At 69.1% G+C, this 56,339-nt stretch carries 48 protein-coding genes, 1 tRNA gene and 1 pseudogene (2 of these 50 cut by a window edge); 28 read left to right on the forward strand and 22 right to left on the reverse strand.

Annotated features, from left to right (window positions below):
- Positions 1-1,108: the 5' portion of a glycosyltransferase gene (locus K8638_RS20050; RefSeq protein WP_223756165.1), read on the reverse strand. The gene continues 206 nt to the left of window position 1, outside the view; 1,108 of the gene's 1,314 nt are visible here — the first part of the coding sequence; its start codon is at positions 1,106-1,108; the stop codon falls past the left edge of the window.
- A 218-nt stretch (positions 1,109-1,326) separates the two neighbouring features.
- Between K8638_RS20050 and K8638_RS20055 the strand changes: the two genes are divergently transcribed.
- On the forward strand, positions 1,327-1,551 hold the full coding sequence (locus K8638_RS20055; RefSeq protein WP_223756166.1) for a hypothetical protein: 225 nt from the start codon (positions 1,327-1,329) through the stop codon (positions 1,549-1,551).
- A gap of 71 nt (positions 1,552-1,622) precedes the next feature.
- Here the strand turns inward: K8638_RS20055 and K8638_RS20060 are convergent, their stop codons facing one another.
- On the reverse strand, positions 1,623-2,768 hold the full coding sequence (locus tag K8638_RS20060) for a site-2 protease family protein (RefSeq protein ID WP_223756167.1): 1,146 nt from the start codon (positions 2,766-2,768) through the stop codon (positions 1,623-1,625).
- A 200-nt stretch (positions 2,769-2,968) separates the two neighbouring features.
- Positions 2,969-3,868, reverse strand: coding sequence for a transcriptional activator NhaR (nhaR, locus tag K8638_RS20065; RefSeq protein WP_223756168.1), 900 nt, complete (start codon positions 3,866-3,868; stop codon positions 2,969-2,971).
- Positions 3,869-3,989: 121 nt separating this feature from the next.
- On the opposite strand from nhaR, the gene K8638_RS20070 reads away from it, so the two are divergent.
- Together K8638_RS20070 and K8638_RS20075 are read left to right on the forward strand one after the other, a co-directional pair.
- Positions 3,990-4,799, forward strand: coding sequence for a sigma-70 family RNA polymerase sigma factor (locus K8638_RS20070; RefSeq protein WP_223756169.1), 810 nt, complete (start codon positions 3,990-3,992; stop codon positions 4,797-4,799).
- 87 nt (positions 4,800-4,886) lie between these two features.
- Positions 4,887-4,959, forward strand: a tRNA-Phe gene (locus tag K8638_RS20075).
- Between the two features lie 51 nt (positions 4,960-5,010).
- Here the strand turns inward: K8638_RS20075 and K8638_RS20080 are convergent.
- From K8638_RS20080 to K8638_RS20090, 3 genes are all read right to left on the reverse strand, one after another.
- On the reverse strand, positions 5,011-5,571 hold the full coding sequence (locus K8638_RS20080; RefSeq protein ID WP_223756170.1) for a hypothetical protein: 561 nt from the start codon (positions 5,569-5,571) through the stop codon (positions 5,011-5,013).
- On the reverse strand, positions 5,568-5,855 hold the full coding sequence (locus K8638_RS20085) for a hypothetical protein (protein WP_223756171.1): 288 nt from the start codon (positions 5,853-5,855) through the stop codon (positions 5,568-5,570). The genes K8638_RS20080 and K8638_RS20085 overlap by 4 nt, the downstream gene beginning before the upstream one ends.
- A gap of 162 nt (positions 5,856-6,017) precedes the next feature.
- The gene (locus K8638_RS20090) at positions 6,018-7,046 is read right to left on the reverse strand and encodes an Rpn family recombination-promoting nuclease/putative transposase (protein WP_223756172.1); all 1,029 of its coding nucleotides are present in this window, start codon (positions 7,044-7,046) and stop codon (positions 6,018-6,020) included.
- A gap of 295 nt (positions 7,047-7,341) precedes the next feature.
- Here K8638_RS20090 and K8638_RS20095 point away from each other — a divergent pair, with 295 nt between their 5' ends.
- Positions 7,342-8,709 (forward strand): serine/threonine-protein kinase, encoded by a 1,368-nt coding sequence (locus K8638_RS20095; protein WP_370644048.1) that lies wholly within the window; start codon positions 7,342-7,344, stop codon positions 8,707-8,709.
- A gap of 32 nt (positions 8,710-8,741) precedes the next feature.
- Here K8638_RS20095 and K8638_RS20100 read toward each other — a convergent pair.
- Positions 8,742-9,196, reverse strand: a pseudogene (locus K8638_RS20100) (type VI immunity family protein).
- Between the two features lie 299 nt (positions 9,197-9,495).
- On the opposite strand from K8638_RS20100, the gene K8638_RS20105 reads away from it, so the two are divergent.
- The 7 genes from K8638_RS20105 (at position 9,496) to dbpB (K8638_RS20135) (ending at position 18,451) form a co-directional block, all read left to right on the forward strand.
- Positions 9,496-11,724 carry a UvrD-helicase domain-containing protein gene (locus K8638_RS20105; RefSeq protein ID WP_223756173.1) on the forward strand — a complete coding sequence of 743 codons (2,229 nt, stop codon included), beginning with the start codon at positions 9,496-9,498 and terminating at the stop codon, positions 11,722-11,724.
- The gene (locus K8638_RS20110) at positions 11,721-12,698 is read left to right on the forward strand and encodes a PD-(D/E)XK nuclease family protein (RefSeq protein WP_223756174.1); all 978 of its coding nucleotides are present in this window, start codon (positions 11,721-11,723) and stop codon (positions 12,696-12,698) included. The genes K8638_RS20105 and K8638_RS20110 overlap by 4 nt, the downstream gene beginning before the upstream one ends.
- Before the next feature lie 538 nt (positions 12,699-13,236).
- A complete protein-coding gene (gene queE, locus K8638_RS20115; RefSeq protein ID WP_223756175.1) occupies positions 13,237-13,887 on the forward strand; it encodes a 7-carboxy-7-deazaguanine synthase in 651 nt (216 codons plus the stop codon).
- A gap of 13 nt (positions 13,888-13,900) precedes the next feature.
- A complete protein-coding gene (locus K8638_RS20120; RefSeq protein ID WP_223756176.1) occupies positions 13,901-14,857 on the forward strand; it encodes a hypothetical protein in 957 nt (318 codons plus the stop codon).
- Positions 14,854-15,993: a DGQHR domain-containing protein DpdB gene (gene dbpB / locus K8638_RS20125; RefSeq protein WP_223756177.1), complete on the forward strand. Its 1,140-nt coding sequence runs from the start codon at positions 14,854-14,856 to the stop codon at positions 15,991-15,993. The genes K8638_RS20120 and dbpB (K8638_RS20125) overlap by 4 nt, the downstream gene beginning before the upstream one ends.
- Positions 15,990-17,255: a tRNA-guanine transglycosylase DpdA gene (gene dpdA, locus K8638_RS20130; RefSeq protein WP_223756178.1), complete on the forward strand. Its 1,266-nt coding sequence runs from the start codon at positions 15,990-15,992 to the stop codon at positions 17,253-17,255. The genes dbpB (K8638_RS20125) and dpdA overlap by 4 nt, the downstream gene beginning before the upstream one ends.
- Positions 17,256-17,281: 26 nt before the next feature.
- Positions 17,282-18,451, forward strand: coding sequence for a DGQHR domain-containing protein DpdB (dbpB, locus tag K8638_RS20135; protein ID WP_223756179.1), 1,170 nt, complete (start codon positions 17,282-17,284; stop codon positions 18,449-18,451).
- Between the two features lie 57 nt (positions 18,452-18,508).
- On the opposite strand, the gene K8638_RS45250 is transcribed toward dbpB (K8638_RS20135), so the two are convergent.
- The gene (locus K8638_RS45250) at positions 18,509-19,372 is read right to left on the reverse strand and encodes an HNH endonuclease (protein ID WP_370644051.1); all 864 of its coding nucleotides are present in this window, start codon (positions 19,370-19,372) and stop codon (positions 18,509-18,511) included.
- Between the two features lies 1 nt (position 19,373).
- Entirely contained in the window at positions 19,374-20,930 is a 1,557-nt protein-coding gene (locus K8638_RS20145) for a hypothetical protein (RefSeq protein WP_223756180.1), read from the reverse strand.
- A 356-nt stretch (positions 20,931-21,286) separates the two neighbouring features.
- On the opposite strand from K8638_RS20145, the gene K8638_RS20150 reads away from it, so the two are divergent.
- The 5 genes from K8638_RS20150 (at position 21,287) to K8638_RS20170 (ending at position 30,659) form a co-directional block, all read left to right on the forward strand.
- Entirely contained in the window at positions 21,287-21,832 is a 546-nt protein-coding gene (locus tag K8638_RS20150; protein WP_223756181.1) for a hypothetical protein, read from the forward strand.
- A 210-nt stretch (positions 21,833-22,042) separates the two neighbouring features.
- The gene (locus tag K8638_RS20155) at positions 22,043-25,921 is read left to right on the forward strand and encodes a DEAD/DEAH box helicase (RefSeq protein ID WP_223756182.1); all 3,879 of its coding nucleotides are present in this window, start codon (positions 22,043-22,045) and stop codon (positions 25,919-25,921) included.
- A 71-nt stretch (positions 25,922-25,992) separates the two neighbouring features.
- Complete coding sequence (locus tag K8638_RS20160; RefSeq protein WP_223756275.1) at positions 25,993-27,396, forward strand: pitrilysin family protein; 1,404 nt, start codon at positions 25,993-25,995, stop codon at positions 27,394-27,396.
- Positions 27,393-28,865: a pitrilysin family protein gene (locus K8638_RS20165; protein ID WP_223756183.1), complete on the forward strand. Its 1,473-nt coding sequence runs from the start codon at positions 27,393-27,395 to the stop codon at positions 28,863-28,865. The genes K8638_RS20160 and K8638_RS20165 overlap by 4 nt, the downstream gene beginning before the upstream one ends.
- A gap of 162 nt (positions 28,866-29,027) precedes the next feature.
- Entirely contained in the window at positions 29,028-30,659 is a 1,632-nt protein-coding gene (locus K8638_RS20170; protein WP_223756184.1) for a hypothetical protein, read from the forward strand.
- 22 nt (positions 30,660-30,681) lie between these two features.
- On the opposite strand, the gene K8638_RS20175 is transcribed toward K8638_RS20170, so the two are convergent.
- Both K8638_RS20175 and K8638_RS20180 read right to left on the reverse strand, forming a co-directional pair.
- Positions 30,682-31,899, reverse strand: a complete 1,218-nt coding sequence (locus K8638_RS20175; RefSeq protein WP_223756185.1) for a DUF1615 family protein — start codon at positions 31,897-31,899, stop codon at positions 30,682-30,684.
- 153 nt (positions 31,900-32,052) lie between these two features.
- Positions 32,053-32,634: a hypothetical protein gene (locus tag K8638_RS20180; RefSeq protein ID WP_223756186.1), complete on the reverse strand. Its 582-nt coding sequence runs from the start codon at positions 32,632-32,634 to the stop codon at positions 32,053-32,055.
- Between the two features lie 275 nt (positions 32,635-32,909).
- Here K8638_RS20180 and K8638_RS20185 point away from each other — a divergent pair, with 275 nt between their 5' ends.
- Positions 32,910-33,023, forward strand: a complete 114-nt coding sequence (locus K8638_RS20185; RefSeq protein ID WP_223756187.1) for a double-CXXCG motif protein — start codon at positions 32,910-32,912, stop codon at positions 33,021-33,023.
- Positions 33,024-33,038: 15 nt separating this feature from the next.
- On the opposite strand, the gene K8638_RS20190 is transcribed toward K8638_RS20185, so the two are convergent.
- The 3 genes from K8638_RS20190 to K8638_RS20200 all read right to left on the reverse strand — a co-directional run bounded on the left by K8638_RS20190 (position 33,039) and on the right by K8638_RS20200 (position 36,060).
- Positions 33,039-33,848, reverse strand: a complete 810-nt coding sequence (locus tag K8638_RS20190) for a hypothetical protein (protein ID WP_223756188.1) — start codon at positions 33,846-33,848, stop codon at positions 33,039-33,041.
- Between the two features lie 93 nt (positions 33,849-33,941).
- A complete protein-coding gene (locus K8638_RS20195; RefSeq protein ID WP_223756189.1) occupies positions 33,942-35,747 on the reverse strand; it encodes an acyl-CoA dehydrogenase in 1,806 nt (601 codons plus the stop codon).
- A gap of 22 nt (positions 35,748-35,769) precedes the next feature.
- Complete coding sequence (locus K8638_RS20200; protein ID WP_223756190.1) at positions 35,770-36,060, reverse strand: hypothetical protein; 291 nt, start codon at positions 36,058-36,060, stop codon at positions 35,770-35,772.
- 211 nt (positions 36,061-36,271) lie between these two features.
- Between K8638_RS20200 and K8638_RS20205 the strand changes: the two genes are divergently transcribed.
- The 7 genes from K8638_RS20205 (at position 36,272) to K8638_RS20235 (ending at position 44,648) form a co-directional block, all read left to right on the forward strand.
- Positions 36,272-37,120 (forward strand): xanthine dehydrogenase family protein subunit M, encoded by an 849-nt coding sequence (locus K8638_RS20205; RefSeq protein ID WP_223756191.1) that lies wholly within the window; start codon positions 36,272-36,274, stop codon positions 37,118-37,120.
- The gene (locus K8638_RS20210; RefSeq protein WP_223756192.1) at positions 37,113-37,583 is read left to right on the forward strand and encodes a (2Fe-2S)-binding protein; all 471 of its coding nucleotides are present in this window, start codon (positions 37,113-37,115) and stop codon (positions 37,581-37,583) included. Before K8638_RS20205 ends, K8638_RS20210 begins: the two co-directional genes overlap by 8 nt.
- On the forward strand, positions 37,580-39,928 hold the full coding sequence (locus K8638_RS20215) for a xanthine dehydrogenase family protein molybdopterin-binding subunit (protein WP_223756193.1): 2,349 nt from the start codon (positions 37,580-37,582) through the stop codon (positions 39,926-39,928). The genes K8638_RS20210 and K8638_RS20215 overlap by 4 nt, the downstream gene beginning before the upstream one ends.
- A 154-nt stretch (positions 39,929-40,082) precedes the next feature.
- Positions 40,083-42,662, forward strand: coding sequence for a PAS domain-containing protein (locus K8638_RS20220; protein WP_223756194.1), 2,580 nt, complete (start codon positions 40,083-40,085; stop codon positions 42,660-42,662).
- A gap of 6 nt (positions 42,663-42,668) precedes the next feature.
- Positions 42,669-43,127: a response regulator gene (locus K8638_RS20225; protein ID WP_223756195.1), complete on the forward strand. Its 459-nt coding sequence runs from the start codon at positions 42,669-42,671 to the stop codon at positions 43,125-43,127.
- On the forward strand, positions 43,124-44,266 hold the full coding sequence (locus tag K8638_RS20230) for a hybrid sensor histidine kinase/response regulator (RefSeq protein ID WP_223756196.1): 1,143 nt from the start codon (positions 43,124-43,126) through the stop codon (positions 44,264-44,266). Before K8638_RS20225 ends, K8638_RS20230 begins: the two co-directional genes overlap by 4 nt.
- A gap of 178 nt (positions 44,267-44,444) precedes the next feature.
- Positions 44,445-44,648 (forward strand): hypothetical protein, encoded by a 204-nt coding sequence (locus K8638_RS20235; RefSeq protein ID WP_223756197.1) that lies wholly within the window; start codon positions 44,445-44,447, stop codon positions 44,646-44,648.
- Between the two features lie 13 nt (positions 44,649-44,661).
- Here K8638_RS20235 and K8638_RS20240 read toward each other — a convergent pair whose 3' ends face one another.
- The 7 genes from K8638_RS20240 to K8638_RS20270 form a co-directional block, all read right to left on the reverse strand.
- Positions 44,662-45,450, reverse strand: coding sequence for an FRG domain-containing protein (locus K8638_RS20240; RefSeq protein WP_223756198.1), 789 nt, complete (start codon positions 45,448-45,450; stop codon positions 44,662-44,664).
- A 42-nt stretch (positions 45,451-45,492) separates the two neighbouring features.
- Positions 45,493-46,377 carry a beta-xylosidase gene (locus K8638_RS20245; RefSeq protein WP_223756199.1) on the reverse strand — a complete coding sequence of 295 codons (885 nt, stop codon included), beginning with the start codon at positions 46,375-46,377 and terminating at the stop codon, positions 45,493-45,495.
- A 13-nt stretch (positions 46,378-46,390) separates the two neighbouring features.
- Entirely contained in the window at positions 46,391-47,167 is a 777-nt protein-coding gene (locus K8638_RS20250; protein WP_223756200.1) for a TIGR04290 family methyltransferase, read from the reverse strand.
- Positions 47,164-47,973, reverse strand: coding sequence for a sugar phosphate nucleotidyltransferase (locus K8638_RS20255; protein WP_223756201.1), 810 nt, complete (start codon positions 47,971-47,973; stop codon positions 47,164-47,166). The genes K8638_RS20250 and K8638_RS20255 overlap by 4 nt, the downstream gene beginning before the upstream one ends.
- Positions 47,974-47,979: 6 nt before the next feature.
- Entirely contained in the window at positions 47,980-49,071 is a 1,092-nt protein-coding gene (locus K8638_RS20260) for a glycosyltransferase (RefSeq protein WP_223756202.1), read from the reverse strand.
- Positions 49,068-49,991 (reverse strand): DUF4202 family protein, encoded by a 924-nt coding sequence (locus K8638_RS20265; RefSeq protein WP_223756203.1) that lies wholly within the window; start codon positions 49,989-49,991, stop codon positions 49,068-49,070. The genes K8638_RS20260 and K8638_RS20265 overlap by 4 nt, the downstream gene beginning before the upstream one ends.
- Before the next feature lie 132 nt (positions 49,992-50,123).
- A complete protein-coding gene (locus tag K8638_RS20270; RefSeq protein WP_223756204.1) occupies positions 50,124-50,360 on the reverse strand; it encodes a hypothetical protein in 237 nt (78 codons plus the stop codon).
- A 263-nt stretch (positions 50,361-50,623) separates the two neighbouring features.
- On the opposite strand from K8638_RS20270, the gene traC reads away from it, so the two are divergent.
- Positions 50,624-52,438, forward strand: a complete 1,815-nt coding sequence (traC, locus tag K8638_RS20275) for an outer membrane exchange accessory lipoprotein TraC (RefSeq protein WP_223756205.1) — start codon at positions 50,624-50,626, stop codon at positions 52,436-52,438.
- A 335-nt stretch (positions 52,439-52,773) separates the two neighbouring features.
- Positions 52,774-54,234, forward strand: coding sequence for a pre-peptidase C-terminal domain-containing protein (locus tag K8638_RS20280; protein ID WP_223756206.1), 1,461 nt, complete (start codon positions 52,774-52,776; stop codon positions 54,232-54,234).
- A 154-nt stretch (positions 54,235-54,388) separates the two neighbouring features.
- Here K8638_RS20280 and K8638_RS20285 read toward each other — a convergent pair whose 3' ends face one another.
- Complete coding sequence (locus tag K8638_RS20285) at positions 54,389-55,654, reverse strand: MFS transporter (protein WP_223756207.1); 1,266 nt, start codon at positions 55,652-55,654, stop codon at positions 54,389-54,391.
- 243 nt (positions 55,655-55,897) lie between these two features.
- Here K8638_RS20285 and K8638_RS20290 point away from each other — a divergent pair, with 243 nt between their 5' ends.
- Together K8638_RS20290 and K8638_RS20295 are read left to right on the forward strand one after the other, a co-directional pair.
- The gene (locus K8638_RS20290; RefSeq protein ID WP_223756208.1) at positions 55,898-56,059 is read left to right on the forward strand and encodes a hypothetical protein; all 162 of its coding nucleotides are present in this window, start codon (positions 55,898-55,900) and stop codon (positions 56,057-56,059) included.
- Positions 56,056-56,339 carry the beginning of an AEC family transporter gene (locus tag K8638_RS20295; RefSeq protein WP_223756209.1) on the forward strand. Its footprint extends 622 nt past the window's final position, so only the first 284 of its 906 coding nucleotides appear in the window; it begins with the start codon at positions 56,056-56,058; its stop codon lies beyond the right edge, outside the window. Before K8638_RS20290 ends, K8638_RS20295 begins: the two co-directional genes overlap by 4 nt.

Genomic DNA, 56,339 nt, shown 5'->3' on the forward strand with positions numbered 1-56,339 from the left:
CCTCGGCGCACTCCTCCTCGGTGTCCACGAGCAGGCCGCCGGTGTCGTCGGGGAGCTGGAGGGGGATGCCGCCCACGCGCCCGCCGATGACGGGAGTGCCCTTCCACACGGCCTCGGAGACGACGAGGCCGAAGCCCTCGCGCAGCGACTTCTGCACCACGACGTCGGAGCGCGCCTGCAGCGCGTTGACCTCGATGTTGCCCACGCCGACCAGGTTGGTGAGGACGTGGATGAGGCTGTCGCCCGCGGTGGCGGCGCGGACCTCCTCGTACACCTCCCAGCCTTCGGGGTCGTCCAGGGCGAGCGAGCCGACGAGGGCGAGCTGCAGGTCCGGGACGTGGGGCCGCACGCGCTGGTACGCGTGCACGACACCGAGCGGGTCCTTCCACCGGTCGAAGCGGCCCACCTGGGTGACCAGGGGGCGGTGGGTGCGGATGCCAATCCACTCCAGCACGTGCCGGGCGAGCTCCTCCGGCAGCGGGTAGTTCTTGGGGCTGAGCGGGTCGATGGCGGGCGGGTAGACGTGGACGTCCTGGAGGGGCAGCCGGGGCGGGATGAAGTCCTGGAGGGTGAAGACGGCGGCGTCGTAGGCGCTCAGGTAGGGGTGGAGGAACTCCCAGAAGCTGGGGTTGGGGTGGGACGTGTCGATGTGACAGCGCCATATCCAGCGTGAGTCGCGGAGGGAGGACAGGGCCGCGAGCACCGCGGGCTGCGGGTCGTGGACGAAGATGAAGTCGTAGTCCTCGGAGTCGTTGATGAGGCGGCTGGCGTTGCGGTGCGAGGTGGCCAGGTAGAGGCTCTTCTCCGTCTCGGAGAGCTCACCGGGGGCGCCCTGGAGGCCGTTGTGGATGCGCTTGGTGACCTGGAAGAAGGCCTCGTCGCCGTGGATGAGCTTCCAGTCCGCGTTGAGGCCCAGGTCGTTGTAGAGCGGCACCAGCGTGCGGAGGATTTCCGAGACGCCCCCTCCGTAGGAGGTGGCGCTGAGGTGCATGCAGCGCGCGCCGCGCAGGCGGTCCGACAGGCGGAGCAGCTCGTCGAGCTGCGCGTCGGGGGCGACGCCTCGGTAGGCCGCGAGCGAGCGTTTGCCGACATCGACGACGTCCAGCATGGCCCCTGCTCCCGGAAGGGAAGTGCGTTCCGAGGAAACGGTGGGCATGGTCCGAGGAAGCTTCCGGTGCTCTCCGGCGCCGGGACGGAGCCCGGAGCGTGGAGGGAGGGCCTGCCCGCCGGGACGTGCATCCGCTGGTGGACGTTGGGCCCACGCCGCACATTGTCGCGGGGAGGCGTGCTCCCTAGGGTCCGGCTGTGATTCGCGCTGGAGGCTCCATGCGTCGTGCCGTTCTCATCGCCCTGTGCCTGGCCGCCGTGCCGCTTGCCTGCAAGACGACACAGCCACCCGGGGCGGAGGAGCAGGAGCCCATCCAGGGCCCGACCGAGGTTCGCGAGCCCATCCAGAACGTGCCGAACGAGCCTCCCGGGCCCGCCTCGCCCATGCCCGAGGTGGACGGCGGCTCCCTCGAGGCGGACGGCGGCACCGCCGGCACGCAGTAGCGGCCGCTGCCGCGGGCCACGTCCGCGGCTTCGCCGTCCCGGATTCGAGCCCGGGATGCGGCGGCCCTGTCTCAGGCCGCCTGCTGGACGCCACCGCCGCCCGCGCCCGGGTGACGGGACACCGCGGAGGCCACGGCCAGCGCCTCGGACAGGTCGGCCACGCCGAGCAGGCCGAGGAACACGTCGTCGCGGTACACGGCGACGATGCCCGTCCGCCGCTCGCCCATCAGCCGGCGCGCGTCCTCCAGGGTGGCGGCGGCGTCGATGCGCGGCACGTCGCGCTGCATGAGGCCGGAGACATAGGTGTCGGGCCCCTCGCGCCTGAGGGCCTGGAGGATGCGCTCGCGGGTGAGCACGCCCAGCAGCCACTCGCCGAGCACCACCGCGAAGTCGGACTGGGGGCTGGAGAGGAGGTACTCCACCACCCGCGACAGCCTGTCGCCGGGGACGAGCACCAGGGCGTGCTTGTTGTAGGCGTCCTCCACGCGCAGGGTGGTCAGCACGCGGCGGGCGGCCACCTCGGCGCGCTCCCGGCCCGCGCTCATGAAGACGAGCAGGCCGATGAGGGCGAGGCCGACGTGGCCCTGGAGGATGCCGAAGAGGCCCATGCCCACGGCGAGCACCTGGCCGGTGCCCGCGGCGATGGTGGTGGCGCGCTCGGCGCCCAGGCGCAGCGAGAGCGCGGCGCGGAAGATGCGGCCGCCGTCCATGGGCAGCGCGGGCAGCAGGTTGAACAGCGCCATGGTGGCGTTGGCACCGGCCAGCCACGCCAGCAGCGTGGGCAGCGACGGCTGGGTGAGCAGCGTGCGCACCGTCTCCTCGCCGGTGAGGCCGGCGCTGGTGGCGCCGAGGACGAGCGCGGTGGCGCCGAAGAGGACCGCGGCCAGCACCGCGCTCACCACGGGGCCCGCGGCGGCAATCCACAGCTCCTGGCGAGGGTCCTCCGGCGTGCGCTCGAGCTGGGCCACGCCGCCGATGGGCAGCAGGGTGATGTCCCGCGTGGGGATGCCGAAGCGGCGGGCCATGAGCGCGTGCCCCAGCTCATGCAGCACGACGCACACGAACAGCAGGCTGACGAGCAGCACGCCGAAGAAGGCACCGCGCGGCCCGTGGGGCACACCCCACTGGAGCGCGCCCACCATGAGGATGAGCGCGAACGTGAAGTGCAGCTTGAGGTCGATGCCGGCGATGCGTCCGATACGGATGGACCAGGGCATGACGAACGAGGCTCCTCTCCTGGCGGTGCGCGCGCCGGGCGGGGAGGTTCGGCTCCCACCCCGGTGCATTCACCGCCCGGGCCCGGCCGCTCCATGCGGTGGGCCCGATGGACTTGAACTAAGGAGCCGGGGACGCTTCGCAAATCGGAAAAGCAGGAGGCAATCCTTCGATTTTGTCGAAGGGTCGCCGAGGGGAGGTGTCAGCCTCCGAAGATTTGCGAGCGGGCCGCCTCGGCGATGGCGACGACGGCGGGGTGGCGCAGCTTGCGCTCCACGGTGATGGCGTAGAAGCAGGTCTCGATTTCGTCGGTGCGGCCGATGACGGAGCAGTTGAACTGGCGCTCCACCTCGGCCTCGATGGCGGTGGGCATGGCGAAGACGCCGTGGCCGCGCTGGCCGAAGGCCTGGAGGAGGGCGCTGTCGTCGAAGTCTCCGGCGATGAGGGGGCGCAGCCCCTGGCGCTCGAACCACAGCTCCAGCGAGCGGCGCACCGAGGACTCGTCCGACGGCAGCAGCATGGGGGCGCCGCCCAGCGAGCGGGGGAAGTCCTTCTTGAGGCCGAGCAGCTTGCCGGCGGCGAAGAAGGACATGCCGCTCTTGCCGAGCAGGTGGTTGAAGGAGCGGACGCTGACGGGCTCGGAGCTGGGGGCATCGGCGAGCACCACGTCGAGCTCGTGCAGGGCGAGCGAGGCCATGAGCTGGGGGAGGGGCCCCTCGCGGCAGATGATGCGCAGGGACGGGCCGGCGTCGAGCGCGGGCTTGAGGAGCTGCTCGGCGACCAGCTTGGGGATGACGTCGAGCACGCCCACGTTGAGCCGGAGCTGCTGGCCGGCGGGCATGCCGGAGACGACGTTCTTCAGCTCGTTGCCCAGGCGGAAGATTTCGTCCGCGTAGCGCATGACGGTGCGGCCCACGTCGGTGAGGACCAGCTTGCGGCCCTGGCGCTCGAAGAGCTTGTGGCCCAGCGACTCCTCCAGCAGCTTGAGCTGGCTGCTGATGGTGGGCTGCGCCAGGTGCAGCTCCTCGCCCGCCTTGGCGATGCTGCCCGCACGGGCAACCGTCCAGAAGTAGAGGAGGTGGTGGTAGTTGAGCCAGCTCATGGACATAGGGATAACCGAAGTATCTCGCTCGAACTATCTAATTTTCTTATTGAGCCCGGGCCCTTAGTTTTTGCGGCGTTCCGCGGGGGATTTCCTCCGTGGGGTTGACCGGAGGAGGTCCATGGAAGCCGCGAACCAGAGCGTGTCCCGCGAGTCCCTCGAGCTTGAGCTGACCGGAGTACGGGCGTCGGGCGAGGTGGTGGAGGCGCGTGTCCGGGAGCACCTGGACCTGGTGCGGCGGCTGGCGTGGAAGTACCGGTGGACGGGGCTGCCGCTGGAGGAGCTGGTGGCGGAGGGGAACGTGGGGTTGATGGAGGCGGCGGGGCGGTTCGAGGACCGGGGCATCCCCTTCGCGGTGTACGCGAACCAGTGGATTCGCGCGCGCATCCGGGCGTACGTGGGGCGCAACTGGAGCATGGCGGGTGGGCGTGCGCCCTGGGTGGTGTTCCAGCTGAGGCGGGAGCGGGCGCGCCTGGAGGCCCGGTGGGGGGAGGGGCATCCGGAGGTGGCGAGGCGGCTGGCGGAGGCGCTGGGAAAGCGGGAGGACGAGGTGGAGAGGGCGACGGAGGCGCTGGCGAGGGACGTGTCGCTGGACGCGCCGGTGACGCCGGACGGGGAGGTGACGCGGCTGGACGGGCTGGAGGCGGAGGGAGCGTCGCAGGAGGAGGTGGTGGACCGGGCGAAGTGGGCGGCGAGGCTGCGGGAGAGCGTGGAGGCGGCCTGGCCGGAGCTGGACGCGCGGGAGCGGGCGCTGGTGGAGGAGCGGATGCTGGTGGACGAGGGCGCGAGCGCGGAGCTGCTGGCCCGCCGCTTCGGGGTGACGGCGGTGCGCATCCGGCAGATTGAGCAGGCGCTGAGGACGAAGCTGCGCCGCAGGCTCACCGCGAGTCTCACGCCCTGGGACGGCGAGACCTTGTCCCTGGCGGCCTGACGGGCAGGCGAGGCCCGGTGCAATTGGGCCTTGCGTGCCGAAGGGAAGTCCATGTAGAGAGGCCGTGTTTCTCGCGGCGACTCTCACGCCCAGATAGCTCAGTTGGTAGAGCAGGGGACTGAAAATCCCCGTGTCGCTGGTTCGATTCCGGCTCTGGGCACTTCCTGTTGATTCCGAGGCCTCTGGACGCAAGTCCGGGGGCCTTTGACGTTCAGGCCCGCCATGGCGTTCCGGGTGCGCCTGGAACTCGGAGGCGTGACGCGAACAGGTTGAACTTCTGGCTGTGGCTCTCGCGCCGGCACCAGTCCTCGATGACGTTCAGGTCCACCTCATTGGCCCGTGCGTGGAAGACGGCGAGCGCCTGTTCCAGGCCGCTGAAGTCGTTCCAGAAGAGAAAGGACGCGAGTCGGTCACGGCATGAGTCGGTGGGCGACAGGACGTACAGCACCTCGTCGTCACGGCGGACGGTGCTCCAGCTCTTGAGCAAGTCGTCACCCACCGCCAGCGGCCCCGGCGGAAACTCCAAAAGGAAGGGCGAGCGTGGGTGACGGTAGAAGTCTCCCTTCCTGATGAAGCCGAGCGCTGCCAGCGCCGCTTCGCCTCCCGTTCCCTTGAGGGTGAGCACGAAGTCGAGGTCTCCTGATTGGTACGCCTCCGGCGCGTAGTAGGTCGCCGCGCTTCCGCCAGTGAGCACTGCGTGGAAGCCCTTGCGATCCAGTGCCGTGCACACGGCGAAGGCAACGTCCGTGAGCGACGACGTGGGCCCAATCACAAGAGCCCCGGCTTGCCAGCGCGGCGGGGACGGCGCCGTCGCGCGGCGAGCCGGGTCTGAAGGTCCATGTCGTGCTCTCCGAGCTTCCAAAGCAGCGCGCTGAGTTCGGCGTGCGCGAAGTATCGAGGGTTCAGGGAGACCATCCGAGTTCGCCCCATCAACCGACTGACGATGATCGCTTCCCGTTCGAGCGACGCCAGAATGGATTGGACGGTGTATGGGCGTACGCCGAGCAGAGCCGCCAATTCACTGGGATAGGTCCCTTCGAGCAGACGGATGGCCACGAGCACCGCCGTCCTGGTCGAAGTTCCAAAGAGCTGAGAACCCTCTTCGAGCACGAAGCAAATTTACCAATATTCTTGGTGTTATTGCCAGTGACCTTGGTGATTTCGCCAAGAATATTGGCGGTGATGCCAAGCATCCTGGTTAGGAGTCGCTATCCGGCTTCATTGCGGCAGCTCGCCGAGGACGTCCGGGACGGTCGCCGCGGTGAGGGCCCGCTCGAGCCATTGTTCGAGCATGTCCGGGTTCGTGCACGACAGGATGCGCTGCCGGGCCCCGTCATCCACACTCAAGCCCCGCGCGTCGAGAACCCGGAGCACGGACCTGGCGAGCCCCCTGGCCATGCCCCGCTCGATACCCTGCGAGATGCCCCGCTCGATGCCCTGCGCGAAGCCCTGCTCGGTGAGTTCCTCGGCATAGGTCTTCATCAGTTCCTCCGCTCCTCGTGCATCCACCACGGAAGCTAGCACGCCCGCCATGGCGTCCCGGGTGGCCCTGTCGCCTACCTGAAAGAGGTAGCACACCAGCGCTTCCAGCTCCTCCCAGGCGTCCGGGTGCGCCTGCAGCTCGGCGAAGAGGGCCGTCCAGTCCGGCAGCCTCCGCGCAAGCTCCTCCGTGCGGCCGAAGCGCAGCACGAGCAACGCCAGCCGCACCAGCGGAGGCCCCGGGCGCGCCATCAACGCCTCGACGCGCTCGCTCGTCAGGTCATCCAGCAGATACTCGAAGCGAGGCACCAGCGCCTGCCAGTGCCCCCTTTCCCGTGGCGGGCCCGGCAGGGCGAAGAGCTCCTCCACGCGGCGAGGCGCGCTCCAGCCCTCTCCAGGCCCGTGGTACATGACGAGCGGGATGATGACGGGCAGCCGCTCACCCTCCGGGTGCTCCTTGCGCCAGTGCTCCAGCTGGCGCACCACGTAGCGCAGCATGCGCAGGGCCATCCACCGGTCCACCGACGACTGGTGTTCGAGAAGGACATAGAGCAGCACCGGCCCTCCGCTGAGGAGCCGGGCCGAGAAGAGCAGGTCGCTCTGTGTCTCGCGCAGCTCCGGGTCCACCACGGAGCCGGGCTCCTGGCGCAGCGTGGACCAGTCCACTTCGGAGACGAGGGGCGCAGGCAGGACGGCGCGCAGCTCGGCCGCGGCCCGCTCGGGATGGCCGAAGGTGAAGCGTACGAAGAGGTCATGGGGGCCGGGCATGGCGGAGTGCGCCCCGAAGCAGGGGGCGTGCCACTCATGGGCACGGGAGACAATCGGCCCCGGGAGTCTACCGGCGGCTCTACGCGTCCCGGGCGGGAGACGTCTGGCGGGTTCCGGAATGTGGAGAGCTTGGGCCGGCGCCTCGGGCTCGGCGCGCCGCATGAAGCCTGCCGCCTGGCGAGAAATCTGCTAGCGAGCGGAGTGGAGCGTGTCGCTCCTCGCGAGGCACCTCATGCAACCTGTCCACCCGAGTCCGGCGCGCCTCCCCCTGGGAACGAGAGTGGGGCCCTGGCGGGTGCTGGATCGTCGCGGGCTGGGGGCCTACGGCGCCGTCTACCGGGCCGTCGACGCGCGGTCACCCTCCAGCCTTGTCGCCCTCAAGCTGGCCCTCCACCCTGGGGACGCGCGCTTCGCACGTGAGCGGGAGCTGCTCTCACGCATCCGCCACCCCAACGTCCCTCGCCTCCTGGACCACGGCGAGTGGCCGCTCGCGGACTTCCGCTTTCCCTATCTCGTCATGGAGTGGGTGGACGGCGCGTCGCTGTATGACTGGGCTCTGGAGCAGCGGCCCACGTCGCGGCAGGTGCTCCACGCTCTCGCCAGCCTCGCCCGGGCGCTGGCCGCCACGCATGCCGCCGGTGGCCTTCACCGTGACGTCAAAGGCGACAACATACGTGTCAGAGCTGCGGATGGCCGCGTCTTCCTCACCGACTTCGGCTCCGGCCACTTCATGGGTGCCGCCACGCTCACCCAGTCGCCGTTTCCTCCCGGGACTCCGGCGTACCGCTCTCCCGAGGCGTGGCGCTCCGTGCGCATCCCCATGCGCGAGCCCATACTCCCCTACGCTCCCACTGCCTCGGACGACGTCTTCGCCCTGGGCGTCACCGCCTGGCGCCTGCTGACCGGCGAGTACCCCCCACCGGACCCCGCTCTCCGCGCCTCGCCGCTGGATGAAGCCGGGCCCCCGTTCCCGCGCGCGCTCAACCCCCGCTGCACCGAGGCGCTCAGTGATTTGACGGTCCGGATGCTTTCCCCGAACCCCGAGGCCCGTGGCACCGCCCGTGACCTGGCCGCGGCGCTGGAGCAGGCTGCTCGTGAAGCAGGACCGGAGGCGGATGTGCCTCTCTTCGACCGCGAGGAACCTGTGCCCGCGGTCGCGCTTGTGCGGTCCGGGCGCACGCGCGCCGCGCCTCATGTCCGTGCCCGCGCCGTGCGCCCCTGGCTCGCGGCCGCCAGCCTGGGCGCGGCCCTGGTGCTGGGGGGCGTGTGGATGCGCGGTGCTCATTCTGGCGTGGAGACCGGGGAGATGCACGCGTCAGGGCCCGAGGAGATGAGGGACGGAGGGACTGTTGCCGCCGGAGACGCGGCGCTGACAGCCCCGCTGCCGCTCTCTCGGGCCCCGTTCGCATGGGCCACCATCTCCGTGGATTTGCCACCCAGGCCCTTTCCGGGGCAGAGGCGGCCGGATGCCAGCGGACGCTGCCCCAGCAAGAAGCATTTCCCCATCAATGGCGGCTGCTGGATCAAAGCGGAAGGGGACCTGAAGAACTGCGAAGCGGAGGGCTACTACATCTACAAGGGCGGATGTTATGTGCCCGTCATCCCCCCCGCGCGCCCTCCTACCTCGAGTCCCGTGGAGCGTACTGAAGACCCCCCATGGTGAGGTCGCGCGTCTCTTGATGGAATGGCCCACGTTCAATCCAGAAGGCAGCGCTCCCAGCGGCGTAGCTCCTCCTGGGTGAAGCCAGAGCCGGAAAGTTGCATCTCGTGGAAGAGCCATGGCTCCAGGACGCGCGCCATCTCGCGGTAGGACGGCGGCAGTTCCGCGCAGCCGGGGCCGCCTGCCTCCGGCCATGCTCCCAGCGTGACGACGGCGCGTTCTTCTCCCAGTTCCTGCACGCCGATGTCCCGTGAGTGCAGCCGGGGCGCAGTCCCGTGGTGCCACCCAACTCGTTCAAGAGGGGCTGGCCCAGGAAGGTCAGCCACGCGGCCGTGCGTACCTTCGTGCCAAGCTGCCACGCGAGCCGGTCTGGTTTCGGAAGGTCCATTCCGGGCTGGAGGACGCTCCACTTCTTGACCTCCCGTTCCACGCCAATCAGGTCGAGGTCGCAGTTGAAGGAGAAGCCCGCATACCCGGAGCTGGAGGGCAGCGGGGCGGCAAGTTCGTTCTTGGAGGCTGCAAGGGGCGTCTGCGGTAATACCGTCTGCCTGCCTGGGGCCGTCGTGCCCGGTGTCCTCCGACCCGGGCCTCCGGCTCACCATACGCCGCTCGGTGTGTGGCACGACCCTCTCTGTCTTTCACGCTCCGTTGGTGCTTCTTCCGGCCTCGCGGTCCAGGTGGCAGCTACGCTGGCACAAGAGCCCAATCCCGGTTCTCCTGCATATGGCGAAAGAACGGCTTGTCGCCTAGCCTTTGCCTGTTCACGAAAGGGCGATGGGGCTTCGAATCATGGACATCAAGCAGTTCCTGAATGGGATGCGGGCTGCTCACGGTGGGCACTTGCCGCTGAGCAGCGAACAAGAGCGCGCCCTGCGCCATGACCACCGGGCCGCGCCACTGTGGATCATCGCGGGCCCGGGAACTGGAAAGACGCACACGTTGGTATGGCTGGTGCTCAAGCGCCTGCTGGTGGACCGGGTCGCGCCGGAGCGGGTGTTTCTCACCACCTTCACGCGCAAGGCGGCCACGGAGCTGGAGTCACGGCTCGTGCTGAGCCGCCAGAAGCTCGTGGATGCCAAGGTGCCAGGGGCCGACGGCTTCGAGGTCACCCAGTTGTGCATCGGCACCCTGCACTCCCTGTGCTCGCGCATCCTACAGGACGTGCGTTACCCACCTGCTTTTCGCATCCGGGTACTGGAGGACGAGATGGCGCAGCAGTTCTTCGTGCGCCGCTCGTCCAATCCCCTGCTGCGTTGCGATGACATCTCCTTTTGGTCGCGCTTCGGATTCATCGAGGCTGATGCCAGGTTCCCGCCGAACACGGCGGCGCGCTGCGAGGCGGCCTGCCAACTCTTCAATCGCATGACAGAGAACAGCGTGGACCTTCAGGCCATGCTTGACTCGGGGGACGAACACCTCCAAAGGCTCGCGGAGGCCTACAAGTCCTACGAGGAAAAACTCACGGAGCGGCAGCGGACGGACCAGGCTCACCTCCAGCGCTACTTTCTCGACTTTCTTTCCTCTGCGGAGGGGCGCGCCTGGAAGGCGGAGGGGTTCACTGTCCTCGTCGACGAGTACCAGGACACCAATCCCATCCAGGAGCAGGTCTACTTCACCCTGGCGGGCGCCCAGGGGGACCTCACGGTGGTCGGGGATGATGACCAGTCCCTTTACCGCTTCCGTGGAGCGACCGTCGAATCGCTCGTCGAATTCGACCGTGCCTGCCAGGTGCGCCTGAATCGCAAGCCGCTGCCCGTCTACCTCTCGGAGAACCGCCGGAGCCATCCTGGCATCGTCGCTTGGGTGAACCGCTTTATCGGAGCCCATCCGGACATGGTGGATACCTCTGTCCGTGTGCGCGCCCCCGGCAAGCCGGCGCTGAGCGCGACGTCAGACATCCTGGGGGCCTACAAGTCCGTCTGGGCCATCGCTGAGCGCAAGACGCCGGATGCGGCGACCAAGGTCGTTTCAATGATCCGAGACCTCAAGCGCGAAGGCCTCGTCCAAGACTACAGCCAGATTGCGCTGCTTTCTTTCAGTACGCGCGAGACCAGCCATTCCATTGGCACCTACACGAAGGCCCTGCGCGAGGCGAAGATCCCCCTCTACAACCCGCGCTCGAACACGGCGCATAAGGACGAGCGGTTCCTCGGAATGTTGGGGGCACTCAGCAACATTCTGGACCCTGACTCGGCCTACCAGGACTCCGCGGTGGTGCGCCTTCCCAATGGCGTCATCGACTATGTGGACCGAGCCCGGAGCGCCTACGCGGCGCTGGCGCCCTCCCATCCGGAGTTGGCTCGGTACGTCGACGCCTCCATCCAGGCGGTCCGGCGGGCGCGCTACGACGGGTCCAAGGACCACAACTACCTGACGCGGCAGGGGGGGCGGCGCGTCACCGGCTCCGGGCTGCTCTACAAGTTGCTTGCTCACGAACCCTTCGCCAGCGAATTGACGGACCCCGAGGGCGGCGAGCGGCTCAAGGTGCTCAACCTCGTGCTGGCCGAGTACGAGTCATTGTTCTACGACGGCGAGTTGAAGCTGGAGCCGGGAGAGGAGGGGACGAGGCTCTTCGGTCGTACCCTTCAGAACTTCTACGGGGTGTTCGCGGAAGGCGTTCACGACGGGCTCAATGACCCCGAGGACGACGAGATCAGCATCATCCCCGGCCAGGTCAATGTGATGACCATCCACCAGGCCAAGGGACTGGAGTTCGAGGTGGTGTTCGTATTGCGCCCCGATAAGCAGCCCTTCGTCGGGAGTACGCACATCCTGGAAGACGAGCTCGACCCGTACGTGCGACGGCTCACCCGACCTCCTCATCGGCGCTCGCAGGAGTTGCGAGCCGCCGAGGATACCGTGCGCCTCTACTTCGTTGCGTACTCGCGTGCGAAGCGTCTGCTGGTACTCGTGGGCCACGAACAGGGGAAGTGGGACCGAGCCCTGGGCCGTGCAGAGGATGGGCGAGCGCTGACCACGAAAGCTGCTCTTCAAGCGCAGGGAGTCTACTTCCCATGAGCCTCAAGTCCTTGTTGCCGGGCTGGACCGTTCCGCTGGTGAAGAACGAGGTGCGCATCCGGAGCTACTCGACGACGGCGGACGTGCTGGCCTTCCGCCGGTGCCGGCGTCAGTACGGGTACTTCGGGGTCCGTGGCTTCAGCAGCGCCACCTCAACGCAGCTCTACTTCGGCACCCTGGTGCATGACGTGCTGGACCGCATCACCCGAGACCGCCGAGCGGCACCGACGCGGGCGCTTCCCTCGGAGGAGGAGATCCAGCAGCTCGTTCAGGAGGCGCATGACCGGCTTATCCGCTCAGGCGTGCGGACCTTCAACGCGCCCCTGATGCGGGAGAAGGCGGCACGGCTCATCCACCGATTCGTCCACCTGGTGGGCGAGGCGTTCTTCCCCCACATCCGTCAGACCGAGTACCGCCTGGAGCGAGCTCTGAAGACCCCGCAGGGGCGCGACTACATCCTGCAGGGAGTGGTGGATATCCTCGCCGGGGCGGTGTCGCATGCCTTGGGGCTCAACTTCCCAACGTCGGAGGTGGATGAGGAAATCTGGGACTACAAGTCGGGGCGCATGCCAGCCAAGGGCGCCTCCGAGTTGGTGGACTACGAGTACCAGATGCAGGTGTACGCCGAGCTCTACCGGCAGCAGACGGGCCACTTTCCGGCGCGCGCGGTACTCATCTTCCTGGGCGAACTCGACGATGACGAACTCTGGAAGCTGGCGCTGAAGGGAAAAGGCCCTGGGGTCTTTCCGCGTCTCTTCTATCCGCTGCACCCCTCGCCCGTTCGGGTGAAGGCGGCCATGCAGGACTTCCACAATACCGTGGAGTTGATTGAGGAGGAGCGCGCCAAGCCCTACGAGAAGCAATGGGCCGCACCCAGCCACTCCGTGGAGGAGCAGACCTGCGAGGCCTGCGACATCCGCTTCCGGTGCTCCAGCTTCCCCCAGGCGAGCAAGCAGCGTCGCGACGCGCTCTGAGGATTCTCCCAGCACGCTCCTCGCCGAATAGCGGCTGAGGACGTGCCTCCCCACCCGCGCAGGAATGCGTCTTGCGACTCCAGGCCCCCAGACGCCACCTCCACATGGGGTGGCGCAAGTGGAGTGCGCTGCGTAGGCCCTCGCGAACGTGGAGGACTCCGTCGAGTCAGCAGGCGTGGAACTTCAGGCCGTGCGCGGTCATCGCTCCGGCGGCTTCTCGGGTTTTCAAGGTGTTCGCCGTGTCCTCCGGATGCAAAGCGCCGGGGAGCGGACTCGCTGCGGTTACTGCGCCACTGTACGAAAGATGACTCAGGAGGTCATCAGAGCCCCGCACAACGTTATAGTGCGGCATGTCGTGAGCACGACCGAGCGGTTTATGGTCGACCCGTCGCGCACACACGAGGTAGATACCGCCCCCATGGACTCCGCGGAAACTGCACGCCGGCTCGAATGTGGCACCCTGCAGTTTTCCTGAGAGCGAGGAGGGCAAGATGGGTGCGGTTTATCGGGCGGCGGGGCTGACGGGAGGGCGTCTGTCGTGAGCTACGCCGTCAAGGAGCTCTTTTACACGCTGCAGGGAGAGGGCGCGCAAGCTGGGCGCGCGGCGGTGTTCCTCCGCTTTTCTGGCTGCAACCTCTGGAGCGGTCTTGAGCGAGACCGGGAGAGAGGGCCAGGCGGCTGCTCTCGCTGGTGCGACACCGACTTTGTCGGGCTTGATGGCTCTGGAGGCGGGAGGTTCACATCCGCCGATGCATTGGCGGATGCCGTGGCTGCGGAATGGCCCCAGACGCATGCAGAGGAGCAGGCACCCATGGTGGTGTGCACTGGTGGGGAGCCGCTGCTCCAACTGGACGTCCCGCTGCTCGATGCGCTTCATGCGCGTGGGTTCTTCGTCGCCGTCGAGACCAACGGAACGAAGCCTGTCCCCGAGGAAGTGGACTGGGTCTGTGTGAGCCCCAAGGCTGGAAGTGAGCTGCTGCAGCGGACGGGCAACGAGCTCAAGCTCGTGTTCCCGCAGCCTGGCTTCGAGCCAGGCCAGTTCGTGGACTTGGGATTCACGCACTTCATCCTCCAACCCATGGATGGCCCGAACAGGACTCACAACACGGAACTGGCGCTCCGCTACTGCCTGGAGCATCCGAAGTGGAAGCTCGGGCTTCAGATGCACAAGATGGTGGGAATCCGCTGAGACGGACAGTTCGATGACCGCGACCCTGCACATCATCGCGAGCTGCACTGACCGGAAGCGCCAGCCCGTGCCCGAGCCACTCCGTCTTCGCGCTGTGAAGGTGGACGGTATCGAGGCCCGTGCGCGGGCGTGGTGCGAACGCCTCAGTGACGACCGCTATGACGCGTTCGAGGCGGGGGCGCTCTACGCTGGCGCGCACTGGAGCGTTGTCCTGGGGCTGCCCGAGGTCGCCCGTGCACGTGGATTCAAGCCGCAACTCTGGGTCGCCTCAGCAGGGTATGGGCTGATTCCAGCGCATGCGGTCATCCGCCCCTACTCCGCGACATTTGCCCGGGGGCACGACGACTCCGTGGTGAAGAACGCCGCCAGTCGCGACTCAGCGGACCAGTTGCGGATGTGGTGGAAGGTCCTCTCGCGGCACGAGGGCCCGTCGGCTCGGCATGCCCGCAGCATCAATGAACTCGCCGCGGAGGGGCCGCGGGCCAGCATCCTGGTGGTGGCCTCTCCGTTGTATGTGACGGCCCTCGCTGAAGACCTGGCCCGGGCGGTACAGCAACTTGTCGTGCCGGAGCGCCTGCTCATCGTGTCCACGCCGTCCCCCCTGGCGAAGGGGCCGCTGGCTCCTCACTGGATTCCATCGAGCGCGCACCACCAGAAGCGACTGGGGGGCTCGAAGCTGTCCCTCCACGCGCGCGTCGCGCGCGAAATCATCGAGCAAACGCCGAGCGAGCGCTTCGATGCTCATTCCGTTCGGCGAAAGTATCAGCGCCTGATTGCGCGCAGTGCGCCCCCCCTCGTCCATCAGCGGACGCCGATGTCGGATGCGGAGGTGCACTCGTTCATCAGGGATGCGTTGAGAGCAGGAGAGAAGTCCTGGAGTGCATCCCTCCGCCGCCTTCGCGCGGGGGGGCAGGCATGTGAGCAGAGTCGTTTCAAGCGTCTCTTCCTCGAAGTCCGGGAGGGCCCATGAAGAGAGCCGAACCTTCTTCCATTCAACGCCGTGCCATCCGCGTCATTCAGACGTCGAAGAACCCGCTCTTCCTCTTCGCGCTCACCGCCGAGGAGTTGCTTCAGGTGGCGGAGGTCTCACGCGTCTCACGGGACTCTTCGGGACGGCTGCTCGGGTATCAACGCCCCGAGGTGAAGCGGCATGTCCGCAGCATCACGGAGTACCTGAACGGCGACGAGGTGCTTTTCCCGAACTCCATCATCCTCGCCCTGTCGTCCTCGGTCATCTTCAAGCAGGTACGAGGCCCCCGCGTGGATGATGGCAGGGCGGAGGCTGGAAGCCTCGTGATTCCACTGCCGAAACCGGGACAACCGAAGCCCGCGTGGATTGTGGATGGGCAGCAGCGAGCGCTTGCTCTGTCCCAGTGCCGCAAGCAGGATCTCCTCGTCCCTGTCAACGCCTTCATCGCGGATGAAGTGGACCTGCAACGCGACCAGTTCCTCCGAGTCAACAACACCAAGCCACTGCCCCGCGGGCTCATCACGGAGCTCCTCCCGGAAGTCTCGACGCTGCTTCCGCCCAATCTGGCCGCGCGCAGGGCGCCCGCCGCATTGTGCGACCTGTTGAGTCGCGACCCGGAGTCCCCTTTCAGGAACCTGATCCGTCGCTCCTCCATGGAGGCCGCTTCGCGGAAGTCCGCCGTCGTCGCGGACACTGCGGTGGTGAAGATGATTCAGGATAGCCTCTCCGCACTCACCGGGTGCTTGTTCCCCTTCCGGAACATCGCCAGCGGCGAAACCGACTTCGATTCGGTCAGGAAGTCGCTGCTTCTGTACTGGACCGCGGTCAAGGAAACCTTTCCTGACGCATGGGGACTCCCTCCCTCCCGGAGCCGGCTCATGCATGGCGCGGGCATCAGCGCGATGGGGCGACTGATGGACAAAGTGATGAGCAACATCGATATCCGCGCCGCACGGGCACCCAAGTTGGTTCGTGCCGAGCTTCAACGCGTGCGGCCGGTGTGTCGTTGGACAGAGGGCCAATGGGAGGACCTGGGGATTTCATGGAACCAGGTGCAGAACACGCCGCAACACATCCGGCTGCTCTCGAACGTTCTTCTTCGTGCGTACACCAATAACCGTCGGACGGCAGCGTGAAGTACTTCTTCCCTGATAGCCAGGATCTGGTTGACCCCAGCTTTGATTTCGAGCGGGAGCGGCGCTCGACTACCCGAAAGCGGCAACGCGACGACTTGTACGCGCACGAGGTTTTCTCCTCGACGCCCTTCGATGGGCTCCTAGTTTCCAAGGGAATTGTGGACGGCTATGGAGGACTGGGGAGCCGGTATACGCTCGCACAACGACACCGGTTGCTGCGCTTGGGCGCTCCAGAGTTCTTCAGAATCGACCAGGCCCCGCGGAAGCTTGCTCTCATGGGGGATTGCGGCGCCTTCACCTACGTGAAGGAAGAGGAGCCGCCGTACTCGGTCGACGAGTTGCTGGAGTTCTATGGGGGCTGTCGCTTCGATTACGGGCTTTCGCTAGATCACGTCATTCTGCTGTTCAAGCCGGAGGCAGATGCTTCGCGTGATGCTCTCAAGGCACTTGTTCCCAAGGAGATGCAGGACCGGCGTGAGTTGACGCTGGAGCTTGCCGAAGCGTTTCTTCGGAAGCACAAAGCCGGGAAGTACACCTTCGAGCCCATCGGTGTTGCTCAAGGGTGGAGCCCTCTGTCGTACGCGGAATCGGTCAAGGCTCTGCAGAAGATGGGCTACCACTTCATTGCTCTAGGGGGGATGGTCCCCCTCAAGTCTCCGGAGCTCCTTGCGTGTCTGGAGGCTATCGATAAGGTCAGAAAGCCAGGCATCCAGCTTCATTTGCTCGGAATCACGAGAACTGAGCACCTGAAGGACTTTGACCGGCTCGGCATTACCTCCTTCGACAGTACCTCTCCGCTGCGCCAAGCCTTCAAGGACGACAAGGACAACTACTATACGCCCGAGCGCAACTACACGGCGATTCGCATTCCCCAGGTAGAGGGGAACCCCGGGCTCCAGCGCATGATCTCTTCAGGCGAGGTGTCTCAGGATGTTGCTCGGAAGCTGGAGAAGGCCTGCCTTGAAGGGATGCGGCTGTTTGAGGCGGGTAAGCGGACTGTCGACGAGGTTCTGGCCCTTTTGATGGAGTACGAGCGCTTCTACGACCCGGGTTCGAAGAAGAATCATGCGGAGGCCTACCGACGAACGCTGACGGATGCTCCCTGGCGGAAGTGCCCTTGCGACGTGTGCCGTGAACTTCGCTATCACGTCGTGCTCTTCCGCGGGGCGGAGCGGAACCGTCGACGCGGCTTCCATAACGTCTGGACCTTTTATCAGCAGCTCGAGAAGCAACTCGGGCTTGAGAAGGGGAGCGCGGCCTGAGGCCGGCGACCTGACACGGTGCACACATGCCGAACGAAATGAAGCTTCCCGCGATTGAGGTGAAGCAGTCCCCAGGGCGGACACTGTACGCGTTCGCGGTTGACGGCAAGCTGGTTCCGAAGTTTGCGGCAATCTCTCGAGTGCGGCGTAGAGACGATGGTGGGTTGACGGGCTACCAGCGGCCCGAGGTGCTCTCGCACATTGACGAGATCCGGAACTACCTGGAGAGCAACTCCCCGATGGTTCCGAATGCGGTGGTTGTTGCGTTTGACTCTCGCGTGAAGTTCAAACCGGATTCCAAAGGCGCTGCTTCTGATTACTCGCGCTCTGGAGTTCTCTCTATTCCTTTTGAAGAGGAATCCTCCGACGAGAAGAAGCCTGGATTCATCGTTGACGGACAGCAGCGTCTGGCGGCCATTCGCGAGGCACTGATCGAGAGCTTCCCCATCTGTGTCACGGCGTTCATTACGGATGACGTGAGCCAGCAGACTGAGCAGTTCATCCTGGTCAATTCGACGAAGCCGTTGCCTAAAGGGCTCATCTATGAGCTCCTGCCTGGTACGAATGCTCGCCTGCCATCGCTACTCGACCGCCGTCGTCTTCCGGCGTTGCTGCTGGAACGCCTGAATCTGGATGAGGGGTCCCCGTTGCAGAAAATGATCCAGACGGCGACAAACCCGCACGGAATCATTAAGGATAATTCCATCCTGCGAATGCTGGAGAACAGCCTGAACGACGGGGTGCTTTATCGGTTCAATTCGGGCGAAGAAGAAGGCCCAAACGTGGAGAAGATGCTCAATGCGCTCCACGCCTACTGGGCCGCCGTCAAGGAGGTCTTCAAAGCAGCCTGGGGATTGCCGCCGAAGAAGTCGAGGCTCATGCACGGCGCGGGTATTGTTAGTATGGGGCTCATTATGGATGCGATCAGCGATCGCTATCGCGATAAACCCCACCCGAGCGCTGGACAGTTTGCGACAGACCTCATGCCACTGAAGGAGGTTTGTCGATGGACCGCTGGCTTCTGGGACTTCGGTCCTGGTCACCAGCGCAAGTGGAACGAGATCCAGAATACGTCAAAAGATATTGAGTTGCTCACGAACTACCTCATGGTTCAGTACAAGAGCCGAGTGTGGTCGGCTCCCGATATCTCTCAAGAAAACACGCCAAAGCGTAGTTCATCGAGACGACGGGGGTAGTCGTGAGTCCTCGTGGCGACGGAGAACGTATCGACGTGGCGCATGCTGGGGCGTGATTCAACGAGCAACGGGTGCTGCGCAGTGGGTGCAAAGTGTCCTACTGTTTTCGAGAGTCCAACCTAGCTCCGGATTCACTTTGTGCGCGACTAACTCTTGATCGCCACGTAATTCCGTCGGGCGGCGGAGGCAATTTGTGCATCGGCCGTCCCTAGTAAATATCATCCAACGCTGAGTCGCCGATGTAGATGCTAGATCTGATGGTTTGCTCGGGCCGATAACTGCTGACTTTATAGGCCAAAATAGCGAGGCTCCTTTGCTTGTGTTGCAGGTGAGGCAGAGGATTTGGCAGTTTGCTATGTCGTGTCCCGCCAGGAATATCGGAACAATGTGGTCGAGTTGTGGCGGTCGTAGGGGGCCTATTTGAGATGCGGCATCTGGCTCCTCTAAGTACTCCTGAGCCAGCATTTCTGCATCCGAGAACTTGTGGCCGCAGGTGTTGCAGCGTCCGGACTGTGAACGCAGAAGGGCAGAAAATTCTTCTCTGGAGACCGAGTATGTCGGTCTACCAAAGACTGCATAGCGACGCATGCGTTTTAGGATGGCGTGAATCGCTCGAATGTCTGCTTCGCTGGGCGTCGCGAGTAGCGCATTCGCCATTATTTTGGCGTAAGGCCTGATATCGACTGCGTTTGGGTTGAGTACTGCTACAGGAACCTGCGTCCAAAAGAGTTTGTGGACCGCGAGCAAAGACGAGATTTCGTGCCACGTAAACCCGGATGGAGACGGGTCACGAATCGCGATTGAGGCGTAGTCGGTTTTTAGTGAGGCAACAAAATCTGTCGAAGAATCGTTGCCAAATGGCACATTGTTCCTTCTTGCGCCATTGGCGAGCAGGTGAAGTAGGTCGCGAAGCGCCTTCATCTTACTTCTTCTTGGCGGCCTTTGTGCTGACACCGGTGAATAGCGGATCGGACTTTTCTAGTGACTTTAGCTTTGCGCCCGATACGCGCATTGCATTCAGTGCATTTCTAAGTACCTCTCGTCCATCCTCTGTGAGCAGTTCAGTCCGTTTCCACTTGGTATGGAAGAATCCCGCTGGCACGTTTTTGTAAAAGTCTTCTACATCTTCGCGCAGTTCTATTGGATTCTTATAGGCAATCCCTGCGAGAGCCTTGGCGGCGAGAAAGTTCTCTTGGAGCACTTCAAGGGTCGCTCGGTACATCAGTTGGGTGCCTGGTTCCCAGAGTTGTTCTTTGTTGTATAGATTTCTGACGCCGTTCCAGAATGCAAACATGTATGACTTCCATTGTTCATCCCAGGCTTCCGACTTTTCTGACTTGGAAGTGCCTGGAAGCCCATCGCGGAAGAGGGTCCTATAAATCGTATCGCGGTCGGTCATTTTTCGCTTCCAGCGAGACGCTAGTGCAATGGCGGCTTTGAAGGTTATTTTCTTGTTTTCCTCCTCAAGGCCTCGGGAAATAAGACCTTGGAAGGGGCTATCTGGATCGTCGTTAAGGGTCCTCAGTATTTTTGTTTCGTAAGTGGAGATTCCTGCGGCATCGAGCTTGCCTTCAAGTTCGACGATTTCCGCATTCGTCAAGCTTGAATTGACGATTGATGCGAGTAGTTCGCTAGAAATCGCTCGTGCTTGCTTGTTGATGACTACGAACTGGAAGACCTGCTCTTGCCAGTCAGCATCAATAAGGGCGCATACTGTGAACGGGACCTCTTGCGTGCTCTCTGCTGCACCCCAAACGCGATGCTGACCGTCTACGATCATGGCCGGTTTGAGGAGGCTGAGTAGCACATCGGTCAGTCTTTCTCGTGCCTTGGCCTGTTTGAGTTCATTGGTGTCGGCCGCAGGATCGTCGATTGAGTTTGCGATGTCGTTGATGAACTTGTCGAGGGATTGCTTGTCTTTTAGGCGCTTTGCGAAGTCCTTGAGGGCGCTCTTGCCGACATCGACTCCCCAGTCCTCGATGGTCGACGTTTCCTCTGGCAACGCCTCCTCTGTATCTAGTTCGCTCGGCGAGGAGGGTTCTTCTTCCGGTGAAGGTTCTTCTTCAGAGGGAGGGATGTCCTTGGCGATTCGCTCGCTGATAAAGGCGTATGCTCTTTTGGCGAGTGACTCAAGTGATTCGTTTTCAGCGGGGTTGCTTATGTCGAGCGTGACGAGGTCAGGACTGTATGACAGGGATGTGGATGTGCTCGACTCTTTTAGGGGGGCTGTGCTCAGTTTGCACATGCCAGGTCGGAAGGCTACAACGATTGCTGTCGGCGATGCATTGCCCTGTTCGTCAAAGAAGTCGATGATCTTCTTGAAGCGGTCGCTCAGTGGGCGCTGAAAACCACCAATGAAGTCCGTTGTCTTGTGAGGCACGCCAGCCCATGTGCGTATTTCTTCGGCGGGTGCCACAAAAGTGACAACTGCAGGCGAGCCAGGGGTCTGATTGAAGCGAAATCCGAGGTAACGGGGCATGTTTGGTCTAGGTGGAGTGAACTATTGTTTGAATCCGCGTGGCGGTGTGTGGTGTGCACCTGCCATTGGCTGATTGTAGGGCAGGCGAGCCCCAGTGACCAGCACGCAACATTGTCGGACTGAACCGGCATAGTCAGTTGCGAGGCCGTGCACAGATGTTGCGTAGGCGCGTGGCTTCGGGATTGGCCGTTCTCCACTGGAGGACCGCTCCGGGCTGGGAGATACCTATGATTCGCGACATAAGGGCACTGGATGGTGTAGTAGTATGATACCTACCCGAGCCCAGCACCCCAACTCGCTGAATGATGCCGAATGGCGGGCTTGGTACGCACCGGGCCTCGGAGGAACGGAACACGATGGACGCGAACGCAGTGGCGGAGCTGGAGAAGGCGGGCGTGCGGGTGGACCAGCCGGACCGCCTGTATGTCGCCGTGGAGTGGGAGGACGACGGGAAGCGCGTGCGGCCCGTGGGGGAGCGCGTCCAGGTGCGCGCCGGCGAGCAGCTGACGCACGTCACCCTCCAGCCCATCTCCAAGCTGTTCACCGGTGACACGAAGCCCCCCAGCTTCGCCAAGGCCCCGCCCCCCGAGTACCACCCCTTCTTCTTCCTCATCGAGGCCACCGCCGCCGGCTACTGCCGCGCCGTCCGCAACACCGAGACCGACCAGGAGTTCGAGCGGCTCTACCGCCACCTCCTCCGCCGCCCCGACGGCACTGACCGCAACCCCCTCTTCTCCTACCTCCAGGGCGCCGCCCGCCTCTACATGTCCCTGCGCGACGTCAGCCAGGCCGAGTTCGAGGCCGTCATCGAGCGCCTCCACCAGTCCGCGAAGCACCACCAGACCCACGTCGGAAGCATCAACTACTTCCAGGACGTGCTCCGCGGCGTGCTCGGCGCCTGAGCGCCGCCCCGCTGGCACGGGCTCCCAGGGGGGGGCACCTCCCAGGAGGTGGCGCTTCGCCCGGCTGCCTGGCGGCACCTCCCTCACCTGTTCATCGCCGGACCTCCGCGCGGCCCCCGTCGCGCGGACGCCCTGGACGAGCGCGGCGAGGGAGATAACCTGGCAGAGAGGCTGGAATCAGCATGACTCCATGAGTAGTTTTCGGAGTGCATGCTGAGCCAGCCTTCCACACACGTATCCTCCGCCCTCCACCAGTGGCTGACCGAAGACCTGCTCCACGAGGAGGCGGGCGAGGCCGTTCACGCCCAGGCGCGGGAGCTGCTCATCCGCAAGCGGGTCCAGTCGGTCCGGGAGAATGGAGCGGTCGTCGAGGGCACCGTCAAAGCGGGCCCGGCGGCGGGGCCCTACCACGTCCGCCTCTCCGCCAGCGGCGAGGGCGAGGTCTTCGACTGTCAGTGCGCCCACTTCCGCTCGCACCTCATCTGCAAGCACGTCGTGGCCGTGGGGCTCGCGTGGCTCCGGCTGACGGGAGGCGCCACGAGCCGGGCGGCCTCGACCGGCCGCCCCACCACCCATGCGGCGCTCCAGGCCTGGGTGGACGCCCACCACGTCGCGTACGCGGCGCAGGCGCGCGTCCCGATGCTGAAGCCCTACCTGCCCACGTCCCTCCAGCCGAGCCACATCCTCTATTCCCTGTCGGGCACCACCGTCTTCTCGCTGCTCGCGCACGACGCCGCCGTGCCCTACCTGCGTGCCCGCGACCACGCCGTCTTCCTGGACGCGGCCTGGGCGTGGATGCTCGCGGAGGCGGAGCGGGTGCGCAGAGGGGTGGAGCAGGAGGCCGCCGCCGCGCCACGCCCTCCGCTCACGGATGCGCGGCTGGGCCCCCTGGCCCAGGCGCTGATGCGCGAGCGCGTGCGCGTGCGGGCCACGGCCTTCCCCCGCGCGCTGGAGGTGGCCCCAGGGGTGTACCTCCAGGAGCGCCCGCTGCGCATCCGCGTCCCCGAGTCGCCCCAGGCCCTGGCGCGGCCCGAGGCCCTCGGGCCCTCCTTCCTGGGCGTCACCCTGGACCCTCGCGCCCTGCTCGACGGCCGCCCGGGGCTGACCTGCTTCTGCACCCCGTCGGACGAGGCGCGCTGCGTGCACGCGCTCACCGCGCTGGACGCGGTGCTGGACGCGCTCTCCCGGCAGAAGGCCGCGCCGTTCAACACGCAGCTGGCCGAGCAGCTCTACGTCGTGCCCGGCCAGCACCTCCTCGCGGCCCTGGAGACCGCTGCCCAGGCCCGAGAGACGCCCACCCCCACCTCACACGTCACCTTCCGGCTCGAAGGCGCCTCCTTCCGCTCCGTCACCCTGCGCACCTACCTCCACCGGCCAACGAAGAAGGGGACGCTCTCCAAGGGCACCCATACGAGCTGGCGGGACCGGGAGGAGCTCCGCTCCCAGCTCACCCTGCCCGGAGAGCTGGAGGCGTTCGACCTGATTGAGACGGGCGCGCTGCTGGCGTCCGCCAGCCTCGGCTACATGCCCGCTCCCACCCGGGGGAACTGGCCGCTGCTCCTCCAGGCGCTGCGTGCCCTCTCGCACAGCCCACGCCTGCGGCTCGCGGAGCGCCCCGACGTGCCGCTGCGCGTGCGCGAGGCCCCGCTCGGCTTCAGCTTCCAGGAAGAGGAGGAGGGGGCCGCGCTCCGTGTGCGGCCCTCCATCGAGGGGACGCCCATCCAGGTGGAGGACCTGGTCCGGCCGCCGCTGGAGGAGCCGTCCTCCCAGCCGTGGCTGCTCGTGGAGCCGGAGGTGCCGCGCGTCACCCTCGTCTCCGTGCCGCCCGAGGCCCGCGCGCTGCTCGCCACCCTCCAGGACCATGGCTCCCGGCTGCCCTCCTCCGCGCGGGACTCGCTGCTGACGAGCCTCGTCGGGTTGGAGGCGCGCTTCCCGCTGTCCCTGCCACCGTCCCTGGAGGCGGCCGAGGTGGCGCCGGCCTCCGGGCTGCTCGTCCGGCTCCGTCCGGTGGGGGACGAGGCGCTGGAGGGCGTGGTGCTTGTCCGCCCGCTGCCGGAGGCTCCACCGCTGACGCCCGGTGAGGGCTCGCCGGTGGTGCGCGGCCTGCGGGGCCGACAGCGCGTCAGGGTGCAGCGGAACCTGGACGCCGAGCGCGCCGAGGCCGATGTCCTGCTGGAGCGCCTGGGCCTGACTCCCGGCGCGTACCGCTTCACCCGCGAGGACGCGGAGTCCAGCCTCGCCCTGCTGGAAGCGCTGGAGCCGCTCTCCGGCCCCGGCGTGCGCGTGGAGTGGGAGGAGCAGCCCTGGAAGGTGTCGCGCTCGCCCGACACGTCGGCGCTGCGCGTCCGGGTGGAGAGCGGGCGTGACTGGTTCGGCGTGCAGGGCGGCGTGGAGGTGGACGGAGAGCGCGTGGAGCTGGCGGTGCTGCTGGACGCCCTGCGGCGCCGCAACCGCTACGCGCGGCTGGGCCCCGGCCGGTGGCTGCGCCTCACGGACGCGCTGCGCGAGCGGCTCACCCCGCTGGCGGACCTGGCCCACGCCACCCGCCACGGCCTGGAGGTGAGCGCGGCGGCGGCCCCCGTGCTGGACGCGCTCGCGGAGGCCGGCGCGCGCGTGCAGGCCCCGCCCGACTGGCGCAAGCTCGCCACCCGCATCCGCGAGGCGCAGGCCCTCAAGGTGGCCGTCCCCCGGAAGCTGAAGGCCGAGCTGCGCGACTACCAGCGCGAGGGCTTCACGTGGATGGCGCGCCTGGCCGCGTGGGGCGGGGGCGCGTGCCTCGCGGACGACATGGGCCTGGGCAAGACGCTCCAGGCGCTCGCCCTGCTGCTGCACCGCGCCGACGAGGGGCCCGCCCTCGTGGTGGCCCCCACCTCCGTGTGCTTCAACTGGGAGCGCGAGGCGGCGCGCTTCGCCCCCTCGCTGCGTGTGCACTCGTACCGCGAGGCGGAGCGCGAGGCGCTGCTCGGCGCGCTGGGCCCCCGCGACGTGCTCATCGTCAGCTATGGGCTGCTCGTCAACGACGCGGAGCGCTTCGCCACCGTGTCCTTCTCCACGCTGGTGGTGGACGAGGCCCAGGCGGTGAAGAACCCCGACACCGAGCGCGCCCGCGCGCTGCGCGCCGTGAAGGCCGACGCCCGCGTGGCCCTCACCGGCACCCCCGTGGAGAACCGCCTGTCGGAGCTGTGGAGCCTCTACGCGCTGCTCTTCCCGGGGCTGCTCGGCAGCCGCGAGTCCTTCCGCGCGCGCTTCGCCGTCCCCATCGAGCGGGACAAGAGCCCGCACGCCCGCGCCTCGCTCGCCCGCGTGGTGCGGCCCTTCCTCCTGCGCCGCACCAAGGCCGAGGTGGCCCGCGAGCTGCCCCCGCGCATCGAGACCGTGGTCCCCGTCGCGCTCTCCGCGGGCGAGCGCCGCCTGTACGACGACGTGCGGCTGGCCGCCCTGGCCCAGGTGGGGGACTCGCCCGGCGCCGAGCAGCGCTTCGTCATCCTGGCCGCGCTCACCCGGCTGCGCCTGGCCGCGTGCCACCCGAGGCTCGTCGACGTGGACTCGCCCCTGCCGTCCTCCAAGCTGGAGCGCCTGCTGGAGCTGGTGGACACCGTGCGCGCCGAGGGCGGACGCGCGCTCGTCTTCAGCCAGTTCGTCAAGCACCTCGCCCTGGTGCGCGAGGCCCTGGAGGCCCGCGGCGTGTCCATGCAGTACCTGGACGGGCAAACTCCGCCCGCCGAGCGCCAGGCGCGCGTGGAGGCCTTCCAGCGAGGGGAGGGCGAGTTGTTCCTCATCTCGCTGAAGGCGGGGGGCACCGGCCTCAACCTCACCGCGGCCGACCATGTCATCCACCTGGACCCGTGGTGGAACCCCGCCGTGGAGGACCAGGCCACGGACCGGGCCCACCGCATCGGCCAGACGCGCCCCGTCACGGTGTCCCGGCTCGTCTCCGAGGGCACCCTCGAGGAGGCCATCCTCGCCCTCCACGCCGAGAAGCGCGAGCTGGCCGACAGCCTCCTGTCCGAGGCCGACGGCGCCGCCGCCCTCTCGCCCGACCAGCTCCTGGCCCTCCTGCGCTTCAGCGGGAGCGGCGGGGCAGGGTGAGCCGCGGGCCAACCTGGAATATCGTGCCCCACCGCCCGTTCCCGGGCGTCTTCTTCACGACAGGAGCACGGATGTTCCGTCAGTCGTTACTCTGGGCGTCCTGCCTGGCCCTGCTCGCCGCCCCCGTGTCGGGCGCGCGGGCGCAGGGCAAGGCCGCGCCCCGGCCCGCCGCCTCCGCGCCGAAGCTCGGCGCCGGCATCGAGGCGCGCACCCTCAAGAACGGGATGAAGGTCATCGTCTGGCCCGACCACGACATCCCCAACGCCGTCCTCTACAACTGGTTCCGCGTCGGCAGCCGCAACGAGTACCCCGGCATCACCGGCCTGTCCCACTTCTTCGAGCACATGATGTTCAATGGCGCCAGGAAGTACGGCCCCGGTGAGTTCGACCGCGTCATGGAGGCCAACGGCGGCGCCAACAACGCCTTCACCTCCGAGGACGTCACCGTCTACATGGAGTGGTTCCCCCGCTCCGCCCTCGAGCTCATCTTCGACCTCGAGGCCGACCGCCTCCAGAACCTCGCCTTCGACCCCAAGGTCATCGAGTCCGAGCGCGGCGTCGTCTACTCCGAGCGCCGCTCCGCCGTGGACAACTACAACGCGGGCGCCCTCCTGGAGCAGGTCCAGGCCACCGCCTACGTCGCCCACCCCTACCAGTTCCCCGTCATCGGCTGGCCCTCCGACATCGAGTCCTGGAAGCTCGAGGACCTCCAGCGCTACTTCAAGACGTACTACGCCCCCAACAACGGCACCCTCATCGTCACCGGCGCCGTCACCCCCGCCGAGGTCTTCGCCCTCGCCGAGAAGTACCTCGAGCCCATCCCCTCCCAGCCTCCTCCCGAGCCTGTCCGCACGAAGGAGCCCGAGCAGCAGGGAGAGCGCCGCGTCGTCGTGAAGAAGCTCGCCCAGTCCCCGCTCCTCCAGGTCGCCTACCACGGCATCGCCGCGAAGGACCCGGACGTCGAGGCGCTCGACCTGCTCCTGCGCATCCTCGCCGACGGCGACTCCTCGCGCCTCCACCGCCGCCTCGTCGAGGAGGAGCGCGCCGCCATCCACGTGGAGACGCTCTTCAACGCCGGCTTCGACCCGTCCCTCGTCCTGGTGCTCGTGGACCTTCCTCCCGGCGGTGACCTCGCGAAGACCGAGGCGCTCGTCACCGAGGAGCTCGCTCGCGTCGTCAAGGACGGCGTCACCGACGCGGAGCTGCGCAAGGCCCGCAACATCGCCCTCGCCAACTACTGGCGCAGCCTGGAGACCAACGACGGCCGCGGCCGCGCGCTCGGCGCCGCCGAGGTCTTCCGCGGGGACTACCGCCAGCTCTTCGATGCCCCCGCCCGCTTCGAGCGGGTGACGCGCGACTCCGTGCGCAAGGTCGCCGAGCGCATCTTCAAGCCCCAGCGCCGCACCGTCGGGTGGCTCGTGCCGGACGCCGAGCAGGACACCACCCCCGACTCCCGCAAGGAGGCCCAGCGATGATTGCCCCCCTCTCCTGGAAGGCCGTGCTCGGCGCGGTGCTGCTCTCCGCCTTCCCCTCCGCCGCCCAGGGCCCCGCCGCCCCGCCGGGCGCCGCGGCCGCCGCGAAGCCCTCCTCGCAGGGCGTGACGCTGCCCAAGGCCACGGCGGTGACGCTGAAGAACGGCGCGAAGCTCCTGCTCGTGGAGCGCCGGGAGCTGCCGCTCGTCGCGTTCAGCGCGTGGCTGCGGGGCGGCGCGCTCGGGGCTCCCGCGGGCAAGGAGGGCCTGGCCGCCCTCACCGGCGAGCTCCTCCAGAAGGGCGCCGGCTCCCGGGACGCCCGCCAGTTCGCGGAGGCCGTGGACAGCGTGGGCGGCTCGCTGGAGGTGACTCCCTCCCTGGAGGCCCTCGTCATCAACGGCCAGTTCATGTCGCGCGACACCGGGCTGATGGTGGAGTTGCTCAGCGACATGCTCACCCGCCCGCGCTTCGCCCAGGACGAACTGGAGAAGCTGCGCGAGCGCAGGGTCTCCGAAATCGCCGCGGCCAAGGACGCGGACCTGCGCGCCCTCATCGGCGCCTACTTCCAGGCGTTCCACTTCGCCAGCCACCCGTACGGCGCCCCCGTGGGCGGCACCGAGGCGTCCCTCCCGGGCCTCACGCGGGAGGACGTGCTCGCGTACACGAAGAACCACCTCGGCGCGGACCGGCTCATCCTCTCCGTGGTGGGTGACTTCGACTCGAAGGCGCTCGCCGCGAAGCTGGAGGCCGCGCTCGGCGGCTGGGCCCGTGCCGCCTCGCCCGCTCCCGAGGTGCCCGCTACCGCGCCCTTCAAGGGCCGCCGCGTGCTGCTCGTGGACAAGCCTGACGCCACCCAGACGTACTTCTGGATTGGCAACACCGGCATCGCCCGTGGCGACCCGGACCGCGTCGCCGCGGAGCTGGCGAGGACGGTGTTCGGCGGCCGCTTCACCTCGCTGCTCAACACCGAGCTGCGCGTGAAGTCCGGCCTCAGCTACGGCGCCAACTCCACCTTCCTCCAGTACTCCCGTCCCGGCCCCGTGGTCATCGCCTCGTACACGAAGACGGAGTCCACCGGCCGCGCCATCGACATGGCGGTGGACGTGCTCACGCGCTACCGGAAGACGGGCATGGACGACGCCACGCTCGCCTCCGCCCAGGCGTACGTGCTGGGGCAGTTCCCGCCCCGCCTGGAGACGGGCGCGCAGGTGGCCAGCAAGTTGTCCGAGCTCGCCTTCTACGGGCTGGATTCGAGCGACGTGGACGACTTCGCCCGCGCCGTCACCGCTACCTCGCGCGAGGGCGTCCGCGCCGTCATCCAGCGCACGCTGCCCGCGCCGGAGGACCTCACCTTCGTCCTCATCGGCAAGGCGTCCGCCATCCGCGACGTGGCCCGTAAGTACGGCACCGTCACGGAGATGAAAATCTCAGACAAGCGCTTCGCCCCACCTTCCGCCCCCGCGAAGCGCTGACACTCCCTGGGTTGCACCGCCGGTCCGACGCGTTCCGGGCCGGCGGGCGCACCCGGTGTCTGAGTTTGCCTTGGCGGCCATAAAGATTGTCAGATTGCCCGACAGGCAACGTCAGAGGCCCCCGGTAGGGTGCTCCACCCTTCCAACTCTTTCGGGGGATTCATGTCCAAGCGTTACCTTTCCTTTCTTCTGGTCCCGGCATGTGCCGCGTGGCTGGGCTGCGCTGGCGGCGAGCCCGGCACCTCGCCGGAGCTGGACGACGGCCAGTCGCCGGTGAACACCGGCACCAACACCTCGGGCGACGGCACGTGGATGGGCGAGCCGCTGGCCGAGGGCTGTACGACCGACGGCGGCACTCCCACCGGCGACACCGTGCTCGTGACGAGCTTCACCCGCTACCACACCGCCGTGGGCGTGGCGGAGCGGCCCAATGACTTGTCCGCCAACCCGCCCGAGGTGCTCGTCCCCAACGGCGTGACGTTCACCCGCATCTCCGGCACCCTCGTGGACGGCGGCATCCAGTTCACCGGCGTGCCCTCCGGCCCGTACTACCTGCGCTCGGGCACCTCCACGTACGTCGTCACGGACGAGCGGCACGTGGACCTCAGCACCAACCGGCTGGGCCGCGCGGACACCGTGTTCAGCACCGCCACCTCGACGCCCGTGCAGGTCAACCTGGTGAACCTGGCGCCGTGGGCGCCGTGGCAGGGCGCCTCGGTGCCCGGCTCCTCCTTGCAGGTCGCCTCGCGGCAGGTGGACCTCTACGGCGGCGTGGAAATCTTCGACATCGACCCCACCGGGCAGACGAACATCCTCTCCACCGGCTCCGAGCTGTGGTCCGGCACCGGCCCCATCCCCGTCTTCGAGGCGGACAAGGGTGACCGGCTGGTCGTCAATCAGCTCAGCCCGATGGACGCGGGCACGCTGCCGGACGGCGGTGCGCTGGCGTACACCACCGTGGTGCGCACCGTGGAGATGGGCGCCTTCGACTTCAAGGCCGACGGCACCACGCCCATGCCCATCAGCGGGGTGATGAACCCGGTGCCGATGACGGAGTTCCCCGTCGAGTGGCGGCTGCCCCAGTACACCGCCCGCGCCATGGAGGTACACCCCGGGGCCACGCCCTCGCTGCCCGCGTTCTACGTGATGCCCGCCACGCACGGCCTGCAGCACGGCTGGGTGGGGTACTCGGGTGAGGTGCTCACGCTGCAGCTTCCCCGGGGCGCCTCGTACGACTTCACGCGCCGGCTGACCTACGGCAACCCGTTCCCTCCGAGCTGGGACATGGTGGGCTCCGCGCAGTACTCGTTCCGCACCCTCCAGCCGGTGCCGGACGGCTCGGGCCGCCAGCTCTATCTGTCGGGCAGCATGATTACGTATGACCGGCTGGAGAACCTCGTCGCGGGGCCCGTGCAGCCGCGCGTGTCTCCTCCGCGGGAGCTGCGCATCGACGGTATCGCCGCGAGCGTGGCGCGTGAGGTGGGCTCGGCCAGCCCTGTCATCTCCTGGCTGCCGCCCGTGCTGGGCTCCGTCTCCGCGTACTGGGTGAGCGTCTACCGGGTCGCCACTAACGGGGTCCCCACTGCCACCAGCTACCGGCGCTTCTACCTGCCCGGCTCGGCCACCGAGGTGCGGCTGCCGCCCGGGGTGCTGGAGGCGGGAGGCATCTACTACCTGCGCGTGGCGGCCGTGGACGCGCCCGCGTACGACGTGGAGCGCAAGCCGTTCAACTACGGGGAGCAGCTGCCCACCTCCTCCGCGGAGGCCATCAGCTCCCTCTTCACCACGCCGTAAGCCGCGATGAGGTCCGGGCCCGCTACTTCGCCATGGCGTTGTAGCGGGCCTGGCACTTCTGGAAGCGCGCGTCCACCGAGCGCGCGAACCACGCGGTGGTGCGCTCACCCTTCAGCTTGGGGCTCTTGAGCGTCACCTGCGGGAGCTGGGCGTACGACGGCGTCTCGCCCGTCTCCCGCGCGTAGACGCGCTTCACCGCGCGGTACGTATCGGTGGACTCGAAGTCCAGCTCCTTCTCCTTGCGCACGTCGCGGCGCACCTGGCGCTCGCTGAGCTCCTCCGGCACGTAGCGCTGGCGGAAGACGAGCAGGGCCTTCAGGCTCTTGCTGTCCTCGTCGAGCGGCTCCCCCTGCTTGTCGTAGAGCTGGAGGTCTCCGTCCGGCACCAGGGCGATGCCGGTGAGGCGCGTCACCTGCGCCTGCACGGCCGCGTTGCGCGAGGCGTACAGGCCCGCGTTGTAGTCGGCGAAGCGGAAGAGGGGCTCCGGGTAGGAGGCCTCGTAGTCCAGCAGCCGCGCGGTGCCGTAGCGCACGCCTCCGGCGCGCGTGTACATCGCCTCGCGCACCGCCACCGGGTCCGCGTCCTCGCCTTCCTTCTCCAGCGCGTACCGCACGCTCACCTGCATGGAGCCGGCGGTGGTGATGGGGTTGAGGTCCTCCAGCCGGCCGGAGCCGAAGAGGGCGCTGGCCAGGTCCGCCATCGCGTACGTCTTGGGGTACTCTTCCTCGTAGTACGCGAGGATGTCGCGGAAGAGGCGGTCCAGGTCGCGCTCGGTGCGCACCGTGCGCAGCCGCTCGTCGAAGGTCCGCTTGTGGCCCGGGGCCTTGCCTTCCAGCACGGAGTCCAGCGCCTTGCGGCCCAGCGGCCCCAGCTTGTCCGCGTGAGCCTCCAGCCGCTCGCGCACCATGCGTGACAGGCCCGGTACCTCCGGGTCCGCCTTGAAGCCGGATTCCTGCGCGATGACGGCAATCACCGAGCACACCGCCGGAGGCGAGGGCGCGATTTCCTCCACCTCCAGCGCGGCGAGGATGTCCCGGGCCCAGTCCTCGCGCTCCTTCTTCACCTGCTCCGGGAGCAGCTTCGCCACCTGCGCCGCGCTGACACGCGGCGGAGGCGGAACGGAGGGCTCCGGCGCCTTGCGCGGGCCACACGCGGCCAGGGCACATGCCGCCCACAGCGCGGCGAGCGCGCCATGGGGCCGCCGCCGTGGGGAGGACTGCCCTGGGCCTGGTTCCTCCATGCGCTCGCCTCCGGCTTCGTCGGACAGTGGAACAGCCGGCGCGGCGCCATCCTCCCGGAGCCGCCCGTTCCCTCGACGGGCGGGCGGCCGGGTGCATTCAGTGACTCGGGACGTCATGTGGGGTGACGTCCCTCTACACCGCCGGAGAGGAAGTCAGCGGCGAATCTGCACGTCGCGCGCGACGGTGCGGCCGCCCATGAGGACGAATTGTGCGCGCACCGGCGTGCCTTCCTCGATTCGCCGCAGCGACACCTGGCGGCCCTGGCGCAGTCCGCGGCTGTGACGGTCGAGCCGCAGCTCGTAGAGGCCGCCTTCCCTGTCGCGCACGGTGAGGACGTTCCTTCCCACGCGGGTGACGCGCCCGCTCACCGAGCTGGAGGCGATGACCACCTTGTCGAGAGAGTCGCCCGGGGCGCCGGAGCCACCCGTCGCGGCCTCGCGGGCCGCGCGCGCCGCGCCCAGGTGCCAGGCCTCGTCGTCGCGGGCCTGCACCGCCTCGGAGCCAATCATCACCCGGACTCTTCGCGCGGGGGCCTGTGCGGCGGCGTCCGTGCCTGGAGCGGTGGCGGTGCCGGTGCCGGCCGTGGCCTGTCCCGGAGCCGCTGGCACGGGGCCCTTGTCCGTCGGAGCGGCGGCCGCGGTGCTTTCCTGGGAAGGCTCGCGCACCGCGGTGCCCGTGGTTGGTGCCCTTCGCTCGGGTGTGCTCGGCTGTGCCGCCGTGTGTTGTGCCGCCATGACCGGAAGCTTTGCTGGCACCGTCGCCACCGGTCCCGCTGGCACGAAGCCGGGAGTCGCCGCGACTTCCTCACGCTGCTCGGTGCGAGCCTCACTCTCTCCACGCTCACGGCACCCCGACGTCAACGCGCAGAGACCCACCATTCCCACCCACGCCCATCGACTGCCCATCCGTCCACCTCGCGTTCCCATCCGTGCTGACTGGCGGCCTGGAGTTGCAAGCCGCGTGCTCGGTCACAAGGGTGGGCGGGATGTCATCCGCCACACGATGGCGAATGGACGTTGCCGTTCTGGTGTGTGGCAACCTCGTCGGGACGGAGCGGTTCGTGGAGACGGTGCGGCGGCTTGGCATCGAAGAGGTGGAATTCCGTGAGCTGCCCGTCCGCTGAACGGCGCAGCGCGCCTCACGCCGGCAGCAGCCGGGCCACGGCCTTCACGTGCATGCGCACCAGCTCGCGCGCGGCCATCAGCTCCGTGGAGTCTCCGGGCGTGTAGCCCAGGCACAGCACCACGTCGTCCTCGGGCGCCGCTCGCACGCCCAGCTGCGCGTAGTCCACCGTGCGTGGCACCGGCTCGCCCTCCGTGTCCCGGCTGAAGCGCCCGAACACCGCCGCCTTTCCATCACGGCGTGGCGCCGTCTCCTTCAGCGCGAACAGCCGCCGCACCGCCGCGAGCACCTCGGGCTTCTCCACCAGCACCTCCGGCTTCGCCGGCCCTCCCAGCTCCCACTCGATGAGCCGCAGACAGCCGCGCACGAACTCCACGTCGGTGATGACCAACCCGTACAGGTACCAGTCCGCGCAGGCCGCGTGCACCAGCCGCGCCTGCGCGTCCGTGAGCCAGCCGAAGGACGGACAGGTGAACGTCTCACACACCGACGAGCGGTAGACGCCGCAGTCCCGCAGGTCCACGCCTCCCGTCACCAGCGGGTGCCCCAGGCAACCCACCTGCTTGCGCTCCTTGTCCAGGAAGCCCAGCAGCGGGCACACCCGCACCGCGGGGAACAGCGGCTCCGCGCGCCGCGCCGCGATGAGCTCGCGCGCCGCCTCCTGCCAGGCGGAGGGCTCCCACGGCGCCCGCCGCAGCCGCTCCGTCTGCATCGCCAGCTGCTCCGCCAGCGCCGCGCGGGAATGGTCCCGGAAGTTGTAGAGCCCACAGCAGGCACCACACGACGCACCTCCTCCGGGCTGGCACAGGTGAAAAGAAACAGTCACGCTTTACATCTTACGTGCACCAACAATAGGCGCGGGAGAATCGTGAGCTGCTGTCGCTCCGTCACCGTGAGAGGGCGGCCCCGGAGTGTCCGGTCAGAACCACTCGGGACGCATGCGGGCGTAGGAGTCCTCGCCCGTCCGGCACAGCTGGATGAGCAGGGGCACGCGCGGCAGCTCCGCGGCGAACCAGTACTGCGCCGCCGTCAGCTTGCCCTCATAGAAGTCCCGGTCGCCGCCTCCGCGCGCCAGGCCCTCCTTCGCCGCCGCGGCCTGGGCCAGCCAGCGCCACGCCACCGCCAGCACGCTGAACAGGTCCAGGAAGTCCGCGCTGTGGCGCACCATCAGCTCCACCTCGCCCTCCATGCCGTGCGCGCCGAGCTCCGCCACCAACTCCGCCACCTGGGCCAGCGTCCGCTCCAGCGCGTCACACCACGCGGCCTCCACGCCCGCCGCGCGTGCTCGCGTCACCGTCGCCCCCACCTCCTCGGCGAAGGCCTGGAGCGCCGCGCCGCCTCCCGCCACCACCTTGCGCCCCAGCAAATCCAACCCCTGGATGCCCGAGGTGCCCTCGTGGATGCTGTTCAGCTTCTGGTCCCTCAGCCACGCCTCCGGCGGGTACTCGCTGGAGTAGCCGTAGCCTCCGTGCACCTGCACCGCGAGCGCGTTGGCCTCGAAGCCGCGCTCGGCGGGGAACGTCTTCGCCACCGGCGTCAGCAGGTCCACCAGCAGCCCCGCCCGCCTGCGCGCCTCGTCATCCGTCCCGTGCCCCGCCACGTCCGCCTGGTACGACGTCGCCAGCAGCAGCGACAGGCCGCCTTCGACGATGGCCTTCTGCCGCAGCAGCATGCGCCGCACGTCCGCGTGCTCGATGATGGGCGACTGGGGGCGCGTCGCATCGCGGACTCCGGCGGGACGGCCCTGCGGGCGCTCGCGCGCGTAGGCCACCGCCTCGTGGTACGCCACCAGCGCGGTGGCCACCCCGTTCATGCCCACCATGATGCGTGCCTCGTTCATCATCTGGAACATGCACGCCAGCCCGCGCCCGGGAGGCCCCACCAGCCAACCGTGGCAGTCACCCTCCTCGCCGTAGTTGAGGGCGAGGCTGGGAATGCCCTTCCAGCCAATCTTGTGGATGACGCCCGCCACCCGGACGTCGTTGTCCACCAGCTTCCCGCCCTCGGGCCGGCGCGCCGGCACCGCGAAGAGGGAGATGCCCTTCGTCCCTGTCTCCGCGCTCTCGGTGCGCGCCAGCGTCAGGTGCACCACGTTCCCGGTGAAGTCCTGGTCCGCGCCGCTGATGAAAATCTTGGAGCCCTGGATGCGCCACGTGCCATCCGGCGCGGGCGTGGCGCGTGTCCGCACGTCCGCGAGGCTGCTGCCCGCTTGCGGCTCGGTGAGCGCCATGGTGCCCGTCCACTCGCCCCGGTACAGGGGCGCCATGAACAGCTCCTTCACCTCCGGCGAGCCGAACACCTCCAGCAGGTGCGCCGCGCCCAGCGTGAGTCCGACGTACGCATAGGCGCTCAGGTTGGCCGCCATGAGGTACGCGCTGGCCACCGCGTGGAGCGTGAGCGGGAGCTGCTGTCCACCCACCTCCGGCGGCCGCGTGGCGGTGAGCAGCCCCAGGTCCACCATGCGCGGGTACAGCTCGCGCATCAGCGGGTGGACGCGCACGCGGCCGTCCTGGAACACCGGCGGCTCCGCGTCCATGGGCCGGTAGGTGGGGTAGAGCACCTCCCGCGCGAAGCGGCGCGTGCTGTCCAGCAGCAGGGTGAAGGTGTCGCGCGAGTGCTCCGAGAAGTCGGGCAGCGCGCACAGGGACGCGGCGTCCAGCGCCTCGTAGAGCTGGAAGTCCACGTCACGGTCCGACAGCAGCGGGTTGGGGCGGGGCGCGGTCATGCTCCGGGTGTTAGCAGGAGCGCTACCAGGACGCGATGGCTCCCTCCAAATCGAGGTCGTCCCCATCGTCGCCATCGTTCCCTGTCGAGCGCTTGTCCGCACCCGGACGCGGGGCGGGGGCCTCCACCAGCAGCGGCAGCGCCAGCGCGCCGAGCATCGCCACCGCCAGCGTCGCCTCCACCGGCTCCCGGAGGGCTCGACGCGCACGGGCTCGCAGGCGGACCAGCTGCTTCCTCCGCCTGCGAATCTCCAGCACGCCGCTTCGCTGTCGCCAGGACGCGCGGCCAGACTTCCGGAACGATGGACTCCACATGGGACTCCCACTCCCCGGACGCGACACCCCATGCAGGGCGCATCCTTCCCGGAAAGTTGATGTCCGGTAGGACGGCCTGCATGTGGAAAGCGGCCAGCCCCTGCATGCCCGTGAGCAGGGCGGGAGGGACGGAGAGCCCCCGCCCGCCCGGACGGCCTGCCGCGTTCTCTGTTACACTTGCAGTGACAGGGGTCATGGGGGGTGACGCGAGATGAGATACGCGGAGCCGGAGACCGTGGAGGCCGCGCTGTCGGCCCTCTCCACTCACGAGGACGCGCGCTGCCTTGCCGGCGGGGCCTCGCTGGTGGCGATGATGAACGCGGGCCGCATCGGGCCCGGAATGCTGGTCAGCCTGCACCGCATCCCGGAGCTGTCCACCATCACGGAGACCGGGGACGGACTCTGGCTGGGGGCCATGTGTACGCACCGCACGGTGGCGGCCGATGCGCGCCTGCGCGGAGCCATGGCGGCCGTGCGCGAAGCGGCGGCCTGGCTCGCGCACCCGGCCATCCGCAACATGGCCACGCTGGGCGGCTCCGTGGGGCTGGCCGATCCGCATACGGAGATTCCCGTGGCCCTGGTCGCGGCCTCGGCGCGGGTGGAGGTCGCGGGCCCCGGTAGCCGGCGGGTCGTTCCCGTCGAGTCACTCTTCGTGGACAGCTACCGCACGTCCCTGCAGCGCGGAGAGCTCGTCACCCGCGTCTTCCTTCCGCGGGGCGAGGACGGCGCGGTGGGCCATCACCTGCGGTTCAGCCGCGTGGCGGCCGACTACCCCACGGTGTCCATCTCCCTGGTGCTCGCCATGGACGGTGACAGGTGCCGGCAGGTGCGCGTGGTCGTGGGCTCATGCGGGCCGGTGCCGCTCCACGTGGACGCGGCGGACCAGCGGCTCGTGGGCACCCGGCTGGAAGCGGAGGACGTGGCCGAGGCGGGAGGGCTCCTCGCCCGCGCCGCCGCGCCCATCGACGATGTCCGCGGCTCGGCGGAGTACCGGCGCATGCTGATTCCGCGCCTGCTCGGCCGCGCTCTGTCCCAGGCCCGGGAGCGTGCCCATGTCTGACAAGGTTTCCGTCTCACTCACCATCAACGGGGCGGAGCACGCGCTCACCGTGGCCCCGGAGCGGACGCTGCTGGACGTGCTGCGCGAGGACGTGCGCGCGACGGGCACCCGGCGCGGCTGTGACGAGGGAAGCTGCGGGGCCTGCACCGTGCTGGTGGACGGCGTGCCCGTGCTCTCGTGCCTGTCCCTGGCGGTGACACTGCCCGGCCGCGCCATCACCACCATCGAGGGCGTGCGGAATGGGGCCGAGCTCCACCCGGTGCAGCGGGCCCTCGTCCTGCATGGCGCGGTGCAGTGCGGCTTCTGCATGCCCGGCATCGTGCTTTCCGCGAAGGCGCTGCTGGAGCGCAACCCGTCCCCCACGGTGGAGGACGTCCGGCAGGCGCTCGGCGGCAACGTGTGCCGGTGCTCCGGCTACACGCGCGTCGTGGAGGCCATTGCCTCGCTGGGAGGTCGTCCATGAGCAGCCACGCGAAGCCGGGGCCCATTCCGGAGCCAGTGGGCGAGGTGCTGGGACAGTCCGTGCCGAAGCCGGACGCGCGCGAGAAGGTGACGGGGCGCGCCGTCTATACCGACGACCTGCGCGTGCCCGGCATGCTGCACGGCGCCCTGCTGGGCAGCCCGCATCCCCACGCGCGCATCCTGTCGTATGACACCTCGCGGGCGCGGGCGCTGCCCGGAGTCCGCGCCGTGCTCACGGCGGAGGACCTGCCTCCCAACGACATCGGCGCCGTCATCAAGGACCAGCCGCTGCTCGCGCGCGGCAAGGTGCGCTACGCGGGTGAGCCCGTGGCCGCGGTCGCCGCGGTCGACCTCCCGACGGCGCGCAGGGCGCTCGAGCTCATCGACATCCGGTACGAGGTGCTGCCCGCGGTCTTCGACGCCGAGGAGGCGCTGCGCCCGGACGCACCCGGGATTCACGCGCCACGAGGCACCGCGCATCCCAACGCCGCCTCGTACATCCGGCTGGTCGAGGGCGAGCCGGACCCGGCGTGGGCGCAGTGCGACGTCATCATCGAGGACGTGTACGAGACGCCCGCGCAGCAGCACATCTACCTGGAGCCGTGCTCGACGCTGGCGGAGGTGGACCCCGACAGCGGGAAAATCACCCTCCACACGTCCACGCAGACCGCGTTCCGGGTGCAGGCCATCACCGCGGAGGCGCTGGGCGTGCCCATGTCCCGGGTCCGCGTCCTGGTGCCGAGAGTGGGCGGCGCGTTCGGCGGCAAGGTGGAGTCCACCAATCAGCCCATCACCGCGGCGCTGGCCCTGGCCGCCGGAGCGCCGGTGCGGCTGACCTTCTCCCGCACGGACGACATCCGGATGATGCGCTCGCGCCACGCGGCCCGCATCCACATGCGCACGGGCGCGACGCGCGACGGGCGCATCCTCGCCCGTCAGGTGCGCATCCACTTCGATACCGGGGCCTACGCGGACGACGGGCCCTTCGTCGCGAACATCGGCAGCTACTTCGCGCGCGGGCCGTACCGCATCCCCCACGTCGACGTGGAGTGCTGGTGCGTCTACACCAACAAGCTCCGCGCCGGAGCGTTCCGGGGCTTCGGCAACCCGCAAATCCACTTCGCCAGCGAGGTGCAGGTGGACCGGGTCGCCGAGGCGATTGGGATGGACCCCATCGAGCTGCGGCTCCGCAACGCGCTGGAGACGGGCGAGAAGTGGCTGGGCGGCGCGCCGGTGGAGAGCGGGACGCTGCGCGCCTGCCTGGAGCGCGCCCGTGAGGTGTCGGACTGGCACCGGCGGCGGGAGCGCCCGCCCGCGGCCCCCGGAAAGCGGCGGGGCATCGGCGTGGCGGCCGTGAGCCACGTGTCCGGGCTGCTGGGCTCGAGCGCCACCGTCCGGCTCAACGAGGACGGCACCGTCACGGTGAATACCGGCGCGGTGGATACCGGCCAGGGCTCGGACGTGGCGCTCGCGCAGGTCGCGGCGGGCGCGCTGGGGCTGTCGCTGGAGCAGCTCAACTTCAGCCGCCCCGACACGGACACCTCTCCGTACGACTGGTGCTCCGGTGGAACCCGGACCACCTTCACCGTGGGCCGGGTCATCACCCAGGCGTGCGAGCAGGTCCGCGAGCAGCTCTTCGAGCACGCCAGCGCGATTCTCCAGCGTCCGGTGCGGCAGCTGGAGCTGAGGCCCGGCGGCTTCGTGGGTGTCCGTGGCGAGCCCGGGGCGTCGGTGTCCTTCGGCGCCATCGCCGGGCGTGCCCTCTACGTCGAGGGAGGGCCCATCATCGCCTCGGCGCGCTATCTGTTTCCCGCGTGGCAGCTCGACACGCGCCGGACGCAGGTCGAGGGCCTGCCCTTCATGGGCAATGGCTTCTTCGTGTTCGCCGCGCAGGTGGCCGAGGTCGAGGTGGACGAGCTGACGGGCCACGTCGAGGTGCTGGAGGCGTGGAGCGTCCACGACGTGGGCCGGGCCATCAACCCCGCGGCGACGGAGGGACAGGTCCAGGGCGGCTTCGTCCAGGGGCTGGGCTACGCGCTGACCGAGGAGCTGGTGTGGAAGGACGGCCACCTCGTCAATCCCACCATGGGGGGCTACAAGGTCCCCGGCGTGCTGGACGTGCCCGCCGCCATCCACGCCGTCCTGCTGGAGCATCCCTTCGGACCCGGGCCGTTCGGCGCCAAGGGCATCGGGGAGGTCGGCCTGGTGGGCGTGGCCCCCGCCATCTGCAACGCCATCCGGCATGCGACCGGCGCGAACGTCCGGCGGATTCCGGCCACGGGTGAGCGCGTGCTGCGCGCGTTGATGGCGCGCGAGGAGGGTGGAGCGAAGGCCTCGGATGCCTGAGTCCCGGTGACAGCGCCCGGCCTGGCGAAACGGGCCGTGTCCGCCCGCCTGGCCGGAGAGGGGACTGTCCCGGGGGTGATTGTCGGCTGCCGGAAAGGCCGCCTCACACAGAAAGGGAGGGGCCGCGACGCGCTGTTAACTTCGGGTGCCCTCCATGACGCCCCCCCACCCTCGTCCTCCGGCCCCGGGGCCCCTGGCGCTCGACGCGCTGGAGGGCCTCTCCCTGGGGGACGCGTTCCGGCAGATTGTCGAGAGCATTCCCCAGCTCATCTGGATTACCCGCCCGGACGGCTACCACGAGTACCTCAACCAGCCCTGGTGCGACTACACCGGCCTCACGCGGGAGGAGACGGCGGGCGAGGGCTGGCGGCGCGCCTTCCACCCGGATGACCTGGAGGAGGCCGACAGACGCTGGGCCCACTCCCTGCGCACCGGTGAGCCCTACGAGGTGGAGTACCGCTGCCGGCGGCACGACGGGGTGTGGCGCTGGTTCCTCGGCCGCGCGCGCCCGTTGCGCGACGAGAGCGGCCGCGTCGTCCGGTGGTTCGGAACCTGCACGGACATCGATGACCAGAAGCGTGCCTCGGACTCCATGCGCCTGCTGGACCGGGCCAGCGCGCTGCTGTCCTCCTCGCAGCTCGACTACGAGGCCACGCTGGCGGCGCTGACGCGGCTGACGGTGCCGTCGCTGGCGGACTGGTGCTCCATCGAAATCGCCGAGGCGGACGGCTCCTGCCGGCAGGTGGGCGTGGCGCACGCGGACCCGGCCAAGGTGCGCCTGGCCGCGGAGCTGCGGGCGCGCTACCCGCCGAAGCCGGAGGACCCCCACGGCGTGCTGTCCGTCATCCGCACGGGGAAGCCGGTGCTGATGCCGGAGATGCCGGACGCGCTGCTGGTGGCCAGCACCCGGGACGCGGAGCACCTGCGCATCATGCGCGAGCTGGGGCTTCGCTCGGCGCTGGTGCTGCCGCTGACGGCGCGCGGGCGCATCCTGGGCGCGCTCACGCTCGTCAACGCCGAGTCCGGCCGGCGCTTCTCCGCCGCGGACATGCCGCTGGCCGAGCAGCTCGCCTCGCGCGCGGCCCTGGCGCTGGACAACGCGCGCCTCTTCCAGGACGCGCTGCGGCTGGAGCAGCGCTTCCGCTCCCTGGTGACGGCCTCCGCCCAGGCGGTGTGGGTGACGCGGCCGGATGGCGAGGTGGTGGAGGACAGCCCCTCCTGGCGCGCCTTCACCGGGCAGACGTACGAGGAGTGGCGGGGCCGGGGCTGGCTGGACGCCGTCCACCCGGAGGACCGCGAGGCGGCGGCCCGGGCCTGGAGCGACGTGGTGGCGCAGCGAGGAGTCTACGAGGTGGAGTACCGCCTGCGCCGCCCGGACGGCAGCTACACCCCCACGCGCGTGCGTGCCGTGCCCGTCCTCAACGCGGACGGGAGCGTGCGCGAGTGGGTGGGCACCAACACGGATATCACCGCCCAGCGCCGCGCCGAGGAGGGCGCCCGCCGGCTGGACCGCGAGAAGGCCGCGCGCCGGCTGGAGGCCCTGCGCGCGGAGGTGAGCCAGGCCTTGTCGAGAGAGGGCTCCGTGCCCGACATCCTCCAGGCCTGCGCGGAAGCCCTGGTGAAGCACCTGGGCGCCCTGGCGGCGCGGCTGTGGCTGCACGCGCGTGGCACGGAGGTGCTGGAGCTGGCGGGCAACGCGGGCCCCGCCGCTCCGCCCCGTGACAGGTGGAGCCGGCTCACCTTCCAGATGGGCCTGCCGGGCGAGGTGGCCCGCACGCGCCAGCAGGCCTGGGTGGACCGCCTGGACGAGGACCCACGCGCGCTGGACCCCGCGTGGCTGCGCGAGGCGGGGATTCGCTCCTTCGCGGGCATCCCCCTGATGGTGCGCGGCGGGCTGGTGGGCGTGCTGGGCCTCTACGGCCGCCAGCCGCTGAGCGAGGACGCGATGGCGGCGCTGGCCGCGGTGGCGGAGGCCATCGCCCAGGGCGTGGAGCGCCGCCGCGCGGAGGAGGCCCTCAAGCAGCGCGCACAGGAGCTGGCCCGCTCCAACGAGGAGCTGCAGCAGTTCGCCTACGTGGCGTCGCATGACCTGCAGGAGCCGCTGCGCATGGTGGCCAGCTACACGCAGCTGCTGGGCCGCCGGTACAAGGGGAAGCTGGACGCGGACGCGGACGAGTTCATCCACTACGCCGTGGACGGCGTCACCCGCATGCAGCGGCTCATCCAGGACCTGCTCGCGTACTCGCGGGTGGGCACGCGGGGCCGGGAGCCGAGGCCGGTGGACGCGAGCCGGGCGCTGGAGCGGGCCACGGCCAACCTCCAGGCCGCCATCCGGGAGAGCGGGGCCACGGTGCTGGGGGGCGCGCTGCCTCCGGTGCTCGCGGACGAGACGCAGCTCGCGCAGGTGTTCCAGAACCTCATCGGCAACGCGCTCAAGTTCCACGGCGCGGCGCCTCCGCATGTGGAGGTGTCAGGAGAGCGCCAGGGCATGGAGGTCCGCTTCACGGTGAAGGACCGGGGCATCGGCATCGAGCCGCAGTACTTCGACCGCATCTTCGTCATCTTCCAGCGGCTGCACGGCAAGGAGGAGTACCCGGGGACGGGCATCGGGCTGGCCATCTGCAAGAAAATCGTCGAGCGCCATGGCGGGCGCATCGGCGTGGAGTCCCAGCCGGGGCAGGGGACGACCTTCTGGTTCACCCTGCCCGCCGCGCCGTGCACCCGGGGAGCCTGAGGCATCATGAGTCACGACGACACTGGACGACCGATTGAAATCCTCCTGGTGGAGGACAACCCCGGCGACGTGCGGCTGACCATCGAGGCCCTCAAGGAGGGCAAGGTGCGCAACAGCCTGTCGGTGGCGCGCGACGGCGTGGAGGCCCTGGCCTTCCTGCGGCGCGAGGGCCCGTTCGCCCAGGCCGTGAGGCCGGACCTCATCCTCCTGGACCTGAACCTCCCTCGAAAGGACGGGCGCGAGGTGCTGGCGGAAATCAAGGAGGACCCCTCGCTGCGCCGGATTCCCGTGGTGGTGCTCACCACGTCGGAGTCGGAGGAGGACATCCTGCGCACGTACGACCTCCACGCGAACTGCTACATCGCCAAGCCGGTGGACCTGGAGCAGTTCATCTCCGTGGTGCGCTCCATCGACGACTTCTGGCTGTCGGTGGTCCGGCTGCCACCCAAGCCCGAGGTCGCATGAACTCCAGGGGCCTGGATGAGCGCACGCTGCGCGTGCTGCTGGTGGAGGACAACCCGGGTGACGCGCGGCTGCTCCATGAAGAGCTGCGGGAGTTCTCCTCCGCGAACTTCGAGGTGGTCCACGTTGGCCGCCTGTCCGAGGCGCTGCGCGTGGTGGAGACGGCCGGCGTGGACGCGGTGCTGCTGGACCTGTCGCTGCCGGACGGGCACGGGCTGGGCAACATCTCGCGCCTCCTGCAGGCCGCGCCGGCGACGCCGCTGGTGGTCCTCACCGGCACCGACGACGAGCGGCTGGCGGTGCAGGCCGTCCACGAGGGCGCGCAGGACTACCTGGTGAAGGGCCAGGTGACGGGCCCGCTGCTGGTGCGCGCGCTGCGCTACGCCATCGAGCGCAAGCGGGTGGAGGAAGGGCTGAAGCGCGAGGAGGCGGCGCGGCAGACGGCGGTGTTCCGCGAGCAGTTCCTCGGCATGCTCGGGCACGATTTGCGCAACCCGTTGCAGGCCATCTCCGGCAACGCGGCGCTGCTCCTGCGCTACGGCGGGCTGGCCGAGCCCCAGCGCAAGGCGGTCAACCGCATCTCCATCTCCGCGGACCGCATGGCGCGGATGATCAACGACCTGCTGGACTTCACCCGCACCCGGCTGGGCGGCGGTTACGCGCTGAACCGCGCGAGGATGAACCTGCACGAGGTGGTGCGGCAGGTGGTGGAGGAGCTGGAGGTGGCCCACGCGAGCCGCCGCTTCGACCTGGGCCTGTCCGGCAACGGCTGGGGCGAGTGGGACGCGGACCGCATGGCCCAGGCCGTCTCCAACCTGGTGGGCAACGCCGTGCAGTACTCGCCGGAGGACACGGCGGTGAGCGTGTCCCTGCGCGACGAGGGCGGCGGCGTGCGGCTGGAGGTCCACAACTGGGGCCTGCCGATTCCCGGCGAGCGCCTGCCCCACATCTTCGACCCGTTCGTGCGCGCCGGGGACATGCGCAGCGCGCAGCGCAACGGGCTGGGGCTCGGGCTCTACATCACCCACGAAATCGTGCGCGCGCACGGCGGCCTGCTGCGGGTGACGTCCACCGCGCAGGACGGCACGCGCTTCTGGATGTACCTGCCGCGTCACGCGCCGTCCGCGGCCGCCGCCGGGTAGGGCGGGTAGGGCGGGGGGGGAGGGCGTCAGGGGCCGCCTGGCCGGTGAAGAGGCGGCCGAGCCTGCCGGGAGCGTCCAGGGAGGCGGCGCCGCGGGCGGCGGGAGGACACACCTTGGCGGTGTGGCGTGAACGCGGCTGCCCGTCCAGGACGCGCGGCCCCGGCAGTGAGGTCACCGCATGGAGATTCTCGGGTCCGCTATCGTGGGTGTCATCATCTTCTCAATCCTCATCCTGGCCGTCGTCCTGGGGGGCGCCTTGGGCAACAAGCAGGAGAGGGATTTGCGTGAGCTCACCTCGCAGCAGCGGGCCGCCGGGATGACGGGGGACGTCAGCATGCACGACCGCGACCTCGACTACGACGACCGCCACGTGCCGGTGTAGGCGTCGCGCGGCGTCAGCGGGGCCGCGGGCTGTAGTAGCGGCGCAGCCAGCGGCTCAGCCCGTCCAGGCCGGGGAAGAGCACGCGCTCGGTGATGTTGGCCTGGTCCAGCTTGTCGCGTACCTCCCACTTGAGGGAGGCGGGGACGATGAGCCGGCGCACGCCCTGCTTCTGGTCCTCGAGGAAGGTGTCCAGGCGCAGCTCCGGCCCGTTCATCACCGAGAAGAGCGCGAACTGGTTGATGATGCGCGCGTCCAGCGAGGGCGGCTCGAAGAAGAGCACGAAGGGGTGTTTCGCCAGCTTGTCGAAGGTGGACAGGTCTCCCGCCACCGCGGACAGCATCTCCGCGGTGAAGACGTCCGCGCCCTCCTTCCGGAGCTGGGCCTTCAGCGGCCTGGGCAGCAGCCGGTTCGTCTCGTGGTAGTCCACGCACCACACCACGCCGTCCTGGTCGGCCAGGTCGGTGTCCTCGGTGAGGAAGTGCAGCGCGACGTAAGGGCTGAACGTCCAGTCCAGCAGCCGCGTGGGCAGCCCGTGGTGCTGGGCCAGGGCCAGCCAGTCCCAGAGGAACTCCATGCGCGGCTGGTGCGCGCCGGGCGCGTACTTGCGGAAGGCGCGCAGCAGGTCCTTCTCCTGCCGCACGAACATGCCCTTGCGGTTGAGCGCGGTGGACAGGTCGTGCTCCACGTGCGGCATGCCCCGGAAGACGAAGCTGGACCGGTGGCGGCCCAGCGCCTCGTTCCAGGAGTCCGCGAAGAGCGCCTCCTGCAACTCCACCCATGACTCCACCCGCTGCTCACGCATGGTGGGTGTCTCTTACGGGAGCCCGGGCGAGGGCGCCAGGGCTCACGCGTAGCGGCGGACCATGCGCGCGCAGAAGCCGGCGAACTCCTCCGCCTGGAGCGGCGGGCTGGTGTGGTGCGGGCTGTGGCCCCGGTGCTCCGGCGTGAAGCAGAAGGTCAGCGTCACGTCGAAGTCCTCCAGCGCCTTCATCTGCCGGTCGAACCAGGCGTCCGCGCCGGGACGGAAGCTGTCCGCCCAGCTCAGGCCGGTGCGCAGCTTCCGGACGCCCAGCTTCTTCAGCCAGGACACGGTGTCGTCCAGCCGGTGGTCCTCGAAGTGGAACCACTGGCAGATGCCCATCGCCGGCGTGTAGTCCGCGAAGTGCCGCAGCGCCTTCTTCGGCGTGCCGTCCTCCCGCAGCAGCCCCATGTAGAAGTGCCGGTAGTAGGACGAGCCCTCCGCCTCGCGGTGGCGCGTCGTCGCCGGCCACGCCTTGGGCAAGTCATAGAGGCTGTACCAGTGCACGCGCGGCGCCAGGTCCAGCAGCAGCTCCGCGCTGCGGCGCAGGCCGAACTCCTGCACCTCCTCCGCGCCGAAGCTGGAGACGCCCACCTCCGTAATCCACACCGGGTGCTTCACGATGGACTGGATTTCGCGGTAGCGGTCGGGCCACTCGTCAAGCTGCCAGTGGTTCCAGTCCAGCGGGAAGCCGTGGATGGCCACCACGTCCACGTGCTCCAGCACGCCCTGGCCTTCCAGGTTGCGGATGAAGCCCGCGTCGATGGGGGACATGCCGCCCAGCACCCGGGGCAGGTTCGGGCGCTCCGCCTTCACCGCCTCCCCCGCGAGCTTCGCCATGTTGGCGAACAGCCGCCAGCCCTTGTCCACGTCGAAGTCCCAGTGGGACATGTTGTTGGGCTCGTTCCAGAGCTTGATGGCTTCGACCATGGGATGCGTGCTCCTAGGTGCGTGGGTAGACGGCGCGCGGGTACTGGTGCGAGAACTCGCGGCGCCGGCAGATGTAGAACTCGTGGGCCGGGTTCTGGACGATGTCGAAGCCCGCGGCGCGCAGCAGGGCCTCCGCGCCGGCACGATTGGGAATCCACCAGTTCGTCCAGTCGTGCGCGTAGCTGTCCTCGATGAAGTACGCGAGCGGGAAGGACAGGCTCTCGAAGATGCCGCGCTCCTCGAAGGGGTAGTCGCGCTCCACCTTCGGCACGCTCTGGCTGCCGCGCTGCATGCTCTGGAAGACGAGCGTGTCCTTCACCACGTGCTCGCGGAGCAAATCCAGCGCGAGCAGCGGGTGACGCAGGTGGTAGAGCACGCCCATGAAGAGGACGAGGTCGAACTTCTCGCGCAGGGCGCCGACGTCGTAGACGTCCAGCAGGCGGAACTCGATGTCCAGCCCGTTCACCTCCGCGGCGAAGCGGGCCTGCTCGAGGTAGCGCTCGTCGCTGTCGATGCCCACCACGCGCTCCGCCCCGCGCCGCTTCATCTCCATGGCGTAGAAGCCGGCGTTGCAGCCGATGTCCAGCACCGTCCCGCCGGACAAATCCCGCGGAATGGCGCCGGAGATGTAGCGCCAGTTCATGGCCGGGTAGTCACCCAGGAAGTGGTTGGGCGCGGTGCGCACGCCCTTGAGGTCCAGGTTGTGGAACCACTCACCCAGGCCGCGGACGCGCTCCTGGATTTCCCGCGGCGTCATGGCCGAGGCGGGCTTCGGTGGGCTGCGGCTCATACGGGCTCCTGCGCTTCCAGGGGGAAGTCGCCATGGGCGTCCGCCAGGGTGTTGCCGGTGCGCGTGGAGACGGGCTCGCTGATGCCCAGCCGCCGCACGGCCTCGCGGTAGCCATGCAGCGTGCCCACGTCCATGTACGCCTCGCCCGCGCGCACGGCGGTGGCGTGGCCGCCGCGCTCCATCCACGCGTTGACGAGCGTGCCCAGGTACGGGTCCCTCGGCTCGCGGGTCAGCCAGAGCGCGTGCAGCTCGCGCAGCACCGCGCCGCTGAGCTTGAAGGCGCCCCACACCCAGTGGGACGCGGCACCCTGCTGCTTCACCTGGATTTCGCGGACGGACAGCACCTCGCCGTCACCGTCGGTGACGACGGCGTCGAAGAGCTCGGGCGTCACCACCGGAAAGAGGAGGAAGGACAGGCCGCCGCCGGGCAGGCGCACCAGGCCGTCCTCGGGGAACCAGACGGTGTCCGGCAGCCCCACCACGATTTCCTCGTCCGGAGGGATGAAGGGCAGGGCGCGGAAGATGGAGTCGCACAGGCCGAGCGGCTCCTCCTGCACGGCGTAGCAGACCTGCGCGGGCCCCACGCGGCCCTTGTAGTACTCGATGATGTCCGACTTGCCGGGAGAGATGACGAAGCAGAGCTTGCGCGCGCCCGCGAGCACCATGCGGTCCACCAGGTACTCACTCACCGCGCGCGGGCGCTCCGTCCTGCCGTCCAGGCGCCCTCCCACGGGCAGCAGCTCCTTGGAGAAGGCGAGTGGCTGGATGCGGCTTCCGATTCCGGCGGCTGGAATGATTCCCCACATATGACGTCACATCCTCATGGCAGCGGGTTCGACGCACGCGTGCTCGAGCAGCTCCAGCAGCTCGCGGGCGCGGTGCTCGGAGGTGTGCTCGGCGAGGACGCGCTCGCGGGCGGCGCGGCCGAGGCGGGCCAGTTCCTCCGGCGAGCGCGACAGGGCCTCCACCACGTCCTCCGTGGCGCGGCACACGAGGATTTCCTCACCGGGGCGGAAGAAGGAGTCCAGGCCCTCCCATGCGTCGCTCAGCACGGGCGTGCCGCAGGCACCGGCCTCGAAGAGGCGGCCGGAGGGGCAGTAGCCCATGGCGGCCATGGGCGCGCGGGTGACGTTGAGGGTGAGCGAGGACGAGCAGTAGAAGGCCGGGTGCTCCGGCGGAGGCAGGTGCTGGACGAACCAGAGGTTCTCCGTCCACGCGAAGTTCGCGGGGTACTGCGCGCCGCCGATGACGAAGCGGCGGTAGGGCAGCCGGCGCGCGGGCTCCAGGAAGAAGCGCTCCAGCGCGGCCTGCCGGTTGGCGGCATAGGTGCCCAGGTAGCTCAGGTCTCCGCGGTAGGAGTCCTTCGGCGGCGTGGTGCGGTAGGCACCCGGGTCCACGTGGCCGTAGAGGGGCGCCACGCGCCGCGCGCCCAGCTCCGAGCGCAGCGCCTTCAGCGCCATGCCGCCGGTGTAGCTGAGCACCAGGTCGAAGCCGCCCAGGCCTTCCTGCGGCAGGTACTCCACCGCCTCGCCCGCGCGCGTGCGCTCGACGGTGACGGGCGTGTCCAGGTCGTAGAAGCACTTCACGGCCACGCGCGAGTCCAGCACCAGGCGCGACGCGGCCACGCCGTCCGGGCAGTATGACGTCACCAGCGCCACGTCCGCGTCCGCCAGCTCGCGGCGCGCGCGGGGCAGTACGCCCTCCCAGCCGGGATAGAGCACCAGCTCGCCGCCGGGCGGAAGCTCCGTGAGGTCCCGGTGCGGGGCGTAGAAGGGAAGGTCTCGCTCGAAGAAGACGACGCGGTGGCCCCAGGCGGTCAGCGACGCGATGAGGCCGCGCCACAGCGTGGCGTGTCCGTTGCCCCAGGACGAGCTGACCGCGAGGCCGAAGACGACGAGCTTCATGCCGTGCCCACCGGAAGGCTGAGTGAGGAGAGCTGCACGTCCAGGAGGTTCCTCACCGCCGGGGCCAGGCGCATCTGCCCCAACCTGTGGAGCTGCCCGGGCCGTAGGCGCGCGAGCGTGTAGGCCACCTTGCGCCGGCTGTGCTCCGGCTCGAAGTAGCGGATGAAGCCGGAGGAGTTCAGCGAGAAGAAGGACAGCGCGTCCGCGTCGTTGAGCAGCGCCAGGTCCGGGTCGCCGCCGGGGCGCTCGTGCTTCGCCACCAGCTCCTTCACGCGCCGGCAGGTGGCGCCGTCCGCGCCCACCTCTTCCAGCACCTCGCGCGTCATCTCCGCGCCGCGCGCCGCGTGGGCGTCCTTGAAGGCCTGGTAGTCCGCGGCGTGGTGCTCCACGCGCCGGTCCGCCTCCGAAGTCAGTCGCTCCACGTCGTGGAAGAGCGCGGCGGCCTGCACCGCGAGGTCCGCATCCGGGCGCAGGCGCAGCACCCACTGCCACGCGTCCAGCGCGTGCTGGTAGTCCGCGCGCACCAGCGGGCGGCCCAGGTCATGGAGCGCGCGGTGGCGCGCCAGCAGCCGGTCGAAGAGGGGAGCCGAGGACGCGGCGTTGCGGCGGCCCACGAGTCCCTGGTAGCGGGTGAGGACCTCCAGCGCGGCGATGACGAGCGCCTCGCGGTGCGCGCCCTCCAGGTGCAGCGCGAGCTGCTCGGCGCCCTCCGCCGCGCCGAAGACGCGCCCGTCCCAGTCGAAGGGGTCGAAGTCCGGGGCGCCCCACTCGCCCACGTCCAGGCGCAGCACGCGGCTGCCGCGGCCGGCGGACAGCGGGCCCACCTCCACGGTGGGGAACTCCGCCTGCACCAGCGCCCAGCCGTCTCCGGCGGCGGGCCCCTCGTTGCCATGGTCGGAGAGCAGCAGGTGGCGGAGCATGGCGCCTCCCTCCGAGCGGCACACGACGCCCGAGCAGGTTGCCCGGCAAGCTGTAGCCACGCCCCTCCGCCGCCCACTACCTCTCGAGCCAATGGTGGCGTGGACTACTTCACGGTGCGGCGGCCGGGCGAGCTAGGGCCGGCCCGGGTCGGCGGGCTGGTTGTAGGCGTAGGCGTCCGCGCCCGGCGCCCGGTCCTCGTGGAACAGGGGGCACTTGGCGCAGGTGAAGCTGTCCCAGTCCTTCTTCACCGCCACGTCGATGCAGCCGCCGTAGAAGCGGCAGTGAACGTTGCGATGTTCCTCGATGGCGAAGGACTCGGCCCGCAGCGGCAGGCGGAACTCGGTGGGACGTGGCTGTGGACAGGACATGGCGTCTCTCTTGCCCCCCTCGTGAAGGCTGTAATCCCTCTACCTGCTGGTGCAGGGCGTCATTCCCGGAGCGCCATGGGCGCCTCGCGAGACTCGCGAGGTCCGGCCTCATGGGTTCCAGCAGGGGGCGTCGTTCTCTAACGGCGGGAGGGGACACGCGCATTCAGCGTGCCCATGGGGAGGAACGCGTGGCCCTTCGCTCGTGGGGCGGGCATGCGTCCGAAGTCTTCACCCGGCGGGGGCTTTCCCCGAAGATGCGGGCCATGTCCCCCTCCCCCCGAAGCCCCCGCTTCACTGCCGCCCCGTCCCGCCGCTGGCTGGGAGCCCTGGCCCTGGCCACGCTGCTCGCCCTCACGGGCTGCTCCGCCTTCTCGCGCGCGGTGAAGGAAGGCGACACCGCCAGCCAGCAGCAGAAGTGGGCGGAGGCGGAGGCCGCCTACCTGCGCGCGCTCGCCGCGGACCCGGAGGCGTCCGAGGTGAAGGTGAAGCTGACGAAGGTGCGCCAGGCGTGGAGCGACGTGGTGCTGGAGGAGGCCCGGGGCCTCCACGCCAATGGAGACCTGGACGGCGCCATGAAGCGGCTGGTGCGCGCGCTGGAGTTGAACGCGGAGAACGGGCCGGCGCGGGAGCTGCTGGGCCAGACGCTGGACGCGCGCGTGGCGGTGGGACAGGCGGCGCTGAAGGAGGAGCGGCTGAAGGAGGCGCGCGCCGAGTTCGACGCGGTGCTGTCGGTGGCGCCGGACCACGCTGCCGCGAAGCGGGGCGTGGACGGCGTGCAGGTGGCGTGGGCGAAGCGCTGGTTCGGCACCGGGGAGTCGCTGGAGAAGGCGGGCAAGCTGGGCAACGCGCTGGTGGCGTACGTGCGCGCGGACCAGGAGCGGGTGGGTGCCACGGCGGCCCGCGAGCGGGCCGAGGTGGTGCGGCAGAAGCTGCGCGACGAGGTGGCCTTCCTGGTGGTGGCCACGCCGGTGGAGGACCGCGCCGGCGCGCCGGACGTGGTGCAGCGGCTGGGGGCCGGAAGACTGGCGGCGATGCTGCCCACGCAGCTTCCCCTGCGCGTGGTGACGGACGCGCCCGAGGGGCGTGAGGGCGTGCGGCTCGATTTGTCGCTGGAGCGCGTGCTGCCCCTGAAGACGACCGAGGACTCGCAGCGCACGCAGCGCTACCTCGCCGGCAACCGCTCCGTGCCCAACCCGCGGCGCGCCGGCTTCGAGGGCAAGCTCCTGCAGGCCGAGCGCACCCTGGAGGAAATCGACCGCAAGCAGGCCGCGACGCTGCGCGAGTACCTGCGCATGCAGGCGGAGCTGCTCACGGTGCGCGAGGGCGCGGAGCGCTGCCGGGAGCGCGAGCGGCGCGAGTGCCGCGAGGCCTTGCAGGAGTGCGGTGAGGCGGCGCGCGAGGCGGAGAAGCCCGGGGAGCTCCCCGGCGACTGCAACCCCTCGCGCTGCGCCAGCGGGGCGTGCGCGCAGGAGGAGCAGCTCCTCGTCCAGAAGGCCAACGCGGTGAAGGAGAAGGAGAAGGCGCTGGAGGCCGCGCTCGACAAGTCGGAGGCGCAGCGCATCGAGGTGCAGCGCAACCGCGACACCGCCTTCCGCGAGCCCGTCACCGTGGAGGAGCCCATGTACTCGGACTTCGTCTACGACGTGCAGCTCCACCGGCTCACCGTGACGGCCTCCGTCACCGCGGTGATGAAGGACCTGCTGAAGGAGAAGGCCGTCGTCGCCCCGCTGACGCAGGACTACGCGGTGGCGCACGAGGACGTGGCGCACAAGGGCTATGACCGCTACGGCGTGCTCGCGGACCCGGTGCAGCTGCGCAACGAGCTGGAGCTGCGCGTGGAGGTGGGCGACAAGGCCGTGGCCGACCTCGCCCGCCGGGTGAAGGAGCGCTTCGACGTGTACCGCGGCAAGCGCGTGGAGGATGCCCGCCGCGGCATGGTGCGCCCCGGCGCCGAGGACGTGGTGGAGACGGCGGTGCGTGCGCTGCTGCTCACCGCGGACGCGCCCCCGCAGGACATCCTCCAGCCCCTTGGCCGCGCCCGCGGCCTCAACCGCCCCGAGGCCCTCATCGGCCTGTAGCGCATGACCCGGGGGGACCAGGAAGACCCACTTTTCCTGTGATTGCTGTTGTTTTCCAAGTTGGCGAGAGAGCGGCGTAGCCGAGAATCCGCCAACTTTGCTGTCAGTCTGTCCTGTATCAGGACAGTTTGGGTTCTAAGTGTAAATACCTAGAACGGCTGGAAATCAGGACCGAAATGTAAAGAAATATTCCTGTTTGCGGACAGGTCCTGGCGTACCCATGCACCGCCCCAGGCGAAGGGCCTGAGTTGAAAGCCGAATGATGGCGCCGGGTTGGAAGCTGGCACGGCGAGTGCTTGGAGGGGCGAGCACCCCTCATCCAACCAAGGATGTCCATGTCCCAGAACAAGGTTGTCGGCGCCCTCACGGGCCTGGCGCTGCTCGCCGGTTGCGGCGGCGGCGATGGTTCCACTCCCGCCCCTGAGACCACCGGTCAGGGCATGACGTATGAGCAGTTCCTCTCCGTCGTGTACCAGGAGCCGGAGACCGGTCTGTTCATCGCGGACGGCGACACGGTGTTCGCCTCCGAGAAGCACCTGCGCGAGTTCTACGAGCAGAACGTCAAGAACGGCCAGCTCATCCTCCACACGGTGGGTGGCGCGGACGCGAAGTGGAGCGACACGCAGAAGCTGAACCTCACCTACTGCGTGAGCACCACGTTCGGCACCAACTACAACTCGGCCGTGTCGAACATGACGGCCGCGGCGAACGCGTGGGAGGCCGTGGGTAACGTGAACTTCATTCACGATACCTCGCAGGACTCCAACTGCACCGCGAGCAACACCAACGTGCTGTTCGACGTGCGCCCGGTGAACTCCGGCGGCCAGTACCTGGCCCGCGCGTTCTTCCCGGACTCGGCGCGCTCCAGCCGCAACGTGCTCATCGACAACACGGCATTCGGCAACAACCCGCCGTGGACGCTGGCGGGCATCCTGCGTCACGAGCTGGGCCACACGCTGGGCTTCCGCCACGAGCACACCCGCCCCGAGTCGGGCACCTGCTTCGAGGACAACAACTGGCGGGCGCTGACCACCTACGACTCCGCCTCCGTCATGCACTACCCGCAGTGCAACGGCACGCAGACGGGTGACCTGGTCATCACCACCAAGGACACCCAGGGCATCCAGGCCCTCTACGGCGCGCCGGGTGGCAACCCGCCGCCCCCGCCGCCGGGTGGCACGCCCACCACGGAGACGCGCTCTGGCAGCGTCGCCTCGGGCGCGAACGTGAACTACGGCCCCTTCAGCGTGGTGGCCGGCACCGAGTTCAAGGTGACGATGACGGGCACGGGTGACCCGGACCTGTACGTGCAGTTCGGCGCGGCCCCCACCACCAGCAGCTACGCCTGCCGTCCGTACCTCTCTGGCGCCTCCGAGACGTGCACCCTGACGGTGCCGGCCGGCCAGACGAGCGCGTACATCATGGTGCGCGGCTACTCCGCCGGCACCTTCAACCTGACCATCGCGTACACCAAGCCGAGCTCCGGCACCGGCACCCCGGCGACGGACACCAAGTCCGGCAGCGTGGCCTCGGGCGCGAACGTGAACTACGGCCCGTACAGCGTGCTGGCCGGCACCTCCTTCAAGGTGGTGATGACGGGCTCGGGCGACCCGGACCTGTACGTGCAGTTCGGTTCGGCGCCGACCACGACCAGCTACGCCTGCCGTCCGTACCTCAGCGGCGCGGCCGAGACGTGCGACATCACCGTGCCCGCGGGCCAGTCGAGCGCGTACATCATGGTGCGCGGCTACACCGCCGGTACGTACACGCTGAACATCAGCTACACCAAGCCGTAGTCTGACTTCAGTCAGGGCTTCGTCAGCGGGCGGTCTCCTCTCGGGGAGGCCGCCCGTTGTATTTGGTGCGCCCAGCATGGGCGTGGGCCCGCGTTGACGCGCGGCGTGCGGCGGAGGCTCCCCCCGGTGGAGCTCGAGCGCCGTGCCCGTGCCTTCAGTCCAGGATGGCGCTCACGTCGGAGCGCACGGCGCGCAGGGCGTCCATGCGGCGCCGCCGGGCCTCGGCGATGGCCAGGTGCCAGACGGCCGCGGCGCAGCCCAGCACCAGACAGCCGAGCCACAGCGTGGTGGCGCCGAAGCGGCCCAGCAGCAGTCCGCCCAGGGCGGGCGCGGCGCACGAGGCCAGTCCCCACAGCATGTGGTAGGCGCCCTGGTAGCTGCCACGCAGCTCCGTCGGGGCCAGGTCCGCCACCACCGAGGGGGCCACCGGGGCATGGGCAATCTCACCCAGCGTCCACACCGCCACGGCCAGCATGGCCAGCCCCATGGTGTCGGACAGCACGTGCAGCCCGAAGCCCAGGCCGGTGAGCCCCGTGGCCACGGCCAGCGCGACGGCGCGCCGCATGCCGCCCAGCACCCGGCCGGTGAAGGGCTGCAGCACGACGATGAGGACGCCGTTGATGGCGAGCACCGTGCCGAACTGCGCCGGCGTCAGCCCTCGCTGGCCCAGGTCCACGGGCAGCGCCATGTGCCCCTGGAAGAAGAGAAGGGCCACCACGAAGACGGGCAGGCCGAAGGCGAGGAACACCGGGTCCCTGAAGGGCGCGAGCAGGGCGCCCACGGCGGCGTGCGGGCCGGCGCTCCGCGGCTCGCCGGCGGGACGCGTGGTGGGCCGCGTCTCCGGCAGCAGCAGCCAGATGCAGCAGCCGTAGAGGAAGGTGGTGATGGCGTCGACGACGAAGAGCAGCACGTAACCGAAGCGGGTCATCAGCCCCGCCAGCGGGAGTGCGATGGCGACGCCCATGTTGACCACCCAGTAGAGGAGGCCGAAGGCGCGGGTGCGGTCCCCGGGTGGCACCACGTCCGCGACGGCCGCGGACACCGCGGGCCGGTACAGGTCTCCGACGATGCCGAGCGTGAAGGCGGCCACGGCAATCCAGAGGGGCTCGCGGGCGAAGCCGAGGAAGAGCATGCCGGCGGCGCCCAGCCAGAGTCCTCCGGCCAGGGTGATGCGCCGGCCCACGCGGTCCGCGAGCGTGCCACCCAGCGGACCCGCGATGACGACTCCCGCGCCGTGCAGCGAGACGACGAGGCCGGCCTGCTCCACGGTGTAGCCGCGCTCGCGCGTGAGGTAGAGGGCGAGGAAGGGGACGACGAAGGAGCCCAGCCGGTTGATCATCGTCCCTACCCACAGCACCCAGTAGGTGCGGGGCAGTCCTCCCACCAACGACCGCGCCCACTGGAGCAGCGCGCCACTCATGGGCTCCTCCGTGGGACGGCGGGAACGGAGGCGGGACGCGGACGACCGGAGCGAGGGGGCATGGAGGCGGAGGAGCATGCGCCAGCGGGACATCCTCTCCAAGCTCCCGCGGTGGAGGGGGCACCCTCGCTTTCCGGGCTCACCGGGGATGCTTGCTGTCGAGGTGCCTCGGGTTACCGGGCGCTTGCCGGGGGAACACATCTCGTTGTCCGCCGCCGGGTGGGCTGCAATCTTGGGTGCGTCATGCCGGACTGGAACGACCCGCGCTACTTCGCTGCCATCTCCCGTGAGGGGGCGCACACGGGCGCATTCCGTGCGCTGCTGGTGGAGGCGGCGACGGTGGTGGGGAGCGGCTCGTTCCTGCCGGTGTTGGCGGCGCGGCGAGGGAAGGCTCGGACATCATGAGCGTGGTCATCGGGTTGCTGGGGACGTGCCTCTTGCTGGGCGTGCTGGCCCGGCACAGTGGACGGTTCCCGCCGGGCGCGGCCGGGGCGTTCAACACCTTCGTGCTGTACGTGGCGCTGCCGGCGCTGGTGCTGCGGGTGATGCACCGGCTGGAGTTCGTGCCGGAGCTGGTCGTGGCCGCCGTGGTGCCGTGGCTGTACTACGTGGCGGCGGGCCCGTTCTTCCGGCTGCTGGGGCCGAGGCTGGGGCTGTCCCGGCAGTCGGTGATGGCGCTGGTGCT

This window comes from Myxococcus sp. RHSTA-1-4, assembly GCF_020037125.1.
Taxonomy (GTDB): Bacteria; Myxococcota; Myxococcia; order Myxococcales; family Myxococcaceae; genus Myxococcus.

Bases quoted from the DNA above. Each gene is read 5' to 3' on its own strand.
- K8638_RS20055 (WP_223756166.1), top strand. From the start codon at position 1,327: ATGCGTCGTGCCGTTCTCATCGCCCTGTGCCTGGCCGCCGTGCCGCTT.
- K8638_RS20060 (WP_223756167.1), bottom strand. From the start codon at position 2,768: ATGCCCTGGTCCATCCGTATCGGACGCATCGCCGGCATCGACCTCAAG.
- nhaR (WP_223756168.1), bottom strand. From the start codon at position 3,868: ATGAGCTGGCTCAACTACCACCACCTCCTCTACTTCTGGACGGTTGCC.
- K8638_RS20070 (WP_223756169.1), top strand. From the start codon at position 3,990: ATGGAAGCCGCGAACCAGAGCGTGTCCCGCGAGTCCCTCGAGCTTGAG.
- K8638_RS20090 (WP_223756172.1), bottom strand. From the start codon at position 7,046: ATGCCCGGCCCCCATGACCTCTTCGTACGCTTCACCTTCGGCCATCCC.
- K8638_RS20105 (WP_223756173.1), top strand. From the start codon at position 9,496: ATGGACATCAAGCAGTTCCTGAATGGGATGCGGGCTGCTCACGGTGGG.
- K8638_RS20110 (WP_223756174.1), top strand. From the start codon at position 11,721: ATGAGCCTCAAGTCCTTGTTGCCGGGCTGGACCGTTCCGCTGGTGAAG.
- K8638_RS20120 (WP_223756176.1), top strand. From the start codon at position 13,901: ATGACCGCGACCCTGCACATCATCGCGAGCTGCACTGACCGGAAGCGC.
- dbpB (WP_223756177.1), top strand. From the start codon at position 14,854: ATGAAGAGAGCCGAACCTTCTTCCATTCAACGCCGTGCCATCCGCGTC.
- dbpB (WP_223756179.1), top strand. From the start codon at position 17,282: ATGCCGAACGAAATGAAGCTTCCCGCGATTGAGGTGAAGCAGTCCCCA.
- K8638_RS45250 (WP_370644051.1), bottom strand. From the start codon at position 19,372: ATGAAGGCGCTTCGCGACCTACTTCACCTGCTCGCCAATGGCGCAAGA.
- K8638_RS20145 (WP_223756180.1), bottom strand. From the start codon at position 20,930: ATGCCCCGTTACCTCGGATTTCGCTTCAATCAGACCCCTGGCTCGCCT.
- K8638_RS20150 (WP_223756181.1), top strand. From the start codon at position 21,287: ATGGACGCGAACGCAGTGGCGGAGCTGGAGAAGGCGGGCGTGCGGGTG.
- K8638_RS20155 (WP_223756182.1), top strand. From the start codon at position 22,043: ATGCTGAGCCAGCCTTCCACACACGTATCCTCCGCCCTCCACCAGTGG.
- K8638_RS20160 (WP_223756275.1), top strand. From the start codon at position 25,993: ATGTTCCGTCAGTCGTTACTCTGGGCGTCCTGCCTGGCCCTGCTCGCC.
- K8638_RS20165 (WP_223756183.1), top strand. From the start codon at position 27,393: ATGATTGCCCCCCTCTCCTGGAAGGCCGTGCTCGGCGCGGTGCTGCTC.
- K8638_RS20170 (WP_223756184.1), top strand. From the start codon at position 29,028: ATGTCCAAGCGTTACCTTTCCTTTCTTCTGGTCCCGGCATGTGCCGCG.
- K8638_RS20175 (WP_223756185.1), bottom strand. From the start codon at position 31,899: ATGGAGGAACCAGGCCCAGGGCAGTCCTCCCCACGGCGGCGGCCCCAT.
- K8638_RS20180 (WP_223756186.1), bottom strand. From the start codon at position 32,634: ATGGCGGCACAACACACGGCGGCACAGCCGAGCACACCCGAGCGAAGG.
- K8638_RS20185 (WP_223756187.1), top strand. From the start codon at position 32,910: ATGGACGTTGCCGTTCTGGTGTGTGGCAACCTCGTCGGGACGGAGCGG.
- K8638_RS20195 (WP_223756189.1), bottom strand. From the start codon at position 35,747: ATGACCGCGCCCCGCCCCAACCCGCTGCTGTCGGACCGTGACGTGGAC.
- K8638_RS20200 (WP_223756190.1), bottom strand. From the start codon at position 36,060: ATGTGGAGTCCATCGTTCCGGAAGTCTGGCCGCGCGTCCTGGCGACAG.
- K8638_RS20205 (WP_223756191.1), top strand. From the start codon at position 36,272: ATGAGATACGCGGAGCCGGAGACCGTGGAGGCCGCGCTGTCGGCCCTC.
- K8638_RS20210 (WP_223756192.1), top strand. From the start codon at position 37,113: ATGTCTGACAAGGTTTCCGTCTCACTCACCATCAACGGGGCGGAGCAC.
- K8638_RS20215 (WP_223756193.1), top strand. From the start codon at position 37,580: ATGAGCAGCCACGCGAAGCCGGGGCCCATTCCGGAGCCAGTGGGCGAG.
- K8638_RS20220 (WP_223756194.1), top strand. From the start codon at position 40,083: ATGACGCCCCCCCACCCTCGTCCTCCGGCCCCGGGGCCCCTGGCGCTC.
- K8638_RS20225 (WP_223756195.1), top strand. From the start codon at position 42,669: ATGAGTCACGACGACACTGGACGACCGATTGAAATCCTCCTGGTGGAG.
- K8638_RS20230 (WP_223756196.1), top strand. From the start codon at position 43,124: ATGAACTCCAGGGGCCTGGATGAGCGCACGCTGCGCGTGCTGCTGGTG.
- K8638_RS20235 (WP_223756197.1), top strand. From the start codon at position 44,445: ATGGAGATTCTCGGGTCCGCTATCGTGGGTGTCATCATCTTCTCAATC.
- K8638_RS20240 (WP_223756198.1), bottom strand. From the start codon at position 45,450: ATGCGTGAGCAGCGGGTGGAGTCATGGGTGGAGTTGCAGGAGGCGCTC.
- K8638_RS20245 (WP_223756199.1), bottom strand. From the start codon at position 46,377: ATGGTCGAAGCCATCAAGCTCTGGAACGAGCCCAACAACATGTCCCAC.
- K8638_RS20250 (WP_223756200.1), bottom strand. From the start codon at position 47,167: ATGAGCCGCAGCCCACCGAAGCCCGCCTCGGCCATGACGCCGCGGGAA.
- K8638_RS20255 (WP_223756201.1), bottom strand. From the start codon at position 47,973: ATGTGGGGAATCATTCCAGCCGCCGGAATCGGAAGCCGCATCCAGCCA.
- K8638_RS20260 (WP_223756202.1), bottom strand. From the start codon at position 49,071: ATGAAGCTCGTCGTCTTCGGCCTCGCGGTCAGCTCGTCCTGGGGCAAC.
- K8638_RS20265 (WP_223756203.1), bottom strand. From the start codon at position 49,991: ATGCTCCGCCACCTGCTGCTCTCCGACCATGGCAACGAGGGGCCCGCC.
- K8638_RS20270 (WP_223756204.1), bottom strand. From the start codon at position 50,360: ATGTCCTGTCCACAGCCACGTCCCACCGAGTTCCGCCTGCCGCTGCGG.
- traC (WP_223756205.1), top strand. From the start codon at position 50,624: ATGTCCCCCTCCCCCCGAAGCCCCCGCTTCACTGCCGCCCCGTCCCGC.
- K8638_RS20280 (WP_223756206.1), top strand. From the start codon at position 52,774: ATGTCCCAGAACAAGGTTGTCGGCGCCCTCACGGGCCTGGCGCTGCTC.
- K8638_RS20285 (WP_223756207.1), bottom strand. From the start codon at position 55,654: ATGAGTGGCGCGCTGCTCCAGTGGGCGCGGTCGTTGGTGGGAGGACTG.
- K8638_RS20290 (WP_223756208.1), top strand. From the start codon at position 55,898: ATGCCGGACTGGAACGACCCGCGCTACTTCGCTGCCATCTCCCGTGAG.